Origin of the sequence: Dechloromonas sp. ARDL1 (assembly GCF_051122455.1) — a bacterium.
Taxonomy (GTDB): domain Bacteria; phylum Pseudomonadota; class Gammaproteobacteria; order Burkholderiales; family Rhodocyclaceae; genus Azonexus.
Genome location: NZ_CP168939.1, coordinates 4,276,288 through 4,330,529, shown reverse-complemented (window position 1 = coordinate 4,330,529; position 54,242 = coordinate 4,276,288). Strand labels below are relative to the sequence as shown.

The following is a 54,242-nucleotide window of genomic DNA, read 5'->3' as shown; positions in this document are numbered from 1 at the left end:
TCGGCAATCGTCGAAAATCCAGCATCACGAAAAATTGGAGCCAAGTATTTATTGGACCAATAATGGTAAATATCTGGAAGATCGCTGAACATTTACCTGCTTTTCATAGATGGCCAGTTCTTGTTGGACTTTTTTACGATACTCATCATCAGCAACACCCGCCTTCAAGGCTGGCGACTTAAGATTTGTCGTCGCAACTTTTTTCCATCACTACGATCGGCCCCATAAAGAATTAACTGTCTGTTTCCGCGCTGTAATAAAAAACCCAACTCACAAAGAATTCTCGCAAGTTTATTCCAAGCTGCCTCGGCTCCCCACGATTGCTCAGCAAAATCCACTCCATTTTCGCTAATACGGTTCCACAGCGCTTCATCTTGGTAGATTCTGGCAATCGCAGCAGCAAGGGCTTCTGCATCGTCAGCCACCAAAATATTTTCACCATCGGTGAGCGACATTCCCTCTGCCGCTAGTGAGGTGGCTACAACGGGCAACCCAACGGCCATTGCGGTGCCGATCTTGCCCTTAATACCAGCTCCATAGCGCAAGGGGCAACCGATACACGCATCCTGTCGAGCAGTGGCGTCAGGTCTTCTACAAAGCCCGTAACAATGACGTCTTCCGCTGCCAGCGCTTGTATAGCGGCAGGTGGCTTGCTGCCAACTGCGTAAAAGTGCACGCCAGTGAGTTTTTTGCGCAGCAAAGGCATGACATCTTCTACAAAATATTTCACCGCATCGACGTTAGGAGTATGTTGATAGCCGCCGACAAAGACAATATCTCTGCGCTCTGCAAAGATCTTGCTCGACCCTTTGACATCCATGATCAAGGGGAACACATGAAGCTTGGCCTCGGGCAACAGAGGCCAAAGGATTTCCAGTTCGGCTGTGCTGTGTACGATGGTGGCATCGACGGCACGGATCGCTGCCAGCTCGCGCTGCCGCATTTCGTCTGCTGCCTTTTGTTTGGCATTGTCTGATTGAAGCTCAGCTTCGCGCGACATGCGCAAGAAGTGCAAGTCCACGGTATGGAAGAGCACCTTGGCTTTAGTGCAGTATTGGCGAACGATTTTTAGGTGGCGCTCGACGACCCCCGGCCTGAAAAGGAATGCTAGGTCATATCGTGCACCGTACTCTTTCAGGTGCTGCTCCACATTGGTGACATAAGGGGCGTAGAGCACTTCAATACCTGCCCGCTGCAATGCGGTGGTGTACTCGGGCATGTAAAGAAAATTGTCTTCAGGGATAAACGTGACTTGGAAGTCCATCTCCCTTAACAACAGCAGTAGATTAAATACCGTTACCGAGCCAGCATCTTGGTCGGGCGTGGGGGTGCAGTGGTCGAGCACCAGCACGCGGCGCTTCGCCCTGCGGTCTTTGGCATTGTCTACATCAGTCCCAGATGCTTGATGGGCTTTGAGCCGCTCTTGCCAGCGTTCGAACAGCTTCCTTGTATTTTCGATTTGGTGGGCCTTTACGCCCAGGGTGGTATCCGTCCCCGAAGTTATCCCTTCAAAGTGAATGACGATGGACAGGGGTTGATAGATGACTCGATAGCCCTTGTCGCGAATCTTCAAGGCAAGGTCGGAATCTTCGCAGTATGCTGGGGCATAGTGTTCATCAAAGCCGTTTAACTCATCAAACAACGACTTAGGGACCATGATGGAGGCACCGGAACAGTAGTCAACCTCTCTGGCGTAGTTGTAAATAGGTAGCTGAGGATTTTGAAAACGCCCGAAATTCCAGGCACTGCCGTCCTGCCAGATGATGCCCCCCGCTTCTTGGAGGCGCCCATCGGGATAGACCAGTTTTGACCCTGCGAGCCCCGTGCCCGGAAATTCGCGGAAGGTGCGAAGTAGTTCGTCCAGCCAGCCAGAAGTGACTTCGGTATCGTTATTCAGGAAATACAGGTAATCACCACGCGCTGCCTTTGCACCGTTGTTGCATGAACGGATGAAGCCCTGATTCTGCTCGTTGCGCAGCAACCGAATGCCCTGGACTTTGAACAGGACATCAAAAGAGTCATCGGGAGAACAGTCATCCACCACGATCACCTCAAAGGCAGTTTTTGGTTGATTGCCTGCAATTGACACAAGGCATCGCAATGTGTAATCAACTTTCCCATATACAGGGATGATGACCGAGACCTCCGGACGATCCGAAGCAGGAATTACAAAGCTGGCTGCGGGAGTTACTGGATCTGTTGCAGCTTCTGTCAACTTGGCTACGGAACCATGCTGCGGTGACACATGAGTGCCTGCAAGCATAGGAATAGTCGCCGCTGGCGTACCAGTTGCAAGTAGCAGACGTGGGAAGAACTTGGCAAGAAGTTGTCGATGGTTAGCTTTGGTCTGATAGCCTAGCGGCAAGGATTGGTACACGCGCTTCGCCAGCCTTAGTGTGGCTTTTGTGTAGCGTTTTGCTTGCTGCGCTGGAGACGAAATCCAACGCCGCGCCTCACGCAAGGGGAGAGTCAAGCGCCAGGAATTGCTGCTTGTCACGGCTAAAAGCTTTGCTCGCACATCTCTCAGTTCAGCATCCAACCCTAAGGCCCATTCTCCACGACGCACTGTCTCATCAGTCAGACTGGCGATCTGGCCGTCGCGGGCCGATAGCAACTCGTCGCGCTCGCTGACCGCTTGGCTCAGACTGGCGATCTGGCCGTCGCGGGCCGATAGCAACTCGTCGCGCTCGCTGACCGCTTGGCTCAGACTGGCGATCTGGCCGTCGCGGGCCGACAGCAGCTCTCGCATCCGGTATGCGTCTTCCAGAATTCCTGTAGGAGGAGCATCCAATTTGTTGATCGAAACAAAGGATTCTTGACCTGCCTTTTCCAAATACTCACGTGCCAATCCAGTAGGCACTCCATGTTGCCGATAAATCTCTAGGACTTGCTCTTCCACTATACGGAAGCCCGCCCTCTCTCGGTAATCGAAAATAGCGCGATGTAACTTAGCGTCAGAAAAATCAATCGACCGAATACCAATATCTTCCAGTTGGGCAAGACATTTGACCCGGTAACCTTCGGATGCACTCAGCTCGTCCATATCAATGAATACATCGCAGTCTTGCTGGCAACAAACAAAGGAGTGCAGCCATAAACCGAAGAACAGAAAGTAATCCTGCTCGGGCGTGAGGGGATGCCCGAAGCTGTATGCAACCTTTTCCTGTGTGTTGTGGCCAATCAATGGACAGGCGCCGCTCGCCTCAAACACGGACTTCAGCGGTGCAGGGACATTGCTTAATGAGTAAGTTAAGCGGGGGGTGTTAGCAATGTAAGGGTCAACCTTGTAGGAATACCATTGATCCCAGGGATTTCGAAGTAGGTAGATATGGCTGGACTTGTAGTTCTTTTTTAGCCAACCAATTCGTCCACAAGTACGTGTGCACTGAAGAACTGGGAACTGTGATGCGCCGTCGACCAACAAATCAATATAAGCCTTCAGATCAGATGCTTTGTCGCCGGCATCAATGAAGTAATAGTCGAAGCTGAACTTCTGATCGAAGGTCTTTTTTATGCTGGGTAGCAAATGAGAAAACTCGTCGAAGTAGCCGCCAATCAAAAAATCATGTCGTAGCGTTGACTTCAGTTGATCCTTGCGACCACTTAGTTCATTCCAAGCGGTTGCAAGCGATGCAATGACTTCATGCATCGGCTCATGATAGATGTGGAACTTGCCGGTTCGCTTCAGTGCATTGTAGAAGTAGGTGCTGCCGGAACGGAAAAGCGAATGCACGAAGGTCAAATCCGGTGCGGCCATTTCTATTTTCTCGCTTAACATCATAAAACTTTCTCAATTACTTCAATCCTTGGATTGAGGTTCACCACGCCCCCGATGGACAAGCCATCGTCCGAGCCGACCTTGAATATGAGTACATCCATACGGCGCTGCAAGTAGATCAGTCCATCGCTACTGTCCGGCGCATGAATTCCGCAGGTGAGGTAAAAAATTCCTGGCCCAAGGTGATTCGTAATGTGAAACTCGATTCGTACCTCGTCACCTTCGTCGAAGTGACGTCGGGATACGGAATGATTTTGCGTGTTGGCGCCAAAGATACACACGCCCTCTCGATTCGTGATCATCATCCCGAATACAGGCAGGGCAACCGGCGCCGAAAATACCGCTCGGTAAGAGAAGACGTAAGAGGCGTTCGGAGCCAGAATGTTCGTTCGTTGCTGATGTTGATTCGTGATGGCGACGTCGATGATCTGCGCCCGGCCGTCCCCGTAAGTCTTTTCATTGGTTTGGAGCAAATCCTCATCCAGGATTGCCTGATCCAGTTCAGCCGAATCGACCAGAGCCTCGGCCTGCGTCGTTTCCGCCTTTCTGGATGCTCCGAACAGATCGCGCTCATACGAGATGCAGACCTGCTTGGCAGCGCCAAACTCGATCACTGAACCTCGGGCCAGATAGAGGGCCTCGCTGCAGATCTTCTTCACGGTTTCCATGTCGTGACTGACGAACAGCAAGGTGACGCCGGCGTCACTCAGCTCGCTGATCTTTCGCATGCATTTGCGTTGAAATGCAGCATCGCCCACGGCAAGCGCCTCGTCGACAATCAGGATTTCGGGGGCCACATTGATGGCCACGGCGAAGGCGAGCCGCACGACCATCCCGCTGGAGTAGGCTTTGACTGGCTGATCGATGAAATCGCCGATGTCAGCGAAGGAGACAATTTCATCAAACCGGGCGTCAATTTCCTCCTCGGACAACCCGAGAACCGCTGCATTCATGTGGATGTTTTCACGCCCCGTGAACTCGGGGTTGAATCCCGACCCCAGCTCCAGTAGAGCAGCAATTCGACCATGCGCGGTGACCATACCTTCGGTCGGATTGAGCGTGCCGCAAATAATCTGCAGCAGCGTGGATTTGCCACTCCCGTTACGGCCGACGATCCCAACGGTCTCTCCCTTCTTTACCTGGAACGAGACGTCCTTCAGAGCCCAGAACTCTCGGTAATGCTGCTTGGGCGAGAAGCCAAGCATGCGTTGAAGGCGCGGCATGACAAACTGCTTAAGGCGATCTCGGGGGGTATCGTAGATCTGGAAGCACTTGCTCAAGCCCTCGACCTTGATAGCGATTTCAGAGGACATCGGCAAAGCCCTTTCTGGTCTTCTGGAACCATGCAAAGCCCAGCCAAGCGATGAACCCTGTCGCCAGCCAATAGATGGCCAGCATAGTGAAGTTCGGCATGTTGCCCCAGAAAAGCACATCCCTTGTCATCTCGATCACAGGAGTGAGCGGGTTGATGTACAGAAGGTGGCGGAAACTTTCGGGCAGAGCGCTGGCCGGGTAAAAGACTGGGCTCAGAAACATCAGCGTAGTGACAACAACACCGATGAACTGCGAGACATCTCGCAGAAAGACCCCGAGTGAGGCCAAGGCCCAACTCAACCCCATGATGAACAATGTGAACGGCAGGATGACCATCGGCAACACAAAAACGGTGGCATGGGGCACACCGAACAGCACGATGTACGCAGCAAGCCAGACTCCCAGGCTGATCAGGGCGTGATAAAGCGCTGCTAGTAGGACGACAAACGGCAGAATCTCCAGCGGGAATACTACTTTCTTGACGTAGTTGGGATTCGAGAGAATCAGGCTGGGTGCGCGGCCAATACATTCAGCAAACAGGTTGAAGACGATCAAGCCAGCAAAGAGCACTAGCGCAAATTCAACTTTGGAACTGCCGCCGCCGCCCCACCGGGCGTTGAAGACCACACTGAATACAAAGGTGTAGACCGTCAGCATGAACAACGGGTTGAAGAGAGACCAAAGCAGACCGAGTGCAGAACCCCGATAGCGGCCTAATACCTCGCGCTTGGCCGACGCATGGATGAGGCTGCGATTACTCCAGAGGCTGGCCACCATTTCGACAGGAGTGACGAGAAAATCGCGCATCAGGCAAACACCTCGGCCTCGGTTAATCCCTTGCCTTGGGCATCCTTCGCAGAGAGGATGGGCTGAATTCCATCAGGCCACTGGATACGGAGTGTGGGGTCATACCAGAGAATGCAACGCTCATAAGCGGGCGCGTAATAGTCCGTGGTTTTGTAGAGAAACTCGGCAGTATCCGAGAGCACGACAAAGCCATGAGCAAAACCTTCCGGAACCCAGAGTTGCCGCTTGTTTTCAGCCGAGAGGATTTCCCCCACCCACTGACCAAAGGTTTCGCTGCTTTTTCTGAGGTCAACCGCAACGTCGAAAACTTCGCCTTGCACAACCCTGACCAGTTTGCCTTGGGGGTGCTGGATTTGGTAATGCAACCCGCGCAAGACGTTCTTCACGCTGCGGCTGTGGTTATCTTGCACAAACTGTACCGGCTTGCCGACAGCTGCTTCAAATTGCGCTTGGTTGAAGCTTTCAAAAAAGAAGCCGCGCTCGTCACCGAACACTTGGGGCTCGATGAGTACGACATCAGGGATGGCGAGTGGTATTGCCTTCATCAGAATACGTTTTCCTTGAGGATTCTCAGCAGATACTGGCCATAGCCGTTCTTGGTCAGGGGCTGGGCCAGTGCCTCGAGCTGCCCGGCACTGATCCAGCCTTTTCGGTAAGCGATCTCCTCGGGGCAGGCGACCTTCAGGCCCTGGCGGTTTTCGAGGGTAGCAATGAACTGGCTGGCATCGAGCAGAGATTCGTGGGTTCCAGTGTCGAGCCAGGCATAGCCACGGCCCATGATCTCCACGCTGAGTTGTTCCTGTCCCAGATACAGCCTATTGAGATCGGTGATTTCCAGTTCGCCGCGCGGTGAGGGCTTGAGGGTCTTGGCCAAATCAACCACTTGATCGTCGTAAAAATAGAGCCCGGTAACGGCATAGTTGGACTTGGGTTGTCTAGGCTTTTCTTCTAGAGACAGTACCTTGCCATACGCATCGAACTCCGCCACGCCGTAACGCTCCGGATCATGCACGTGGTACGCAAACACGCTGGCACCCACGTTACGGGCCATGGCGTTGGCCAGCAGGTGGTGAAAGTCGTGGCCGTAGAAGATGTTGTCACCCAGCACGAGCGCGGATGGGTGTTTGCCGATGAATTCCCTGCCAATCAGAAAGGCCTGGGCCAGGCCGTCCGGGCTGGGCTGCACGGCATATTGCAGGTTGAGCCCCCATTGGCTGCCGTCGCCCAACAGTTGAGTGAAACGCGGCGTATCCTGCGGGGTGCTGATGATGAGGATGTCACGGATCCCCGCCAGCATCAGTGTGCTGAGCGGGTAGTAGATCATGGGCTTGTCGAAAACGGGCAGCAGTTGCTTGCTGATGGCCAGCGTGGCCGGATGTAGACGCGTTCCGGAACCGCCGGCAAGGATGATCCCTTTGCGACTCATGCAGCCACCTCTTCGCCGTAGTGCTGGCTGACCCAGTCGCGGTAGGAGCCGTTTTGTACGTGCTGAACCCAATCGTGGTTTTCCAGGTACCACTGCACCGTCTTGCGGATGCCAGTCTCGAAGGTTTCGGCGGGCTTCCAGCCCAGTTCGCGCTCGATCTTGCGCGCGTCGATGGCGTAGCGCCGGTCGTGGCCGGGGCGGTCTTGCACGTGGGTGATCTGCGTTTTGTAGCTGCGCCCGTCGGCCTTGGGGCGCAACTCGTCGAGCAGCGCGCAGACGGTGTGCACGATCTCGATGTTGGTCTTTTCGTTCCAGCCGCCGACGTTGTAGGTTTCACCCAGTTGGCCGGCTTCGAGCACACGGCGGATGGCGCTGCAGTGGTCTTTCACGTAGAGCCAGTCGCGCACCTGCAGGCCGTCGCCGTAGACCGGCAAGGGTTTGCCAGCCAGGGCGTTGACGATCATGAGCGGGATGAGTTTTTCCGGGAAGTGGAAGGGCCCGTAGTTGTTGCTGCAGTTGGTGGTGAGCACCGGCAAGCCGTAGGTGTGGTGCCAGGCACGCACCAGGTGGTCGCTGGCGGCTTTGCTGGCGCTGTAGGGGCTGTTGGGCTCGTAGGCGTTGTCTTCGGCAAACGGCGGATCGTTTTTCGACAGGGTGCCGTAGACCTCGTCGGTGCTGACGTGTAGGAAGCGGAAGGCAGCTTGTTCGGCCTCGGGCAAGGCCGACCAGTAGGCCCGCACGGCTTCCAACAGGCGGAAGGTGCCGACGATGTTGGTCTGGATGAAGTCTTCGGGGCCGTGGATGGAACGGTCGACGTGGCTTTCGGCGGCGAAGTGCAACACGGCGCGCGGTTTGTGCTGGGCCAGCAGGCCGTCCACCAGGGTGCGGTCACCCAAGTCTCCCTGCACAAAGATGTGACGCGCGTCGCCCTGCAGGCTAGCCAGATTCTCCAGGTTGCCCGCGTAGGTGAGCTTGTCGAGGTTGACGACGGACTCGTCCGATACGCCCAGCCAGTCGAGCACGAAGTTGCTGCCAATGAAGCCTGCACCGCCGGTGACCAGAATTGCCATGTGTCAAAGTTTCCTGAAAACCGCAGCTGCAACCAGTCCAAGGTTTCCGAGGAGTGTCTGACGGTAAATGCCACTGCGTTTGAGATGGATAAGACGAGGGATCAGGCTCATTTCGCGGGCTCTGGCGAAACGCTCCAGTATTTCCAAATTTTCTGGAGTAAGCCGATGGCTCAGAGCGCGCAAGGCAGCGATGTTGCTGTCGTTCCAACCCCGAAAGCGGCCTTGCCACAGCATGCGAATGCGCTTGAAACGAGCCGGCCAGGTCGCGTTCATGCCTACCAAGTTGCCATCGTGCTGGCGATAGCGGAGCGTGGGCTCGGCGTCGTAAAAAACCTGACCGCCACAACCGGTGACCACCATGTATGCCCACCAGTCGTGGGTGATCACAGGCAGGTTTTCACCCGCTTCGCGCAGGAGGTTGCGCGCGGCGTTATTGAAAACCATGGTGTTGCCGCCGCCAATGTTTTGCATCAACGCATTGGCAAAGCTTGGCGGCTTGGTAAAAAGCGGTGAGACGCCGATTTCGTTGTTATTGGAGTCCACCAAGCGGGTACGCGAGCAGTACAACGCGGGAATGTCTTCAGGCAGAGTATTCAGCCATTCCACTGCACGGGCCAGCTTGTTGGGCTCCCAAATGTCGTCTTGGTCTGAATAGGCGTAGTAATCCGCGTCGATGCTGGCTTTGCACGTCAACGACAGGAAATTCGCCGCAAAACCTTCCGCTGGACCGAAGTGAATCGACAATCGGCCGTCTGGCCACTTCTGTTGATAGGCTTCAAGAATGGCGTGCGTGTCATCCTTGGAGCCGTCATCAGAAGCCCAGACTTCCCAGTTACTGTGGGATTGCGCTGCAAATGAATCGAGTTGTTCTGCGAGATAGTGCTGGCCGTGATAGGTGCACAGCAGAATCGCCACCTTGGATTGGGCAACGCCGGAACCGCTTGGCGCGCCCATTTTGGGCATGGCTACCGCTCCCACGAAACCGGTCTCGTGGTTGAAAGGACTTTTTAACAAGTCAATTCTTGATGCTTCGCCAGTACCTGCCTGACCGATGAGTTGATTCATCAACCCGCCTCCACCTGTGAAAACCCCCGCTCGTAGCGCCCAGAAAGTCATCTGAGGCACCCGAATTCGGGGGGGGGGGGGGGTACATCGCAGCCTCCCTAAAAGACCGCAAACACCCTGCCGTTGCTTCAAAATTATTATGACAAGTATAACCTCCCCATTGCTTACAGACAATGTTTAATGGTTCGCGCTGGTTCGTGCGTACAAACGACAAAAGACCCCGCCTTCACCTACTGCCCGGGAAGGGAAGCCGATGAAGACGGGGTCTATGGATGATGTTTGCTGCGGTCGGTGGCGGGGTCTATCTGGGCACGCCTCGCCACTTGTCGAAACTGCGCGCGCCGGTGTAGCCGAGGTAGCCGGCACCGAAGAGCCACCACAGGCTCTCCGGCACTGCATTGAGCAGCTTGGACAGGTTTTCGGCGGCCTGGAACACCTCGGCGGGCCACCAGATGCCGATGATGCTGCCGATCACCGACAGCAGGATCACGCCGTAGATCACGTACAGGAAGGTCGGGCGGGCTCGGCTGGTCCACGGGTCGGCCGAATTGGCTTCGGCCAGGATGGCCGAGAGGCTGACCTGCATTTCCTGCAAGGCCTGCTGACCCTCGGCCTGGAACAAGGCGAGCTTGGCCTGCTCGCGCTGGGCCGGATCGGGAATCAGCCGGTCGATGAGTTTGGCGCCGGCTTCGAAGAGGCCGGGCGCCAGGGTGGTGAAGATCGGGCTCATTGCGGGCCTCCGAACAGTTTGATTTTGACGATGGTGCCGGCCAAGAGGGCCAGCACGAGACCGGTTACCAGCATCTTGACGAGCGTGAGGCCGGCGGTTTTCTTAGCCTCGTTGAAGGCATCGAGCAAGCTGCGCAGCTCGCGAATGTCGCGGGCGGCGTCCGGCCCGTCCAGACCGACATCGGACAAGGCGTGACGAGCGCCCCGCTCGGCCGCTCGCTCCAGCAGCGTTTCGAATTCGTCATGGGGCATGACCACCATGCCATCCATCAGGTGGGGTTCGTTCATGGGCGATTCCTTTCAAATCTGATCGGCCGTGTGCACGGCGGGGTGTTCGGCCACGCAGGTAATTTCGACCTGCTCGCCACGCGGGCGCACCGCAATGACTCGCGCCAGCAAGCTCCACTGCTCGGCGATGCCGAAGGCGAAATGGGTGCGCTCGGCCGACAGGCCGGTTTCAATGGAGATGTCAGGCAGATCGGTAAAGACCACCTGCTGCGCATCGCTGCCCGGTGTCACGACGTGCGGACCACTGACCCCGCCGTCACGACGGCGCAAGGCCATCACATGCGGCTGAGCATCCGTGAAATGGACCAGCTCGGACAATGTAACGGTGTAGGTGTCGATATCCCAGGCGACGATCTCGCCACCGGTACCCCAACTGGGCATGTCGTGGGCGATGGCGATCAAGTCGCCATAGGTGGGAATCAGGCCTTCCAACTCGGTGCGCAAGGTGATGATGCGACGCCGGTAACGATTGGCTGCAGCCAGGTACAGCCCTTCACGTACCGCATGGGCTTCGGTCGTGCAACCGAAGAGGCGCAGCTTGGCCGGATTGGTGCTGCTAGACCCCGGCAGGCTCACGGTCACTTCATCCGGCTTCCAAGTGCGGCTGCTGAAGAATTCCACCGTCACCGCGTCCGCCGTTTCCTCGCCGGGCATCACATACTGGATCTTGAGGCTGTTCTTGACGATGTTGCGGGGACTGAAGAGCGCCACCGGCAATAGCCGGGCTTCATCGCGCACCAGGCGCACAATGCCGCCTTGCAGGAAAGGCACGGCCCGGCCACAGCGGGCCACCCGAGTCAGGGCTTCCCATACCGTGACCTGCTGATCGAAGACACCATCGAACTGATCACCCCGGCTGGTCCAGACCTGATCGAGTTGCGCCAAGGCAGCCAGATCGATCCGAGCATCCGGCAGCTTGGCACCGTAGCTGGCGCGCAGGATATCGGCGAAGACCCAGGCGATCGATCTGGTCGGGACTGGTGTTGACCACCCTGATGCGGACGACCAGACCGGCAGCTTGCGCGTGACGATGCAGTTGATCAGACGGCTGGAGCGCTGCGACAGGTTGTCGGTGGCGCGCATGCGGATGGCCAGTAGCGTGACGTTGTCAGGAAACGTGAAACCACCGGCGAGATAGCCTCGCGCCTCGCCCCAGCGCACTTCATGCCCGGCACGTGAACTGCTGTCCTTGCCATCCAGCCGCGTGGCGCGTACTTCGTAGCGTCCTGGGCTGACTGAGTATTTGTAGGACAGGCGCTGCGGCGTGGTTGTGGCAGCGGTCAGGCTTTCACTCCCCAGCGTGAACCAATTCCTCAGAGGGTCGCCCTCGGCATCGATAGCCCGTGCTTCGACCTTCCAACTGGCACTGCGGCTATCCAGCCCGCCGGCATCGTTGGCGTAATACAGACCGCGCGGCAGCAGAATGTCGATGCCGATGTGCGTGACATCGCTGTCGGCCGGGTTGATCGCAAAGCCCCCGGTCCAGGTGCCGACCAGCAGTTCCTGCCCCGCGACCTCAGGCGCAGTCACCACATCCGGGTTGAACAGCGTGACCGGACTGCCGGGAGGGACGATCTGGTAGGTCACTTCCTCGAACGAGGCGATGGGCGTGTCTTCGATGCGCAGCTGCTCGATGTCGTATTCGCCCAAGCCGATGCAATGCAGTTGGTGCAGGTATTGTTCGTTACCCTGGTATTCGCCATAGGGCGTGGCGGCCAGGTCCGGATAGACCAGATGGCGACCGTAGACGACCGGGATGGGTTGGGCCAGCCGCGCGTAGTTGCCCTGGCCTTGCAGGCTGTAAGTGGGAGACGGCTGCGCCAGGTTGCCCCCACCGGCGGCAAAGGACGGCATGTTGGGCGTTGGCAGCGGTACCAGCGCACTGACCAAGGCGGAACCCGCCGTCATGATGATGGCCGAACCGACGGCCGTGGCCAGGTTGCCTGAGAACCCCAGGCTCGCGCCCAAGGGGCCGCCATACACGGTGGCCACCACCATCACCGCAATCATCAGGACCGTGCGCAAGGGGTTCTTGCCACCGCCACCACCTCCCCCGCCCTGCGGCAAGGCGACGAAGAGCACAACGCCATCGATGGGCGTGACCGCCCAATCGGCGCGCAGCACCGGCGTGCCGTTCTTGATACAGACGGTCGGCTGCTCGAACTCGGTGATACCCTGGGTGCCGAGCCACTGGCGGATAGTTTGGCTCGGGTGGGCCACCATCACCTCGCGCTGGCTGGGCTGGAAAGGGTTGCGCAGCAGGATCACGGCGCTTTGCTCAGCGTGAATCACTTGCTCTCCACAAATCGGTAATAGCCCTCCACCCGCCATCCGTGCAGCAGGAGTTCGGGCAGTTTTTGGAAGACAACGCCCGCGTCCTTGACCGCATGGAGCACGCCACCACCATCGACGGGCAGCCAGACACCGACATGCACCGGGTGGCGAGATTGGCGCAGCAGGACGGCATCGCCCTCGGCGGGTTGCACCACCATGGACCAACGTTGTCGCTCCGGATGGTCGCGGAAGGTGGTCATCACGGTGCGCAGGTCGTTGGCATCCACCGGAATTTCCGGCAAATCGCGACCAAAGTGCACGCGCTGGATGGCCAAGAACAGGCCCCAGCAGTCAAACGCATCCGGGCCACGCGCGCCGGCGTGCCAGGGCCGACCGATGAGCTCGGTCGCCCAGTGCTGGGTGGCGCTCATCGGGTCAGCCCGGGAAACGTCTTGGCGGTGTAGCTGATACCCGGAAACGCCTTGTTGCCGACATCGAGCATGCGCGCGCGACCGGTCACCCGGAAGATGTCGGCTTCCACCTCGGTCAGGACCAGGTGGATGGGCGGGTCCATCTGCGGACCGTCCAGATCGGTGGACAGATACGGCCGATAGGTCACCTCGATCACCGACTGCGATTCGGCCGCCGCATCCAGGTGCCGCACGATTTCACGCGAGACGTTGTCCAGGGTGACGGTGATTTCCGGCACGGGCATGGTGTCGACCGGCGGCAGGTCCAGCTCAAAGCCCATGGCCACGAACTGCACGCGCTCGCCGGCTTGCAGCGGCGCTTGCGATTCCAGCCGGGCCCACAGGTCGCCGGTGTCACGCACCACGCGGATGGCGACCGGCTCACCCGCGTCATCGACGAAGGCCGGATGGCGCAATTCCAGCGTGTGCAGGATGATCTGCTCGGACGGGGCGCTGGCGTAGGCTTCCTTGATCGCTTCAGACAAAGCAGCGTTGGGCATCAAGTCACCGTTTACAGAATGACGGGGTACGGGACGTAGCTGGTTTCGCTGTCGTCCTCGGGCAATTGCGCTTCGCCCGCATAGCCGCTGGCCAACACCTGACCGTCATCCAGCAGAAACACCAGACCCTGCTCGGAGCTCGACCCGTAAGACGAGATGTCCACCACCCGGCGCTGGGCGATGCGGACCAGTTCGACGCTGCTGCGATTGGTGGCATCCCCCAACCCCAGCGCACCGTTGCCGTTGTAACCCCAGGCGTAGACGGTGCCGTTTTCGAGTAAGGCCGCGCCGTAGTTGTAGGACCCGGTACCGCCATGCACGGCCTTGACCACGGTGTTGCCTACCGGCACCTGTACGAAGTTGCCACTGTTGCTGCCGTTGGCATTGCCCCAATAGGCGCCGGCGCCGCAGGCCCACAGCGTCTTGTCGGTTTTCTTGAGAAAGGTGAGCGGGTAGTCGTAACTGCCGGCGTAGACATCGACCACGTTGGTCGCGACCTGCACCGGGGTGAACTGGTTGGCCAGATTCCCATTGCCCAGTTGGCCATAGTCGTTGGTGCCCCAGGCATGCAGGGCACCGGTACTGTCCAGCGCGAAAGCATGCACGTAACCACCGAAGACCTTGACGAGGGTTTTGCCGACGAGACTGCCACCGGCGCGCGGCATGGCGACGTTGGCCTGGTTGGCGGTGCCGTCGCCCAGCTGCCCATTGCCGTTGTAGCCCCACGAGTACAGCGTGCCGTCGTTCTTGACCGCGTAGCATGCGGTGTAGCGCTCGCGGCCGGCCGCAATCTGGGTGATGCCGGAGAGCACGGGCAACTGCACAAAATTATTGCGCTGGGTGACATCACCCAGGCCCAGCTGGCCGTGGGCGTTATAGCCACACGCGTGCACCGTGCCGTCGCTGCACAGCACCAGGGTGCTGTTGAACCCTTCGACACCACAGTTTTGTGCGACTTGCACCACGGTTTTGCCGGCAATGGAATTGCTGGCGTTGGCGCTCATGTTGTAAGGCACGGGCTGATTGGCCGTGGTGCCGGTGCCGAGCTGCCCGTAGCCGTTGAAACCCCAACCCCAGAGCTGGCCGTTCTTGTCGATGCAGTAGCCGTTGGTGTCATGGCTGTAATAAAGCTTGTCCGCCCCCGGAAACCCCGGCGGGAACGCGGTGCGTGCCGGGTAGGAACGGGCAAAGGTGGTGCCGTCCCCCAGTTTGAAGTTGACGTTGCGGCCCCAGGCCCGGATGCTGCCATCGGTCATGATGAGGCCGAACTGGCGGTAGCTGTTGGGCTGCGCGTTGCTGGCGTTCTCGGGCAGCTTGAGCGCTTTGGTGCCCGAGCGCACATCAGGTGTCGCCCAAACCGGTACGCCTTGCGCGCCGATGGTCAGCACCTGCCCGGCTTGGCCCACCGGCAAGGCCACCAGCTGATTGCCATCGAAGTAAATGACTTCACCGGGTAGGTTCGACACCCCTTGCGTGCCTTGGGCGAATAGGTCCCAGACCGGGGAATTCAGATGCGGTGCCACACCCGACGTGGCATCTGCCAAGCAGACAAAGCTGTCGCCGTTGTGTCCCACCACATCCTGGCGGGCATAGATGGCGCTGGCGTCATACCCGCCGCGCCAGGTAAAGGCAATCTTGCCCAGAGTAACGGTTCCCATGAACAGTCCTTGAAGAGTGGAATTTGGAAGGATTCAGAACAGGATCGGTGACGGGGCGTAGCGGTGGTCGTGGTCGTCATCACCCGTCTGCGCATAGGTGCCGTTGCCGGTGCTCATGACCTGGCCGTCGACCGTGAGGAAGTGGTAAGCGCCGTTGTGATACTCCCCGCCTTCGCCGCAGCCCATGGTCCCGGAGCGCGAGAAGTCCACGATGGGCCGGTCGATCAGCACGAAGCGCGACGGGGTATTGGCGGTGTCGGCGTAGCCGTTTCCGCACTGTCCGGCCGCCCCCATGCCCCAACCCACCGCCTTGCCGTCGGATCGCAGCGCCATGGCCGACGAGCCATAGCTGCTGCCGTACACGCGCAGCTTGGTGACCTGGGAGAGGAACTCGCCGCCGATGGTGGCCCAGGTGCTGCGGTCGCTGCCGCCGCCACCGATGCTGTAGCCGTTGTATCCGGTATGGCGCACCGTGCCGTCCTGCATGAGCGCGAGCGTCCTGCCATAACCGCCGGCGATGGCGTACGCGTCGACCACCCCATCGAGCACCTTGTACGGGAACAACGCGTGCCCGGTCCAGATATCGCCCGTGAACCCTGTGCCCCAACTGCCGCCGACCTGACCGCTGTCATGTCCCCAGCGGTAGAGCGACCCGTCTTCGAGCACCACGCCGTAGGCGCGGTAATACTGGGCGCCCGCGACCCAATGGCCGTCAGACTCGGAGCAGAAGACTTTTTTGACGCGCTTCTCCGTGCCCCAGGGCATGAGCAGGCGGTGGGTGGATTGGTCGCTGCCAAAGCCAGAGGCGTTCGCTTCGCCAGCCACCCACAGCTTGCCCTGGGTGTCCACCAGGTAACTGGCCGCATGAAAGCCCCCGGACAGAAATACCTCCCGGATCGGCGTGTCGGCCGTGAAGGGCACCAGGGTGGGTGTGGAGACGTTGGTGCTGTGCCCCAGCCCCAGGCTGCCGTAGCGGTTGTTGCCCCAGACATAAACGCGACCGGCATCGTCCAGGCAGGCGAACATGCGATAGCCGTGCCAGTCGTGGCCCGTGAAGACGCGTTTGACCACCGAGTTGGCGGGCAACTGGCCGACGCCATTGACCCGTCGGGGCACCGGGTTGGCGGTGGCCGTGGGCGAGCCCCCGTCGCTGTTGGCCCCGGCGTGCCACAGGCCACCGCTGGCATCGATGAAGAAGGTCTCGTCCCACATGCAGGTGATGGACACGATGCGCGGCGTGCCCGGGGGAAACGCCACCCGCGCCGGGAAGGTGCGGCTGATATCCCCCGTGCTGCCGGTGCCCTGCTGCCCGGTGAGCGCACGGCCCCAAGCGCGCACCGAACCGTCGTTCATGAGCGCGGCCATGAAGAAGTTGGCACTGTGGTAGTCCGCCGCTGCCCGGTCGGTGTTCATGAGTGCCGTGGCCACCGTGCCGTTGCGATCGGCCATGAAGCGGAATTCCACGCCGTCCGTACCGTTAGAGTGCAGCACCATGCTGCCGATGCCGCCCACCGAGACACCGCCGGTGAGCAGGTGGCCTTTGAGCACCGCATCCTGCTGGCCCAGGGCAAAGGGCTGCGGCTGGCCGTGACGGATGACCCAGGCCCCTCCCTCCTTGAAGACCACGTCGCCGTCGCGGTAGGAGAGATACGGCGAGTGGATGCCACACCAGCGGTAGCCCAGGGTCGAGATATCCAGATTCATGGATGCGCCTCCAGCACCGTCCCCAGCTTCATCACCAGCGCGTTGTTCTCAAGGGCGAAGTGCACGCCCTCGGTGACGGTCCAGGCATCGAACGCGTCGGCCTCAAAGGTTTGGTCGCGTCCTTCGGTCAGCAGCAGTTCACTGCCATCGCCTGACAAGGCAAAACCGTAGAACCGGGGCGAGGCCACGGTGGGCACGAGTTCGTAGCCGGTTTCATCAGCCTTGACCCTGAGCAGCATGCCTTGCGCACCGGCGAGCGCATCGGGCAACCCCACGGCGAGCAGCCGGGCGATGACTTGCTGCAGCACGGCTTCCGCGTCCACCAGGATCTGGTTGCCACTGGTCTGCACCTGGTTCAGCACCGTCGTGGTGTCGGCCACGCCTTGATCGGCCGTGGTTTGGGCCCGGTTGGCTTCGCTGGAGGCGAGTTCGGCCGAGGTCAGTGCGTCCTGGGCGGCGGTCTGGCTTTGGGCCAGGATGCCTTCGGCGGCGAGGTTGATGCGGACATTGGCGTCGGCCAGCAGCTTGGCGACGGTGGCGACATCGCCGCCCTCGGTGGTCACGGTTTGCAGCGCCGTGCCGTGCACGACGGTGTGCAGCAGCGCGCTGTCGGCCGTGACCTGCGCGACCGCCTGGTGCAGATCGGTTTGCAGACTCATGGAGATTTTTTCCGGAAACAGGTGGGATAGGCTGGGGATCGGAAGGCTCAAGCCGGCCAGCGAACCGGCAAGGTGCCGTGCACCAGTTGGTGCAAGTCGCGACCCATGGCAAAGAGGTCGTCGGCGGAGAGTTCCAGCATCAGGTTGAGCGCGCCCTCATCGAGCGTGGGCCGCTCGCGGATTTCCAACTCGCCCTTGACATCCCAGCGCCGGGCCGAACGCAACTGGGCTTCGAACTGGCGGGTGAAACGGGCTTCGTGTGGCAGCAAACCGAGACCGCCGAGCAAGGTGATCTCGAACCACTGCCCGCCCTCGTCGGCGTGGTACTTGTACCAAGCCTCGAACAGGGCAAACTCGAACTCGCTGAAGAGCCAGCGCACGGTGATGCGCGTGGGCGTTTGCCGAAATCGACGCCGTTGACGCGCAGGACCGGACTCCATGTCGGTGCGCAGCACGGCCTCTTGGGGTGTGAGGCCATAGCCGTCGACCGAGGGCAGCGGCGCCACCATTTCACCGGGTGGCCACCGGATTTCCGAGCAGGGAATTGCAGCCCGATTCGGGTGATTGCGGACGGAAGTTATCGGTTGCGGGTAGGTGCGTGCGGGTGACAAACGCCACCGAACCGACCGGGAGTGCCGTCAGCGGACCGGCGGCTGACCGTTACGCTCGAAACGGTCGATGGTGCTTTCAAGGCCATCGTCGTCATCGTCCGTCTTGTCGCGCTCCCAAGGCTTGACCTCAGGCGGTAGGACCAGCAGGGTCATCGTTTGACGATAGAGATACCCGATGCGATGCGCATCTCCCGCGCGACCATGCCCTCGGGCTCCAGCGGGAACCAGATGCGTGCATCGATCGGGGTGCCCAGCCGATCGACATTGGTTTCGGTGCCCAAGCGGGTGGCACTCCTGGCGGGCAACGGCCGGCGCTGACCATTGGCCAGCCGCTTGTTCAGATGGATGGAGAGCCACTTGCCTGACTCACTGCCGCAGGCCCACTGGACGACCCCGTTCTGGGACATGACCAGCACCGCACGCTGGGCGTGAGCTTAAGCCACTTCAGTATGGCCGACGTCATGGACACGCCATACCGATCCGCGCATGCACCGAGCACATCCAGGTCTTATTGTTGCCCCCTGGATCTGTCGACGGTAATCGTCGGCAGGCATCAGCAGGTAGGACGCAAACGTGTTCGCCTCAAATTCAATCTGGCGCTCTTTGCTGTCCCATTGGGTGGTGTTGACTTCACTGCAGTTGAAGGATGGCTGCAGATGGCGATGCACCAGGTAATGCCCGAGTTCGTGTGCCAGCGTGAACCGGATCCGCCCAGGGGAGCTGATCGCCTGATTGAAGATGATGGCCCAGTTGCCCTTGCCGGTCTTATTGGCGTTCAGGTTGAACAGCGCGCCCTCAAACTCCGGGTCCATCGCTTCACCCTGGATGGTGATCGGCTCCCCGGTCTGGAAAGTGGCTGGCACTTCAAGAATCAGCGCTTCGACATCAACCGGAAAACGGTCGCCGCCATGTACGGCATGGAACTGGTCCAGGAGTTTGTTCAGCCGATTGGCCCAAGGCGCCGGCTTATTTGGCGGCGCACTCATCCTTGGGTTTTCTTCAGCGTCTTGAGGATTTCAAGGAGCTGATGCTTGGTCTCGGGTTTCAGCGTCTTGTAGTTCCGGAAGAACGCCTTGTCGAAGGCATCCTCGGGCTGGTTGGCCTGCTCAATGTGGGCCAGGAACTCCGGCGTCACGTGAAGGGCGGCGGCGATGCTGGCCAGTTTTTCCATGGTGGGGTTGGCGTTGTCATTGTTTTCCAACTCCCACAGATAGCTCTTGCTCATGCCGGCGGCGGCGGCCAGTGCGTCGAGACTCATCTTCTGCTCTCGGCGCAACCTGCGAATTTTGTCACCCAGTGGGGTTGCCACGGTTTCTCCTGTGTTCTCAGCCCCGTCAATCAGGGACTTAGTAGCGTTTTGCACAGACCGAGATATTACGTTATTTCGAACGAATCCGCACCGGCTTGACAACACAATCATGCGCCGTTAAATTCCATTAAACACCCGATATAGCGAACAAATACATTTTGCTTTGTTGTGCAATCTGGTGTTGAGAACAGTGTAAACAACCCAGGCCTCTCGCGCACACAAGAAGTCATCGGCACGGCGGCCCAACAAAAAGGAAAACAATATGGCCGCCTTCAACTACCGCCAACTCATCCGCCAGGTGCCTGTCCACGCCTGGAAGTTCTATCTCCAGTCCCGCAAGCTGGACCTGCCCACTGAGCTTGCTGATGACAAGCTGGTCGACACTGTCACCGAGATTTTCGATGCGCTGCCTGCTGCCCAGAGTGAGGCGCTGTACGCCGAGATGCGGCGCGTCCATGAACTGGCCAATCAACGCGGTGTCGATGCCCTGCGCAACACCGCACCACCGGACTCCGCGATCCACGAGGATTTCACGAAGTTCTCCAGTGATGCGGAGCGGGCCTTGTGGGTCATGGCCAATTGGCCGGATCAGTTTGCCACCGCCGAGGCCATTTATGCGGTCAGCCTGCGCATCGGCAAACGCGGCTGGAAACGCTTTCATGTGCCACCGGTCGACGCGTTGTTCCGGGGACAAGAGGACGTTCACGCCCTCGAAGTCGCTCTGGCCACGGCATTCACGCCGCGTAAGGGCACGCCGCGCGCCTGCCAGATCGATACCCTGGACCGACATCTGGATGGCGGCGTGCAGCTGGGTATCCTCATCGAGGACAACGCCCAGCGCCAACTGGAGTTCGGCGACGACAACCGCGCCCACTGGCGCGACATCCGACCACCGATGGCCATGGACGTCGTCATCTACCCGGCCAGCGGTGTGATCGACGTGCTGGCTCCTGGCGGTAGCAAGACACAGAAGACCTTGCTGGAGCACCTCGGCAAGCATGTTTTCAAGGCAGTGCTGCAGCCCAAGGATGTCGAGAAGCCGATGTTCTTCCTCAACCGTCTGCGGGACGGTTTTGAGCTCTTCAATAACAGTGAATGTGATCTGGCCGCCAACCGGGTGGAGCATATCCGCTTGTTGCAGGCCAAGGTCCGTGCCATTCACCCGCCGATCTGTGACTACCTGATCAAGCCACCCGGCGAGAAGGATGCGCCTGACGTACTGGCCTGCCTCACTGCCCAGCAGATCAGTCCCATCCTGATGGGCCAGGGCTTCAACATCATCGATGCCGTGGTGTTGCTTTACTTCGAACCGGTACAGCCTGGCAAAGCCAGCCGCGTGCTGCACGTCGATCTGAAGCAAAGCGGGATCAGCAATCTGCGCGACATGGAAGAGGCCGATGCCCGTCTGGTGGAATCGCTGCTGCGGGCACTCGGCGTCATGCAGTCGCCAGCAGCAATCAAGGTGGTCGAGGAATCAGTGGGGGCAATGCATGAATGAACCAGTCGCGGTCATGAACGACCAGGGGCTGGCAGAAATCTGTCGGCTGCTGGAGCGCAACGACATGCTGATTTCGCCCGATGCGATCTGGCTTTCAAGCCGGCCAGGTTTCTACGGCCATCTGCTGGTGCTGGATGCCATCGCCGTCAGCCGCCAGCGAGCCCTGGATATCCTTTGCCCAGACTGCGGTACCGAGTCCATGCGCCCACAGCCATACTCTGCGCCAGCGTCGCAACCTTATCGAGGTCACTGTCCGGAGTGTGGATGGGTCGAGCTCACGAATGAGCAAGCGCACTACTGGCAGGTACAACCCGCCAAGCTCGCCAAGTGGTTGTCGGTCGGCTTGGGCTGGTGCCGCGCTATGCCGTCGAAACGGTTGTAGACAACGTCTTGTGGCGCCTGGGCGAAATAGAACATCGGCGCCGCAGACACACGGTGTTCTTTGCGCGGCGCTTGAATGCGATGTCCGAACAGGTGGTGGCCAAGCTGACGCAACTGGTCGCACCCGGTGCCGAGGTCATCATCACATCGGATGATCCGGCATCCCCGGCCGGGACTGCCTTAAGCGATCGCCTGCTGATACCGCTGCGGGCCATCGCCCACATCCGCAAGGCTGGTCTGGTGATCGAGAACCTGGAGGCGTACCTGACTCGTCCGGCACCGGTGCAGGAATCGGCGGAGACCTCCCTGCGTCTGATGCACACGCAGCGTGTCGCGCTGATTGATGGTCAGGCAATCGATCTGTCGCCTCAGGTCTATCTGTTCCTGAAGATTCTGGAAGACGCCGATGGCGATGAGGTGCACAAGCGGCGCATCGCTGAAGGCTTGGTTTGAGCCTGGCGCCACCTTCCGAACAGCGGATATTTTCAAACGGCATAAGCAGGTCTACACCACCTTCGTCGGCAAGGACGACAAGGGGCACTACCTGCTCAAGCCTGAGTTCGTGATTCTGGAAAGGGGGTGACTGAACAGACACCTCCTCACGCCCGACTTACACCTTCCACCCAACCTTGAAAGGAATTTGAAAATGGCCGGCAAAAACCAACATGTAGTGAAACGCGACGACGGGCTGGGCCGTACGTGGCGCAGGCAATCAGCGAGACACTTCGCATCATCGCACCCAGTCCGAGGCCGAACGTGTCGCCCGCGACATCGCCATCAACCAGCGCAGCGAAGTGCTGATTCATGGTGAGGATGGTCGTATCCGGGAGCGCAACAGCTACGGCAATGATCCCCACCCGCCCAAGGGCTGACGATCGCCGCCATGCAGGCATCGGGTTCGACTATTGGCGGCAGGTGGTCCATGCGTCGAACCCGGTGCAGCACTTCGGTAGCAAGCGCTTGTTGTGAAAGGGTTTCTGCGTGTGCTCGGCTGGCGAAGTTCTCGGATATTTTTTGAGAACCGAGAGCGGAAAAGGGTCAAACTGGGCGGGTAAGTAGGCGCCTTGTGGCTGGCTGCCGGCCTGTAGCACACGCAGAATCGACAGAAACCGCGCACAGTCTGGGGAAACCCAGATGTGAAAAAGCCCAACCGAGAAGGGTTGGGCTTTTGAAAAAGGGTCAAACTGGGCGGGTAAGTAGGCGCCTTGTGGCTGGCCTGCCGGGGGCTGTAGCACACGCAGAATCGACAGAAACCGCGCACAGTCTGGGGAAACCCAGATGTGAAAAAGCCCAACCGAGAAGGGTTGGGCTTTGAAAATGGTGGAGAGGAGGAGGATCGAACTCCCGACCTCCGCATTGCGAACGCGGCGCTCTCCCAGCTGAGCTACCCCCCCAACGTCCTGCGATTCTAGCGCACTCCATTTCGCTTATCAAAGCCGGCCGCCACGGCGGAACCAAGCGGGCGGTCCGGCCGTCTGATTTCTGTAGCGACAACCGGAGCGATCCCCATGGCGACGAGCTGCAATCTGGCCGATCGGCAGTGCCGCCCCTGCGAAGGCGGCATCGCGCCGCTGGACGCGGCGATGGCGAGCGAAATGTTGCACACTCTGGCGGGGTGGGCGTTGAACGGGGAGCGCCTGGAGAAGACTTTTGCCTTCCGCAATCATTACGAGGCAATGGCCTTCGTCAATGCCATCGCCTGGCTCTCGCATCGCGAGAATCACCATCCGGAACTGACGGTCGACTACAAGGACGTTCGTGTCCGCTACTGGACGCACGCCATCGACGGTCTATCGGAAAACGACTTCATCTGTGCCGCCAAGCTGGAAAAACTGCTGACGATCTAGGGTTTGGTCAGGATTGCCCGGCACCTGCCACCGCACGGCGCAGACGGTCGGCGACGGCGGCCCAGTCGGCGCCGCCGGGCAGCGCTTCGACGACGATCAGGTCGACTCCGGCATGGTCCATGTCGCGCAGCGCGGCGTAGAGATCATGCGCATAGCCGACCGGATCGGCCGGCATCAGGCGCCAGGCGTGCGGCATGCCGGCCTGCGGCGGCTGATTGGCGCTGATCACCGCGCACTTGCCACCGCGATGGCGCTGGGCATTGATGAAGTCGAGCAGGCGTTCGCCGGCCACCATGCGCAACGGGGTTACCGGCGCGTAATGGGCTTCGAGCGAGCCGGAAACGCGGGGCGCGCCAGCTGCGGTTTCAACGGCCGGCTGGCGGCCGAGCACCGCTTCGAGATGGATGGGCGAAATATGGCCAGGACGCAGGATGACCGGCTCACCGCGCGAGCAGTCGATGATGGTCGACTCGATGCCGACCTTGCACGGGCCGCCGTCGAGGATCAGCGGCACGCGGTCGCCAAGCTCTTCAGCGACGTGCCCGGCGGTGGTCGGGCTGATGCGCCCGAAACGGTTGGCCGACGGCGCGGCGATGCCGGCACGCATTTCTCCCGTTTCGCCCTTGGCACGGGCGAAACGGCGCAGCAGTTCGAGCGCCACCGGATGCCCCGGCACGCGCAGGCCGACGGTATCCTGGCCGCCGGTGACGGCGTCGGGCACCCAGGCCTGCTTCTTCAGGATCAGCGTCAGCGGGCCGGGCCAGAAGGTTTCCATCAGTTCCCAGGCGACGTCGGGCACCTGCTCGGCCCAATGGTCGACCGCATCGTGACCGGCCAGATGGACGATCAGCGGATGATCGGCCGGCCGCCCCTTGGCGGCAAAAATCTTGGCCACGGCAGCCGGGTTGGCGGCATCCGCCCCCAGGCCGTAAACCGTCTCGGTCGGCAAGCCGACCAGTTCGCCGCCAAGCAGCAGGTCGACGGCGTGCTGGTAATCGGCGTCTGACGGCGTCATCAGTCCTTGATACCGATAGCGGCGCGAGCAGCCAAGGCCGCCTTCTGCACCTGCTCGGCATTGTCACCGATGACTGTAAAGTGCCCCATCTTGCGCCCCGGGCGAGCGTGGTGCTTGCCGTAGAGGTGCAGCTTCAGGTTGGGGATGGCATAGAGCTTCGCCCAATCCGGTTCGCGGTAGGACTCACCGTCGTACCACAAGTCGCCGAGCAGATTGACCATCACCGACGCCGAGTGCGCCCGTGCTTCGCCCAGCGGCAGGCCGCACAAGGCGCGCACCTGCTGTTCGAACTGGCTGGTGACACAGGCATCAATGGTGGCGTGGCCGCTGTTGTGCGGGCGCGGCGCCATTTCGTTGACGATCAGCTGGCCGCGGCTGACGAAGAACTCAACGGCCATGGTGCCGATGTAGCCGAGCTTTTCGGCGATACGGGCAGCGATGTCCTCGGCGTCGCTCTTGACGCAGCCGGTGGTCCGCGCCGGCACGATGGAGACATCGAGGATGCCCTTGGTATGCTGGTTCTCGCCGGTCGGGAAGCAGGCGACTTTGCCGTTTTCGTCGCGGGCCAGCACGACCGACACTTCGTAGTCGAGCGTCAGGCGCTGTTCGAGCACGCAATGCTCGCCTTTGAAATGACCGAAGGCGATCAACGCTTCTTCACGACTGTTCACCGTCGCCTGCCCCTTGCCGTCGTAGCCGAAGCGGGCCACTTTCAGGATGGCCGGGTACAGCGACGTGTCGGCGTTGCGGATGTCGTCTTCGCAATTGATCGCGGCGAAGGGGCCGTGCGGAAAGCCGTTGTCGCGCAGGAAGGACTTTTCGGCAATGCGGTTCTGGCAGACGGCGACGGCTGCCGCGTGCGGACGCACCGGCACGAACTTGGCGAGGTAGTCCAGCGTATCGGCGGGAACGTTCTCGAATTCGGTGGTGATTGCCGCGCAGCCGTTGGCGAATTCGTCCAGCGCTGCGTAGTCGTCGTAATCGACGCAGAAATGGCGCTCGGCGATCCGGCCGGCCGGGCTGTTCTTGTCCGGATCGAGAACCCAGACCTGATAGCCCATTTCGTGGGCGGCAGAAACGAAGAAGCGGCCGAGCTGGCCGCCACCGAGCATGCCCAGCGTGGCGGGCGGGAGAATCATGGCATTGCTCAAGACAGAGACCTCATCGGCGCAGCGCAATAAATAGTGACCGCAATTTGCGACCCGATCATACTTCCGGCAGCTTCATGGCCAGCACCTTCTCGGTCTGTGCCTGGCGGAATGCCTGCAGCTTCGCGTTCAGCGCCGGATTGTCGTTGGCCAGCATGGCGACAGCGAAGAGCGCGGCATTGGCGGCGCCGGCCTCGCCGATGGCGAAAGTGGCGACCGGAATGCCCTTCGGCATCTGCACGATGGAGTGCAGCGAATCGACGCCGGACAGCGCTTTCGACTGGACCGGCACGCCCAGCACCGGCACCGTGGTCTTGGCGGCCAGCATGCCCGGCAGGTGGGCGGCGCCGCCGGCACCGGCAATGATTGCCTTGATGCCGCGCTCGCCAGCCATCGCGGCGTAATCGAACAGCAGGTCCGGGGTGCGATGTGCGGAAACGACACGTGCTTCGAAGGGAACGCCGAATTCCTTGAGGATCACGGCAGCGGCCTGCATGGTCGGCCAGTCGGAGTCGGAGCCCATGACGACGCCGACGACGGGTTGGTGAACTGCGTTCATTTAGCGGATTCCTGCCTTGCGTTCAGCGGCCTCGATGGTATTGGCCAGCAACATGGTGATGGTCATCGGACCAACGCCGCCCGGGACCGGCGTGATCTGGCCGGCAACCTGGAGGCAGTCTTCGTAATCAACATCGCCGCACAGCTTGCCGTCCGGCAGACGGTTGATGCCGACGTCGATGACCACGGCGCCCGGCTTGATCATGTCGCCCTTGACGAACTTCGGCTTGCCGACGGCAGCGACGACGATGTCGGCGCGCTTCGTATGGAAGTTCAAATCACGGGTCTTGGAATGGCAGACGGTAACGGTGGCGCCGGCGTTGATCAACAGCATCGCCATCGGCTTGCCGACGATGTTGGAGCGGCCGATGACCACGGCTTCCTTGCCGGTCAGGTCGACGCCGCCCTTCTCGAACATCTTCATGACGCCGTACGGGGTGCACGGGATGAAACGCGGTGCGCCTTGCGACAGGGCGCCGACGTTTTCGGCATGGAAACCATCGACGTCCTTCTCGGCGGAAATGGCTTCAAGCACCTTCTCTTCGTCAAAATGCTTGGGCAGCGGCAGTTGCACCAGAATGCCGTGGATGGCCGGATCGGCGTTCAACTCGGCGATCTTGTCGAGCACGACCTGCTGGTCGACATCGCGGTCATAGACAATCTTTTCGGAATGCATGCCGATGGCCAGACAGCCATTGACCTTGTTCTTCACGTAAACCTGGGAGGCCGGGTCTTCGCCGACCAGAATGACCACCAGGCCAGGCTTGTGTCCCTTGGCGGTCAGGGTTTCCACGCGGGCCTTGAAGCTTTGGCGCAGCTCTTCAGCCAGCGCCTTGCCGTCGATAATTTGTGCCGTCATCGTCGCATCCAACAAAAAGAAAACGGGAAAGGCGGCTGCCTTTCCCCTTGATTTGGCGCGAATTTTACCAGAATCAGGCGGCGGCTGCTTCGGCAGTGCCAACTGCCGCGCGGCCGGCCGCGAACGCCTGCCGGTTCAACGCCACCACCTTCTCGCCCTTGCGCTGGAAACGCTTGAGTACGCATTCGAGCAGAATGTCGGCCGAGAACGGCAACTGGTCGGCAATCGCCCCCAGCATGACGGTATTGCCGAGGCGAATATCGCCCAGCTCCTGGGCGATGGTCGTCGCATCGAAGGCGACGACCTTGGTGCCAGCCGCCTTCATCTGGCCGACCGGGTCGGCCGGGTAGTCATACAGGCCCAGCTCGACCACCGGCGGCACGAAACGCGAGTCGTTGACCAACGCCGCCGCTCCCGGGCGCAGCATGTGCATCCAGCGCAAACCTTCGGCCGCCTCGAAGGCGAGCAGCACATCGGCCTCCCCCGGGGCGATCTGCGGCGACAGGACACGCGGGCCGAAACGCAGGTGCGACGAAACCACGCCGCCGCGCTGCGCCATGCCGGCGACTTCGGTCTTCTTCGCATCGTGACCGAGCGCAATGGCCGCCTCGGCGAGAATTTCGGTCGCCGTCATGACGCCCTGACCACCAATGCCAACGACGAGAATATTGGTCGTGCCGCTCATGCCGAACATCCTTTCTTGACCAGGGTAATGGGCGATACCGGCGCGTAATGCTGGATTGCCTTGGGCGCACAGGGCTGCAGGCACAGGCCGCAACCGGTGCACACCGACGACTCGATACGCACGAAGGCCAGATCGACCTCGCGTCCGGAAGCCTTCACTTCCTTGCCGCGCCGGGTGACATGGATGGCCGGACAGCCGACGTCGAGACAGTTGCCGCAACCCGTGCACTTGTCCTCATGCACTTCGTAGGGCTTGAGCTTGTGGTAGTCCTTGATCAGCACGCACGGCTGGTCGGTGATGATGACCGATACTTCGGGAATCTTGACCTCGTCGCGCACCGTCTTGAACAGGGTCGGCAACTCGTAGGGATTGACGACGTGGATGCGCTCCTTCTTGACGCCCAGCGCTTCGCACAACTTGGCGAAGTCGATGCGCGGCGCATCCTCACCGTAGATGTCGCGGCCATTGCCCGGATTGTCCTGCCCGCCGGTCATGCCGACGGCGCGATTGTCGAGCAGCATGACCGTGACGTTGGCCTTGTTGTAAACCATGTCGAGCAGGCCTTGCATGCCCATGTGCAGGAAGGTCGAGTCACCGATGACGGCAACGATGCGCTTGTCCTTGTCGGCTTCGCCACGCCCCTTGTCCATGCCGAGGGCGATGCCCATCGAGGCCCCCATCGACACGCAGGTATCCATCGCCTGCCACGGGTGGCCGGCGCCCAGCGTATAGCAGCCGATGTCGCCGGAAATATTGAGGTTGCGTACCTGGGACAGCGTGTAATAGACACCAAGGTGCGGACAGGCCACGCACATCGTCGGCGGCCTCGGGAAGATCTGGGCGGGACGAATGGTGATGGCCGACGCGTCGACCGGCTCGCCGAGCAGGCGGGCAATGGCCGGCTTGAGCACCGGCGGCGCCAATTCGCCCTGCAGCGGCAGGATGTCCTTGCCGACAACCGGGATGCCCTGTGCCTTCAGTTCGGTTTCGACCAGCGGTTCGACTTCCTCGACAACGACGACCTGATCGACCATCGCCGCCAGTTCGCGGCATTTTTCAAGCGGCAGCGGACAGGAGAAGCCGAGCTTGAGGACCGGCGCATTCGGGAAGGACTCGCGAACATGCATGTAGGCCGGCCCCGAGGCGATGAACCCGACGCGGCGGTCGCTTCCGGCTTCGATGAAATTGAGCGGCGACTGCTCGGCCTCGGCGCGCAAGGCACCATCGCGCTTGAACATCAGCGGAATGCGCTTGCCGGCATTGCCCGGCACCATGACGTAACGCGAGGGATCCTTCTTGAAGCCGGCACCGACATGCGCCTGGCGCTCGCCCACGGTGACCAGCGCCTTGACGTGGTTGATGCGGGTCGTCATGCGCAGGATGACCGGTACCTGGTATTTCTCGGACAATGCGTAGGCAGCCAGCGTCATGTCGTAGGCCTCCTGCGAATCGGCCGGCTCGAACACCGGCACATGCGCGAAGCGGCCCCAGTAGCGGGAATCCTGTTCGTTCTGCGACGACGACAGGCCGACGTCATCGGCGATGGCGATGACCAGGCCGCCATCCACGCCGGTCAGGGTCAGCGTCATCAACGCATCGGAGGCGACGTTCATGCCCACATGCTTCATGCAGCAGAAGGCCCGCGACCCGGCATAGGCGGCACCAATGGCGACCTCCAGCGACACCTTTTCATTGACCGACCATTCGGCGTAGATATCCGGATAGGTCGAGATGACCTCGAGCATTTCGGTCGACGGCGTGCCGGGATAGGCGGCGGCGACCTTGACGCCGGCCTCCCACACGGCGCGGGCGACCGCTTCGTTGCCGGACATCAGAATCCGGCTGGCTGCCGGCGCGGGCATGACTGCCGCCATATCGACTCCTCGGAAATCAATTCGAAAACCCATGATTATAGGAAGGCCTATCCACACCGATTTGATACAACGCAAGGCAAACAACCTTTTCATTCGGTGTCATGACAAGAACACCATTGATGGACATCAATGCCCGGCACCGGCATGAGCGGAACAATGGCGACATCACCTCAACCGCACCGCCATGAACACCGCCACGCTCGAACTCACCCCGTCAGAAACCGCCGGCCGGCGCATCCCCGGCAACAAGGGCATCTGGGTCGGCATCACCTGCGAATTCGTCGAGTTCGCCGTGCTGTTCGCGGTGTATTTCATCGCCCGCGCCCATTTTCCCGAAGCCTTCCACGAGGGCGCCCAGCGCCTGAACATCCTGGCCGGCACCGGTATCACCCTGCTGATGATCACCAGCAGCTATTGCATCGCCTGCTCGGTCAACGCCATACGCCAAAACAAGCACCGCAGCGCCGTGATCTGGCTGATCGCCGGGCTGGTGATCGCCCTCGGCTACCCCGTCGTGAAAATCCTGGAAATCAGCTGGAACCTGGCCCATGGCATCAACGGCGAATCGGGCATCTTCTTCACCGTCTATTACTACCTGACCTTCAACCACCTGGTCCATGCCACCTGGGGCATCCTCGGCATCCTGTGGGTGCTGGCCCGCCTGCTCTTCCACGGCTACACGGCCGACGACTACGTCGGGCTGGAGGCCCTGGCCAGCTATTGGCACGCCACCGACATCATCTGGCTGGTCATCTTTCCCTTCTTCTACGTTCTCGCCTGAACATGCCCGCCAAAGACCACTTCGCCCTGCTCACCGGCGCCTGGCTGGCGCTGATCGCCCTGACCCTGGCCAGTCTCGGTCTCGGCGAATGGTTCCGCGAGCTGTCCTGGCTGCCGCTGGTCGTTGCCGCCATCATGTGGATCAAGGGGGCCGTCGTCGCCCGTTATTTCATCGAATCGCACGTCGCCCACCCCTTCATTGCCCGCGTGCTGCAGGTCTTCATCGCCCTCGCGCCGATCGCCCTGGTCATCACCGCCTTCTTCGGCAACACCGTGGCCCGCTGGGCCACCCTCTAACCCCGCTCGGTCGCAACTGAAATACGCGGAAAGCTCCTCGCGAGCCTTCCGTCCTACGTATTTTCCCTAACCCAAAACGGCTAAAAAACGCGCCCGCCTTTATTGCACGATGCGAATTTTGTTTTTACAATACGAAACACGCATTAGGGAAAGTACGGACTCGCGAACCGGTCCGCAAGGAGTAAAGTTGTTTTGCTAGACACAGGCAAAACAGAATGAACACCAACCGTGGAGACAAACATGGCCAACCAGCCGAATGCACTGCCTGATCCTGCCGACCTCGATCCGCAGGAAACAAAAGAATGGATTGATGCCCTCGAAGGCGTCATCAACGTCGAAGGTCCGACCCGCGCGCATTACCTGATCGAGAAAGTCATCGGCCAGGCCCGCCTGAACGGCGTCGATATTCCCTACTCGGCCAATACCGAATACATCAACACCATCCCTGCCGAGCAGCAGCCCAAGTACCCGGGCAATGCCGACATGGAAATCAAGATTCACTCGTACATCCGCTGGAACGCGATGGCCATGGTCGTCCGCGCCAACAAGGACACCAACGTCGGCGGCCACATCGCCTCCTTCGCATCCGCCGCCGCCCTCTACGACGTCGGCTTCTCGCATTTCTGGCACGCCCCGTCCGCCGACCATGACGGCGACCTGATCTTCTTCCAGGGCCACTCGGTCCCGGGCGTCTATTCGCGCGCCTTCATGCTCGGCCGTTTCACCGAGGAGCAGATGGACAGCTTCCGCCAGGAAACCGGCGGTACCGGCATTTCGTCCTACCCGCACCCGTGGCTGATGCCGGATTTCTGGCAGTTCCCGACTGTTTCCATGGGCCTCGGCCCGATCCAGGCGATCTACCAGGCCCGCTTCATGAAGTACCTGGCCTCGCGCGGCCTGATCGATGCCGCCAAGGCGGAAAAGCGCAAGGTCTGGGCCTTCCTCGGCGACGGCGAGACCGACGAGGTCGAATCGCTCGGCGCCATCGGCATGGCCGGTCGCGAAAAGCTGGACAACCTGATTTTCGTCATCAACTGCAACCTGCAGCGTCTGGACGGCCCGGTGCGCGGCAACGGCAAGATCATCCAGGAACTCGAATCCGAATTCCGCGGTGCCGGCTGGAACGTCATCAAGCTGATCTGGGGCACCCACTGGGATGCCCTGTTTGCCCGCGACAAGACCGGCATCCTGAAGAAGCGCATGATGGAACTGTGCGACGGCGAGTACCAGACCTTCAAGGCCAAGAATGGCGCCTACGTCCGCGAGCATTTCTTCAATACGCCGGAACTGAAGGCACTGGTCGCCGACTGGACCGACGATGACGTCTGGAACCTGAACCGTGGCGGCCACGACATCTTCAAGATCTTCGCCGCCTACAACGCCGCCGTCACCCACAAGGGCGCCCCGACCCTGATCCTGGCCAAGACCATCAAGGGCTTCGGCATGGGCCAAGCCGGCGAGGCCATGAACATTTCCCACCAGCAGAAGAAGATGGACAAGGAGCAGATCGCCCGCTTCCGCGACCGTTTCAGCCTGCCGATTCCGGACGACAAGCTGGAGGAACTGCCCTACCTGAAGTTCGCCGAAGATTCGCCGGAATACCAGTACATGCGCCAACGCCGCATGGACCTCGGCGGCTTCCTGCCGTCGCGCCGCCGCAAGGCCGCCTCGCTGGCCGTGCCGGCCCTCGACACCTACGCCGCGCTGTTGAAGGCTTCCGGCGAAGGCCGCGAACTGTCGACCACCATGGCCATCGTCCGCATCATGAACATGCTGCTCAAGGACAAGCAGGTCGGCAAGAACGTCGTGCCCATCGTGCCGGACGAGTCCCGCACCTTCGGCATGGAAGGCATGTTCCGCTCGGTCGGCATCTGGAACCAGGAAGGCCAGAACTACGTGCCGGAAGACCATGACCAGCTGATGTTCTACAAGGAATCGAAGACCGGTCAGGTACTCCAGGAAGGCATCAACGAAGCCGGCGCCATGAGCGACTGGATCGCCGCCGCCACCTCATACTCGGTGCATGGCGTGCAGACCATTCCGTTCTACATCTGCTACTCGATGTTCGGCCTGCAACGCACCCTCGACCTCGTCTGGGCAGCGGGTGACCAGCGCGCCCGTGGCTTCCTGATCGGCGGCACCGCCGGCCGCACCACGCTGAATGGCGAAGGCCTCCAGCACGAAGACGGCCACAGCCTGATCCTGTCGCAACTGGTTCCGAACTGCGTTTCCTACGACCCGACATTCCAGTACGAAGTCGCCGTCGTCACCCAGGACGGCATGCGCCGCATGTTCCAGGAGCAGGAAGACGTCTTCTACTACCTGACCGTGATGAACGAGAACTACGAGCACCCGGAAATGCCGGCAGGTGCCGAGGCTGACATCATCAAGGGCATGTACGCCTTCAAGAAGGGCGGCGAAGGCAAGCTGCGCGTCCAGCTGCTGGGTTCCGGCACCATCTTCCGCGAAGTCATCGCCGCCGCCGACCTGCTCAAGGCCGACTGGGGCGTCGAAGCCGACATCTGGGGCTGCCCGTCCTTCAACGAACTGGCCCGCGACGGCCAGGACGCCGCCCGCTGGAACCTGCTGCACCCGCTCGAAGCGCCGAAGCTGTCGCACGTCGAGCAGAAGCTGGCCGGCGCCGAAGGCCCGGTGGTTGCCGCGACCGACTACATCAAGCTGTTCTCCGAGCAGATTCGTCCGTTCGTCAAGAACACCTACATCACGCTCGGCACCGACGGTTTCGGTCGCTCCGACACCCGCGAGAAGCTGCGTCACCACTTCGAGGTCGATCGCCACTGGGTCACCCTGGCTGCCCTGAAGGCGCTGGCCGACGAAGGCAAGATCGAGCGCGAGAAGGTTGCCGCCGCCCTGGTCAAGTACAACCTGGATCCGGCCAAGCCGAATCCGATGTCGGTTTAATCGGGAGGAGACGACAATGAGCCAAATCATCGAAGTCAAAGTCCCGGATATCGGCGATTTTTCCGACGTGCCGGTCATCGACCTGTTCGTCAAGGTCGGCGACAGCATCAAGGTCGACGACGCCATCGCCACCCTCGAATCCGACAAGGCGACCATGGACGTACCGAGCACCGTTGCCGGCACCGTCAAGGAAGTCCTCGTCCAGCTCGGCTCCAAGGTCAGCGAAGGCGCACTGCTGATCAAGGTCGAAACCGGTGGCGCCGCCGCTGAAGCTGCCCCGGTAGCAGCCCCCGCTGCCGCACCGGCCCCGGCCGCTGCTGCTCCGGCTGCCGCCCCCGCCGCCGGTGGCGGCGTGGTCGAAGTCAAGGTGCCGGACATCGGCGATTTCTCCGACGTGCCGGTCATCGACCTGTTCGTCAAGGTCGGCGACAGCATCAAGGTCGACGACGCCATCGCCACGCTCGAATCCGACAAGGCCACCATGGATGTGCCGAGCACCGTTGCCGGCACCGTCAAGGAAGTCCTCGTCCAGCTCGGCTCCAAGGTCAGCGAAGGCGCACTGCTGATCAAGGTGGAAACCGGCGCTGGCGCCGCTGCTCCGGCAGCCGCCCCGGCCCCGCAAGCCGCCGCCCCGGCCGCTGCTGCACCGGCTCCGGTTGCTGCCGCTCCGGCTGCCGCGCCTGCCGCTGCCGCCGCACTGGCCCCGGCCCTGCCGATCGGCTCCAAGGTTCACGCCTCGCCGTCCGTTCGTGCCTATGCCCGCGAACTGGGCATCGACCTGAGCAAGGTCACCGCCACCGGCCCCAAGGGTCGCATCGTCAAGGAAGACCTGACCAAGTACGTCAAGGGTGTGCTCTCCGGCGCCATCTCCGGCCCGGTTGCTGCCGCCGGCGGTGGTATCAGCGGTGGTGGCACGCTCGATCTGCTGCCGTGGCCGAAGGTCGATTTCAGCAAGTTCGGCGAGATCGAGGTCAAGCCGCTGTCGCGCATCAAGAAGATTTCCGGCCAGAATCTCTCCCGCAACTGGGTGATGATCCCGGCCGTGACCTATCACGAGGATGCCGACATCACCGACCTCGAAGCCTTCCGCGTTCAGTTGAACAAGGAAAACGAGAAGTCCGGCAACAAGCTGACCATGCTCGCCTTCCTGATCAAGGCTTGCGTCAAGGCCATGCAGCGCTTCCCGGAATTCAATTCCTCGCTCGACGGCGACAACCTGGTGCTGAAGAAGTACTTCAACATCGGCTTCGCGGCCGACACCCCGAACGGCCTGGTCGTTCCGGTGGTCAAGAACGCCGACAAGAAGGGCGTCTTCGAGATCGCCAAGGAAACCGGCGAACTGGCCAAGCTGGCCCGTGACGGCAAGCTCAAGCCGGCCGACATGTCCGGCGCCTGCTTCACCATTTCCAGCCTGGGCGGCATCGGCGGCACCTACTTCGCGCCGATCGTCAATGCGCCGGAAGTTGCCATCCTCGGTGTCAACAAGTCGGCCATGAAGCCGGTGTGGGACGGCAAGCAGTTCGTGCCGCGCCTGACCCTGCCGCTGTCGCTGACCGCCGACCACCGCGTCATCGACGGTGCGCTGGCCACCCGCTTCAACGTCTATGTCGCCGAACTGCTGGCCGACATGCGTCGCATGATCGTCTAAGGGAGAATGACCATGAGCAATCTGGTTGAAGTCAAAGTCCCGGACATCGGCGACTTCTCGGACGTTCCGGTCATCGACCTGTTCGTCAAGGTCGGCGACAGCATCAAGATCGACGATGCCATCGCCACCCTCGAATCCGACAAGGCCACGATGGATGTACCTTCGCCAGTTGAAGGCACCGTCAAGGAAGTGCTGATCCAGCTCGGCTCCCGCGTCAGCGAAGGCGCCGTGCTGATCAAGGTTGAAGCGGGTGCCGCTGCGGCTGCTCCTTCGCCGCAGGCGGGTACCCCCGCTCCGGCGGCGGCCCCGGTCGCTGCCCCGGCTGCAGCCAGCCACAGCGGTACGGCCGATCTCGAGTGCGACATGCTCGTCCTCGGTGCCGGTCCCGGCGGCTACTCCGCTGCCTTCCGCTCGGCCGACCTCGGCATGAAGACCATCATCGTCGAGCGCTACGCCACCCTGGGCGGCGTCTGCCTCAACGTCGGTTGCATTCCGTCCAAGGCACTGCTGCACGTCGCCGAGGTCATTGAGGAAGCGCAACACGCCAGCGACCTCGGCGTCACCTTCGCCGCGCCGCAAGTCGATATCGACAAGCTGCGCGCCCACAAGGACAAGGTCGTCGGCAAGCTAACCGGCGGTCTGGCCGGCATGGCCAAGGGCCGCAAGGTCGACATCGTGCGCGGCTATGGTTCCTTCCTCGATCCGAACCACATCGAGGTCGAAGTCACCGATGGCTCGGGCCAAGACAAGACGGGTGCCAAGAAGGTCATCAAGTTCCAGAAGTGCATCATCGCCGCCGGTTCGGCGGCCGTGCATCTGCCCTTCATCCCGCGCGACCCGCGCATCGTCGATTCGACCGGCGCCCTTGAACTGCGCTTCGTGCCGCAGAAGATGCTGGTCATCGGCGGCGGCATCATCGGCCTGGAGATGGCCACCGTCTATTCCACCCTAGGCGCCCGCGTCGATGTCGTGGAAATGATGGACGGCCTGATGCAAGGCCCCGACCGCGATGCGGTCAAGGTCTGGGAAAAGCAGAACGCCAGCCGTTTCGACAAGATCATGCTGAAGACCAAGACGGTTGCCGTCGATGCCAAGGAAGATGGCCTCTATGTCACCTTCGAAGGCGAAGGCGTCTCACCGGAACCGGTCAAGTACGACATGATCCTGCAGGCCGCCGGCCGTGCGCCGAACGGCAAGAAGATCGGCGCCGAGAAGGCGGGCGTGATCGTCACCGACCGTGGCTTCATCAATGTCGATGCCCAGATGCGCACCAACGTGCCGCATATCTTCGCCATCGGCGACCTGGTCGGTCAGCCCATGCTCGCCCACAAGGCGGTGCATGAAGCCCACGTCGCGGCCGAAGTCGCGGCTGGCCACAAGGCGGCCTTCGATGCGCAGGTCATCCCCGGCGTCGCCTATACCCATCCGGAAGTGGCGTGGGTCGGCTATACCGAGGAGCAGGCGAAGAAGGAAGGCCGCAAGGTCGAGACGTCCAAGTTCCCGTGGGCAGCTTCCGGCCGTGCCATCGCCAACGGCGCCGACTACGGTTTCACCAAGCTGATCTTCGATGCCGAGACGCATCGCGTCATCGGCGGCGCCATCGTCGGCCCGTCGGCCGGCGACATGATCGGCGAGGTCTGCCTGGCTATCGAGATGGGCTGCGATGCCGTCGATATCGGCAAGACCATCCACCCGCACCCGACCTTGGGCGAAACCGTCGGCATGGCCGCCGAGGTCGCCCACGGCACTTGCACGGACGTGCCGCCGCCGCGCAAGAAGTAAAGTCCTCTGCGTTACGCTAAGTAATTAGCGTTCGGTTTGGGCGACGGTTAACCCCGTCGCCCTTTTTTTCGCCACGCGCAGGCTATTGCATTTTTGCTTGATCGGCTGCAACACACGCGAATCGGTTTCGCTACCGGATTACTCCGTCGAACGGGCAGGCCAGAATTTTCGCCCTAGAAAACCGAGGCCGAGACCGACAATGCCCGCCCGGATTCCAAGACCCAAACTGAGAAACAGTTGCCCGGAAAAAGTCTCGGGGATATTTGCCAGAACCTGCTCCGAGGACGGAATGGTGCCACCGGAACGAGCCGGCGCACGCAGCAGTATCTCGATGAAATGTTCAGCCAGCGGGTCGTTGTAATACATGAAAATTGTCTGGGCGGCGATGAACCAACCGATCAGCCCCCCCATTTTGACGTTGCGCGTAAAGGTGCATGCGGCGACAAAATAGAGAACAAACAACGCAGCGCTATCGATCTTGAAAATCACCGCAGTTGGAATCACCGTCAGAAGCGCAGAGAGCCAAAAATACCGACCGACAGCCAAGCGCCCCAAGGCAAGCAGCCCATCGATAAATGCCTCATCGTACCGAGTCATGGAATCACCAATTCGCGTTTGTCGGAAAAATCGTCGCCGGAGGTCGGATAACTACGCTCTCAAAGTCCGTCGCCGTCAGGTGGTACAGCATACTCCTCGACAGCAATCCGCAGCGCATTACTGGCAGCGGGCCGCAACAACAGCGCATAACCCTTGGCTGGCCTGGTCTCTTCACGATTTGGGGCACTGACAGCAATACCCGGAGACTGCCCCGGCACCTCATCGAGAAAAATTTCCAGTTCCCGACCATCCGCCAACACCACCAAGAGGCTGTCCGCGGCGAGTGGCGTGCGCAGACCATCCGCATCTATCGCGAAAAACCGGCCACCGCGCACGACGGCTTTCTCCATGCTCGACTCACTCCTTGATATCGATCGCCAACAGCAATTTAGCGCAACACTCTGCCAAGAATCCCCGTAACTCCTGCACCACCGGGCTGATCTGACGCCGGTCGGCACAGATCAGGTTGAGCGGTACCGACTCGCCAAACCATTCCGCACACAGGCGCACCAGTCGGCCAGAACGCAAATCATCGGCAACATCGAGCGCCGATTTGTAAGCGACGCCATGACCGGCCAGGGCCCAGCGACGCACGACATCGCCATCGTCGGAAACACGGTTGCCACGTACCTGAACGGGAATTTCCCGTCCTTCACGAAAAAACCGCCAGCGATCATGGACGGTATCGCCTAGCGTAAAGCACAGGCAATTGTGCTCGATCAGCGCTTCCGGAGAAGTCGGCACCCCTGCCCGCATCAGATAAGCCGGAGCTGCGCACAGAATACGGCGGTTTTGCGGTGCAACCGGCAGGGCCACCAGATTGGAATCGGGCAGGCTTCCGTAACGCAGGGCGAGGTCCACGGGCTGGCGATAGATGTCGGCCAAGCGGTCGGAGAGCAGCAGGCGCAGTTGGATGCGCGGATAAAGCGCTTGAAAGTCGTCCAGCCAATTCAGCACGGCATTGCGCCCGAGATCGGATGGGAGCGACAACTGTAAAACGCCGCGCAGGGCCGCGCTCCCCATCAGCGTCGCATCCCGCCCGTCAGCCAGCAACTGCAGCGCCTGCCGGCAAGGCTCCAGAAAGGCCAGCCCTTCGTGCGTCAGGCGCAGGCTGCGGGTCGTACGCAGAAAAAGCGGGGCGTCGATCTCGGCCTCCAGCCGCTTCACCGCCAGGCTGGCCGCCGCCGGACTCATGTCCAGGCGCCGTGCAGCCGCCGACAGGCTGCCGGTATCGGCCGCCAGAATGAAAACCTCCATGTCACGCAACATTCGCATGGCGCCATGCTAATCCGCCGGAATCCAATTTTCAATTTATTGTTGAAAGTAAATTCAGAATTACCCACTTTTTCAATAGATTGATCGATTGCATCATGCATCCATCGTCATTCGCCCCTCACGCGCAACGCCATGGACGCCGCCCCGACTACCACCGACCCTTGGCAATTCGATCACCTCAGCCTGGTGACCTCATCGCCCGCCGACCGTACCGTTGAGACGTTGGCTGATCTTCTGGGCCTGAGTTCGGGCTATCGCCCGCCGTTTCCCTTCCCCGGGCGCTGGTTCTACAACGGCGATCAGGCGAGCCTGCATGTCATCGACGCACCGGCAGGGCACTCTCGACACGCGCCGAGTACCGTCATCAGCCATATCGCTTTCCGCAGCAACGCCTCGCTCAAATCGCTGCTGCCTCGCCTCAACGCCAGCGGGCTGCCCTATCGCGTCATGCGCGTGCCGGAAGAGCAGACCATCCAGATTTTCGTGCAGATGAACACGGCCTTACTCATCGAACTGGATGTCCCGGCACGTGCCGATGATCCCTCCCCCACCGACTACAGATCACCTCAGGATGCCCACGATCATGAACGATAAGCAGATTGCCTCCCCTCTTTTTTCCGCCGAGCAGTTGGGTGGTTTGATACTGCCCAACCGCATCGCCCTGGCACCGATGACCCGCTGCCGGACCACCCAGCCAGGCGACATACCCAACGCCTTGATGGCCGAGTACTACGCCCAGCGTGCCAGCGCCGGCCTGATGATCAGCGAGGCCACGCAGATCTCGCCCCAGGGACAGGGCTACAGTTTCACGCCCGGCATTTATTCGGCCGAACAGGTCGCAGGATGGCGCCTGGTTACCGATGCCGTGCATGCGGCAGGAGGGCGTATCTTCCTCCAGCTCTGGCATGTCGGCCGCATGTCGCACGCCAGTTTCCACGGTGGCCAGCCGCCCGTCGCGCCCTCCGCCCTGGCACCCGACGCCCAGGTCTGGGTTGTGGGGGAAGACGGAATCGGTCGCATGGTCGACTGCCCATTGCCGCGCGCCCTTGGCATTGAGGAAATCGCCGCCGTCGTCGGCGACTTCCGCCGTGCCGCCGCCAATGCCATGGCCGCCGGTTTCGACGGCGTCGAAATCCACGGCGCCAACGGCTACCTGATCGACCAGTTCCTGCGCAGCACCTCCAACCACCGTACCGATGGCTACGGCGGCAGCATCGCCAACCGCGTCCGCTTCGCCGAAGAAGTTATCGCCGCCGTTGCCGACGAAGTCGGCCCGCAGCGCGTCGGCATTCGCCTGTCGCCCTACATCACCGCCCGCGGCATGGCCTGCCCGGAGATCATTCCAAGCATCCTCGAGGTCGCGCGCCTGGCCGAAGCCAAGCACATCGCCTATATCCACCTCTCGGAAGCCGACTGGGACGACGCGCCGCAGATACCGCTCCACTTCCGCCATGATCTGCGCCGCCAATTCGGCGGGGCGATCATCGTTGCCGGACGCTACGACCAGCCCCGCGCCGAAGAAATCATCGGTGCCGGCCTCGCCGACGTCGTCGCTTTCGGTCGCCCCTTCATCGCCAACCCCGATCTGCCCGCCCGCATGGCAAACAGCTGGCCGCTCGCCGATTTCGATGCCAGCACGCTGTTTGGCGGAGACGCACGCGGCTATGTCGACTACCCGGCCCATGCCGTGAACCAGTAAGAATCCAAAGGAAAATCGACATGCCCTTAAGCAATATCGCCACCATCGTCGCCCACCCGGAACACCGCGAAACGGTCACCCAGGCATTGACCGCCATGCTGGCGCCCACCCGTGCCGAAGCCGGGTGCCAGCAATACGACCTGCACGTCGACCAAAGCGATCCGAACCGCCTGGTGATGATCGAACGCTGGACCGACGATGCCGCACTCGACGCCCACATCGCCACACCGCATATGGCGCAGCTCAAGGCGGTCATCGCCGACAAGACATCCGGCATCGACATCCAGCGCCTCACCTACCTAGCCTGACGACGCCCCAAGCAAGGAATTTCCATGAAAGCCGTTGCCTACCAAAACACCCTGCCCATCGACAATCCTGCCGCCCTGCAGGACATCGAATTGCCCGATCCCATCGCAACCGGGCGTGACCTGCTGGTTGAAGTCAAAGGGATTTCCGTTAATCCGGTCGACACCAAGATTCGCGCCGGACGCCAGCCCGCCGCGGGCCAGTGGGGCGTGCTGGGCTGGGATGCCGCGGGCATCGTCCGCGCCGTCGGCCCTGATGTCACGCTGTTCAAGCCGGGCGACCGCGTCTGGTACGCCGGCGACATCACCCGCCCGGGCAGCAATGCGGAGCTGCAACTGGTCGACGAACGCATCGTCGGCCGCATGCCGGCCCGCCTGGGTTTTGCCGAAGCCGCAGCCCTGCCGCTGACCGCCATCACCGCCTGGGAATTGCTCTTCGACCGCCTCGGCGTCGCCCCCGGCAAGCGCCCGAGCAAGGATTCGCTGCTCATCGTCGGCGCAGCCGGCGGCGTCGGTTCCATCCTGACCCAACTGGCCAGCCGCCTGACTTCGCTGACGATCATCGGGACGGCTTCCCGCCCCGAGACCCAGGCCTGGGTACGGGAGCTTGGCGCGCACCACGTCATCGACCACAGCAAGCCTTTCGCCGAGGAACTAGAACGCATCGGCCTGAAGCACGTCACCATGGTCGCCAGCCTCAACAATACCGAAGGCCACTTCGCACAGATCGCCGACATCATTGCGCCGCAAGGCCGCTTTGCCCTGATCGACGATCCTGCTGCACCGCTCAACATCATGAAGCTGAAGGGCAAGAGCATTTCGCTGCACTGGGAGTTGATGTTCACCCGCTCGCTGTTCCAGACCGACGACATGATCGCCCAGCACCGCCTGCTCAACGAAGTCGCCGCCCTGGTTGACGAAGGTGTCATCCGGACCACCCTCGGCGAGCATTTCGGCAGCATCAACGCAGCCAACCTGAAACGCGCCCATGCCCATATCGAAAGTGGCAAGGCCCGCGGCAAGGTCGTTCTCGAAGGTTTCTAAGCCTCCTCCCCCCACTGGATACCCTATGAAAAAAACGCTTCTCGCCCTGAGCTTAAGCTTTTTACTGACTGCTCAAGCCGCTGAACGATCGCCGGAAATCGATCGCTCTCTGCCCGTACCCTCCCAAACGGTGATTGGGAAAGTCGAGGCGGGTGTGGTGCTGGCTGCTCAGCGCTATGCCGCTTTCTGGAATACCGGTGAAGCTCGCTTTGCCGAGCAAGCGCTGGCCGATGACTTTACCGATCTGAACCTGCCGCCCGGCCGGATTCAGGGCCCCAAAGGTCCGCTGGCCGCATCGCAGGCATTCCGGCAGGCTGTGCCTGATCTGAAGGCGAAGATTGAACGGCTAATTGCCACCGACGACCAGGTCGTCGTCCACCTGCGCTTTACGGGCACCTACTCAGGCATTTTCAAAGGCAAGCAAGGCAAAGGCCAAAAAGTTGATTTTCAGGCAGTCGACATCTACCAAGTGGTGAATGGAAAAATCAAAACCAATTGGCATCTCGAAGACAACCTCAGCTTGCTATTACAGCTTGAAGCAATCTCGTTCAACAACTAAATCCGGAGATCAATACGCATGAACATCGTCCACCACGCCCAAACCCGCTACACCACCAAGGCTTTCGACGCCAGCCGCAAGATTCCGGCCGAGACTTTCGAGGAAATCCGCAAGCTGCTGCGCTTTGCGCCGTCATCGGTGAACTCGCAACCCTGGCACTTCGTCGTTGCCAGCAGCGACGAAGCCAAGGCGCGCATCGCCAAGGCCACCCAGCCCGGCTACGCCTACAACGAAGCAAAAATCAAAAATGCCTCGCACGTCATCGTCTTCTGTGCCCGCGCTGCTTTCGACGACGCCCACTTGGCCAGTCTGCTCGAACAGGAAGACAAGGACGGCCGCTTCGCCACGCCGGAAGCCAAGACCGGGCAACATAACGGGCGCAGCTTTTATGTGAACCTCCATCGCTTCGACGCCAAGGATGCCCAGCACTGGATGGAGAAGCAGGTCTACCTTGCCCTCGGCACCGCCCTGCTCGGCGCCTCGACGCTGGGACTGGATGCCTGCCCGATGGAAGGCTTCGACGCCCGCATCCTCGACGAGGAACTGGGCCTGCGCGCCAAGGGCTACACCGGCATCGTCATCCTGTCGCTTGGCTACCGCAGCCCGGAAGACTTCAACGCCAAGCTGCCCAAGTCTCGCCTGCCGGAGAGCACCGTCTTCACCGACATCTAACCTCGGGGGGGGCCTGAACGCCGCTCCTCCCTCGTATTCGCAACCTTATCAAGGAACCGCCATGAAATCTTTCGCCGCGCGGGCGACCCCGGTCGCCCTGCTTTTTGCCCTCGCCACGATGCCGACCTTCGCCGCAGACTTCTCGCTGACGGTCTCCGGCATCAAGAACGGCCAGTCCATCGCCGCCGAGAATTACTGGAACAACTTCGGCTGCACCGGCGGCAACGTCATGCCCAAGCTGGAGTGGAAGAACGCCCCGGCGGGCACCAAGAGCTTTGCCGTGACTTTCTACGACAAGGATGCCCCGACCGGTAGCGGTTTCTGGCACTGGGTTGCCTACAACATCCCGGCCGACACGCAGGGTCTGGCCGGTGGCGCCAACGGCGGCAGCCTGCCCGCCGGCGCCGTCGAAGGCAATACGGATCTCGGCAAGCCGGGCTTCTTCGGCCCCTGCCCGCCGGTCGGCCGCAAGCACAACTACGTGTGGACCGTGCATGCCTTGAAGACCGATGCCCTGCCCGTAGACAAGAACGCCAGCCCTGCCCTGGTCGGCTTCTACCTCTGGCAGAACCGTCTCGGCGAAGCTTCGGTGACCGTCACCGCCGGCCCGCGCAAATAATTCAGGAAGGAAATGAACATGTCCCGCAAAACAACCCGCGCCCTGAGCACCGCCGTATTGCTCCTGCTCTCCGGCAGCGTTCTTGCCCAGCAACTGCCGCAACTCAAGCCCGACGAGGTGATTCGCTACCGCAAGGCCGGCTACGCCTTCATGAACTGGAACATGGCCAAGCTCAAGGCCATGCTCGACGGCAGCGTCCCCTTCAACAAGGACCAGGCGCTGGCTGCGGCCACGTCGATCAACAGCACCGTGAATTCCGGCATGGGCGCGCTTTACACGCCGGGTTCGGACAAGGATGCCGGCAATGAAAAGACGCGCCTGAAACCGGAGTTCTTTACCCAACCCGACAAGGTCAAGGAAGTGGCCGGCGCCTACCGGACTGCCGGCATGAAACTGGCTGCGACCGCTGCCACCGGCGACCCCGCCCAGATCAAGCCGGCTTTCGACGACATGGGCAAGGCCTGCAAGGGCTGCCACGACGCGTTCCGCAAGGACTGACCCAGGAGGCCCGCCATGACCGCCATCCGCATCCGCCTGTGGGACCTTCCCCTTCGCCTCTTTCACTGGAGCCTCGTCGCTACGGTGCCGGGCGCCATGATCACCGGGCTGATCGGCGGCGGCTGGATGGTCTGGCACGGGCGCCTGGGGCTGGCGGTGGTCGGGCTCCTTGCCTTCCGGCTGGTTTGGGGCTTTATCGGCTCCACCCACTCGCGCTTCGCCGCCTTTTTGCCTACCCCGGGCAAGATCGCGGCCTACCTGCGCGGCCAATGGCACGGTGTCGGCCACAATCCGCTGGGCGCGCTTTCCGTCTTCGCCTTGCTCGGCTTGCTGACCTTTCAAGCCGCCAGCGGCTTGATCGCCAACGACGACATTGCCTTCAACGGCCCGCTTTATCCACTGATCGACAAGGCGCTGAGCGATGCCGCCACCGGCTGGCATCGCCTGGCCGTCAATGCCCTTTACCTGGTGCTCGCCCTGCATGTCGCGGCCATTGCGTTCTATGCCCGCATCAAGCGTCAGAACCTCGTCCGGCCCATGATCACCGGGTGGCACGAAGGCGCGGCCGAACACGAGAGCCGGGGCGGCGGTCGTCTTGCCTTCGTTTGTGCGCTGATCATCGCGCTCGGGGTCACCGGCGCAGCCAGCGGCGCATGGATACCCTCGCCCGCTCCGCAGGCTCCCGCGCCGGCCATGGACTGGTAAGCCGGGAAACCATGGGAACACGGAAATCGTCCGCGTAACGACCGCTGAGACATTGCCCCGCCCTCGCCAGGACAGCACTTTTGAAAAGGATTTTGCATGTTTAAAGGTATTTTGATCGAGAAGGACGATGCCGGTTATCGAGCAGCCATCCAGACAATCGATGAAGCAAACCTGCCGGATGGCGAGGTGACCGTCCGCGTCAGCCATTCGACGCTCAATTACAAGGACGGGTTGGCAATCACCGGCAAAGGCCCCGTGGTAAGGCGTTTCCCGATGGTGCCCGGCATCGATCTCGTGGGCACCGTGGAAACGAGCGTACACCCGGATTTCGCCGCCGGCGACCAGGTTCTCCTGAATGGCTGGGGCGTCGGCGAAGGCCATTGGGGCGGGCTGGCCCAGAAGGCTCGCCTCAAGGGCGACTGGCTCGTCCCGCTGCCCCGGCAGTTTTCGCCACAGCAGGCGATGGCGATCGGCACCGCCGGCTATACGGCCATGCTGTGCATCCTCGCGCTCGAACGGCACGGCATCACCCCGGCGCACGGCGAAATTCTGGTTTCCGGGGCAGCGGGCGGGGTCGGCAGCGTGGCGACGGCGATTCTGGCCAAGCTGGGCTATGCCGTGGTCGCCATCAGCGGCCGCAGCGAGGAACACGATTACATCAAGCGCCTGGGCGCCAGCGAGGTGCGGCCGCGCTCGGAATTCGCCTCGCCGGGAAAACCGCTGGCCAAGGAACGCTGGGCGGGCGCAGTCGACGTCGTCGGCAGCCACACATTGGCCAACATCTGCGCCAGCATGAAGTATCGCGGCGTGGTGACGGCCTGCGGCCTGGCCGGCGGCATGGATTTTCCCGCCACCGTCGCGCCGTTCATTCTGCGTGGCGTCACCTTGGCCGGTATCGACAGCGTCATGTGTCCGCGCGCCGATCGCCTTGAAGCCTGGCGCCGCCTTGGCGCCGATCTCGACATCACCAAGCTGGACATGATCAGTTCGGAAATATCGCTGGCGGAGGCGATTCCAGCCGCCACGAAACTGATCAACGGCGAGATTCGCGGTCGCATTATCGTGGACGTCAATCGTTAAACCAGAACGATCTCGGCTTCATTGCCCTGTCGGGATTGGGTGAAAACAAAGCATGCCAAGACGAGTTCGAAAGGTGTGGCAGGGGTGGCAATAGCGCCCCCACGTCAGCCGGCACCCGGTCAGCGGCTGCATTCGCGCTTTGGCGGCCCGGCCGGCCTGGTTCAAACGCCAGCCAGCCGGGCGCTGCAGCACGATGCGAGATAGTCCGCCAGCCGTCGAATCGGCGGCGTGATCCGGCCCCGGCTCACGGCCAGAAGGTTCAACGGGGTCGCCTCGCCAGACCACTCAGGCAACAGTTGTCGCAACCGGCCGCTGATCAGGTCGTCGGCGATGTCGAGCTGACTCTTGTAGGCAATGCCCAGCCCAGCCAAGGCCCATTGACGCACCACGCCCCCGTCGTCGGCGATACGGTCACCACCCACTTCAATCGCTTGTTCGCCATTGCGCCCGAATCGCCAGCGGTTGTATGGCAAATCGCCGCGCACGAAACGCAAGCAGTTGTGTCGGCGCAAATCGCTCAGGCTCTCCGGCACACCGCACCGCGCCAGGTAGCTCGGCGCGGCACAAAGAACCCGTGTGTTTGTCGGTGCCACCGGCAAGGCCACCATGCCCGAATCCTCCGGCATGCCATAGCGCAACGCGAAATCCACCGGCTGCTCGAACATGTCCGCCGGACGGTCGGTTACACGTAAATCGAGCAGCAAATCTCCTTCTCGGGCAGGATAGCTCGCCAGAAAATCCTCGACCCAGGTAATCAGGCAGCTACGCGCCAGATCGCTAGGCATGCTCAGGCGGATAGGGCCGCTCAATCCATTTGCCGCATCGTCGCCGATTGCCGCCTCTCCAGCGGCAATCGCGTGAACGACGTCACGAGCATGCGGCAACAAGCGCTCGCCGGCCTCGGAAAGACGCACACGTCTGGTCGACCGCTCGAACAGACGCTGGCCTACCCCCGCCTCCAACCGCTTGATAACGGCACTCGCCACCACCGGAGAAATCCCCAAGCGACGCGCGGCCACCGAAAAACTCCCGGCTTCGGCAGCAGACACAAATACCTGCAGGTCGTCGAGGCGGTTTATTTTCATAAATTCAATGAAATAAATTCAGAAAAGAAGATATTTATCTGCAATTTTATTTAAGTCAACATTTGCCTCTCCCATTACCAAGGAATTCGTCATGTCCCGCCCTCTGCTCAAACACATCCCTGGTGCCCTGCTTTCGATAGTCGTGTCCATGGCTACGGTGCCTGCCTTCGCAGCAGCGCCCGCCGTCGGCACCCTGGAAGTCGTCGCCGAACTGCCCATTCGTCCCGGCAACGTAACCGCCACGCGCGATGGTCGCGTCTTTGCGACGGTACACCCGCTGGACAAGCCATCCGGAATCCAGCTCATGGAAGTGATCGCCCCCGACCGCTATCGTCCGTGGCCCGACGGCAGCTACCAAAGCGACGCCGGCAACCGCTCCGATGAGCGTATTGACACGCCGCTGGGCATCGCTCAGGACACCAAGGGCCGCCTGCGGATCACCGACATGGGTCTCAATCTCGGCAAGACCCGCCTGTGGGCTTTCGACATTGCCAGTGGCCAACGCGTACACAAGATCGAGTTACCGGCCGATGTCGCACCGAAAGGCGCCTTCGTCCAGGATCTCGCGGTGGACGCCGAACGCGGCTGGGTCTATCTCGCCGACATCGCGCCACCGGCTCTGATCGCCGTTGAAATCGCCACCGGCAAGGCGCACCGCTTCTCCGGCCACGCCGCGCTGCAGGCCGACCCCAAGGCCATCATGCGGGTGGACGGCACGCCGACGCATTTCGGCGGCAAACCAGCCAGCGTCGGCGTCAATCCGGTCACCCTGTCCAAGGACGGCCAAACCCTGTATTTCGGCGCCATGAACGGCCTGAAGTGGTACGCCGTACCAACCCGCCATCTGCGCGATGGCAATGACAGCGCGACGGCCGCGGCCATCCGCGTCGTCGGCAAGAAGCCGGTTTCCGACGGCGTTGCTACCGACGATGCGGGGAATCACTTCTTCACCAACCTCAACGACAACGGTATCGATATGCTCGACAGCAAGGGCAAGTTGCGCCCGCTGGTCCGCGATGCTCGTCTGTCGTGGCCCGACAACGCCCAGTTCGGCCCGGATTCCTGGCTGTACATGTCGGTCAACCAGTTGCACCGCACCAGCGCCTTCACGGGCGGCGAAGACACCGGCAAGCCACCTTATCGCGTCATGCGCGTGTGGACCGGCACAGTGGGCAACCAGCGTCAATAATCATCCGGAGAAGGCCATGAAATACCTGCACACCATGGTGCGCGTCACCGACCTGGGAACGTCGCTGGCCTTCTACCGCGATGCCCTCGGGCTGGAAGTACTCAGCGTCCGCGACTTCCCGGGCGGCCGCTTCACGCTCGCCTTCCTGGCAGCGCCGGGCGACCGGGAGGCGCAGATCGAGCTAACCCACAACTGGGACTCGGAGACTTATACCGGCGGGCGCAATTTCGGGCACATCGCCTATCAGGTGCCCGACATCTACGCCGCCTGCGAGCGCCTGGTTGCCCACGGCGTGACCATCAACCGCCCGCCACGCGACGGTTTCATGGCTTTCGTGCGCTCGCCGGACGGTATCTCGATCGAACTGCTGCAGGCCGGTGCAGCGCTGCCACCGCGTACGCCTTGGGTCGACATGCCCAATCAGGGCCAATGGTAAGGAAAGGAACCGACATGCCCCACCCCGCCCCCGGCGACTGGCCGGAAAACCGCGTCGTCGCCCGCCTGCCCGGCTCCCTGCCGATGGGTGGGGTCGTGCAGGGCACCCCGGTACACGCCTTTGCCGCCCTGCCTGCAGCCCATGCCTGGCCAAGCGACCACGGACGCATTCCGCGGCGCCATGACATCGACCTCGGCGGCCTGACCGCCTTCGTCATCGACGATGTGATCACGGCGGAAGAAGCCGACAGCCTGATTGCCGCCAGCGAGCATTTCGGTTTCCGCGACGAAGCGCCGGGCATCGCGACGCCACCCGGCATGCGCATGAACATGTCTGTGCACTGGCTGGCCGACGACGTCCTGCTGACGACCCTGTTCGGGCGCATCGCCCACTTGTTGCCGGAGCAGGTCGACGGTGCGAAACTCCACCGGCAATTGAGCCGGCGGCTCAACGTCTATCGTTATCGCCAGGGCGATACGTTCAACCTGCACGTCGATGGCGACTGGCCGGGCTACGGCCTGTCGGAGGATCGGCGGGAGATGGTCGAGTGGCCGGGCGTTCGCTCCCGGCTAAGCCTGCTGCTTTACTTGAACGGCACCGAGGACGGCATTGTTGGCGGCAATACCCGCCTCTACCGGCACGACAGGCGTTTCGAGGAAGTCTCACCCAAGAAGGGTTCGGCACTCTTTTTTCGCCACGGCATGGGCCCCGGCTCGGTACTCCACGAAGGCCGTCCGGTCGTCGGCACGGTGGCGAAGTATGTCGCGCGAATCAATGTGCTGTACGAGGATGGGCCGGATACTGGCGCCCGGATCATGCACCGCTTCGACTGATGGCCGCTTGTCGCCGGCTCTTACAACAGGGAGCCGGTAATCTCGTCGGCGATGCGCCTTACCGCGGCAATCATCGACACCTGCTGGCGTGGCCCGCCCTCGTAGAGCGAGGTGACCATGGAAATCCCGACGGAGGCCAGCGGGAATCCTTGACGGTCGAGCAAGGGCGCCGCAATGCATGAAACCTGCGGGTTGTTTTCCGCATCGTCGAAAGCAACCCGCTCCTCGAGAACGCGGTCGAGCTCGCGACGCAACTGCTTCGCCGAGGTAATGGTCTTCTCCGTCAGGCGGCGAAAATGCATCTGGGCGATGAGTTTGTCCTGTTCGACGGGCGACATGTGGGCCAGGATGGCCTTGCCGACTGCGGTGCAATAGAGCGGCTCCCAGTCGCCGGCGGTCTGACGCACCGAAACGACGCTGTCGCTGGGCATGACTTCGATGAGAATTGCCCGGTCGTCCTCGACAATCGCCAGGTGCGAGGTCTGACCGGTGATTTCGGACAGCCGGCGCAGGTAGGGCCGGGCGATGTCGACCAGCGCCCTGGGCTGGCGCAGGCTTTTGGCCCAGTATTCGATGCGCGCGCCGACGGTGTAGGTTTTGTCGAGCGGGTTCTTCTGGGCCAGGCCGTGCCGCTCCAGCGTGTTGAGAAAGCGCAGCGCCGAGCTTTTGTCGATGGCGAATTCGCGCGCCACGTCGATGATGCGGATCGGCTCGTCGGCATGGATCAGGAATTCGAAAATGTTCAGCCCCTTGTCGAAGGAGCCGATGATGGCGTTGGCCCCCGACTTGATCGGGGCCGCTTCGCCAGCGCTGGGCGGGGCTGGGTTGGGAAGGGCAGGCATGAACGGATTCAAGAGTCGGTTGCGACGGCGCCATCGCTATCGGATGGCCGGCATTTTAACCGACAACGGCGGCGCTCCGCGGCAAAAACCCGCCCGCGGGAGCAGACGGGCAGGACGCCGGCATCAGGCCGGGGCATCGTTGATTTCGGCCAGGAAGCCAAGCATCACCGGCGAATCGAGCGGCATCACCATGTGGCCGAGCGCGGTGCGGCAATGCGCCACGCCGAGCACCTTGGTGAGCAGTTCGGAGGCGCCGTTGAGGACGTGCGGGATGTCCTTGAAATCCATGGCGCAGCCGACATGGCCGTCGAGACGGACCAGCCGCACCCTGGCAAGGTCGCCGCCGGCCGCCTCCTTCAGCTGGGCCAGGCCGGCCAGCGCCGCCAGGCGCGCGGCATCGACCGCCTGCTCGGTACTCACTTCGGCGCCGACGCGGCCGGTGTAGGCCAGCTTGCCGTCGCGCCAGGGAAACTGGAACGAGGTGGTGACCAGATTGCCGGTGCGCGCCCAGGACACGTACATGCCGACGCCGGGGTGGGCTGGCAGCAAGCTGTAGCCGAGCGCGGCCAGACGGGTTTCGGGGTGATTTTCGGGGTACATCGATTGTCTCCTTGTTTGAGTTGTTTTCAGCCTCGCCAGCCGGCGACGATGGCCGGATTGCGCTCCATCCAGTCGGCCGCCGCCGCCATCGGGCTGAGCTTGCGGACGTTGATCAGGTAGTCGAGCTCGGTCATCGCCGCATTGCCCAGCGTCACCCGGCGCAGGCTGGCCAGCGCGCTGGCGGGCAGCAGGTGGCGGGCATCGTTGCGAATGAGCAGCGTCGCCTGATCCTTGCCACGCAACAGCCCTTTCGGCTCGGCCAGTTCGCGGATCTTGTAGCGGTGGTGCAAATGCTGCGGCTGCCAGAGCGGCACGACCACCCAGCGTTTTTCGGCAACCGCGCTTTCGAAGGCCTGCTCCATATCGGCCTGGGTGCCGTTGCGGAACTCGTAGCCGAGGGCATCGAGGCCGTATTCCTTGATGATCTCGCGGGAGAAGCGGCTGATCCCCGCCCCCGGCGCGATGCCCTGGATCAGCTTGGTCATCCGCGCCGCGACTTCCGGCTTCTTCAGATCGGCAACGGCCGCCACTTCGCCGGCCGGCACGTAATCCGGCACGCCCCACAGCGTGTACGGCTCGTACAGCACGGTCAGCTTTTCGACTTCCGAGGCCATCGGCGCCAGATAGCCGCCGTGACTGCCCGGCAGCCAAGCCGAGGCGAGCAGGTCGACCTCGCCCTTGCCGAGCATTTCGAACATCTTTTCGTGCGGCGCTTCCTTGACCTCCGTTTCGATGCCCTGCGCCGCCAGCAGCTGGCGGACGATGGAGCCGCTGGCGGCATGGAAGGAGAGCGCGATCTGGCCGACGACCGGCTTGCGTTTGGCCGGGGCGGACCGGGCCATGCTGCCGCAGCCGGAGGCGGTAGCGGCAATGACGCCGGCGGAAGCGGCGAGAAAATGACGACGATTGGGATTCATGGTGTGCTCCTTGGGGAAATGGCGACCGGCTTCAGGCCAGTGCCTTGTAAAGTTCGCGCAGCAAGACCGGGTGCGCTGGCCAAGCGGGAATGGTGATCAGCTTGCCGTCGACGCAGACGCCGTCGAGCGGGGTTTCCACCCACGTGCCGCCGGCCTGCTCGACCTCGGGCCGGCAAGCCGGGTAGGCCGTGGCCCGCCGGCCGCGCACGACGCCGGTCGCGGTCAACAACTGCACGCCGTGGCAAATCGCCGCGATGATCTTGTCGGCCGCGACGAAATGCGCCACCAGCGCCTGTACCGCCGGATCCAGCCGCTGGTACTCGGCAGCCCGGCCACCGGGAATGAGCAGCGCGTCGTAGCCGGCCGGGTCGAGGCCGGCAAAATCATGGGTCAGCGTGAAGCGGTGGCCCTGGGTTTCGGTGTAGGTCTGGTAGCCGCCGAAATCATGCACGGCGGTGGCGATGCTCTGTCCCGCCGCCTTGCCCGGACACACGGCATGAACCGCGTGCCCCTGGGCGAGCAGGGCCTGGAAGGGGACCATGACCTCGTAGTCTTCCGAAAAATCGCCGACCAGCAGCAGGATGCGTTTCATCGACTTCGTGATCCTTTCAAAATCGGCGGCCTCAGTGGCCGACCCCGAGGTAGCGTTCCTGCAACTCGGCATTGGCGGCGAATTCGCACGACGGCAGATCGAGCACGATCTCGCCCGAGACCATCACCAGCATGCGTTCCGAGAGCGCGACGGCAAGCCGGAAATTCTGCTCGACGACGAGCAGCGACATCCCTTCTTCGTCGACCAGCCGGCGCAAGACCCCCTGCAACTGCTCGACGACCAGCGGCGACAAGCCTTCCGACGGTTCGTCGAGAACCAGCAGGCTGGGGTTGAGCAGCAGGGCGCGGCCGATCGCCAGCATCTGCTGTTCGCCGCCCGACAACTGGTTGCCGCGGTTCTGCCGACGCTCGGCGAGGCGGGGAAAGGTGTCGTACACCCGCTCCACCGTCCACGCGCCGGGCCGGATGCCGGCGGTCAGCGTGAAATGCTCGTGCACCGAGAGCGAGGGAAAAACCCGCCGCCCCTGCGGCACCAGCGCCACGCCCAGGCGAGCCATTTCGAAAGGCTGCGCCCCGGCCACCTCGCTGCCTTCGAAGCGGATCGAGCCTTCGACGCGGTCGACCATGCCGAACAGCGATTTGCACAGCGTTGTCTTGCCGACGCCGTTGCGCCCGACGATGGCCAGCGCCTCGTTGCCGATGCTGAAATCGATGCCGTGCAAAATCGGCATGCCGCCCAGCCAGGCGGTGACGTTATCGAACTTGAGCAGTGCCTCCATCAGCCCTCTCCCAGATAAATCTTGCGCACCAGCGGATTGACGCGGATTTCGTCCGGCTTGCCGGAAGCGACGATTTCGCCATCCTTCATCACCGTCACTTCGTCGGCGACCTGCAAGGCAACGTCCATGTCGTGCTCGATCATGATCAGCGTGATGTCGCGCGACAGGTTGCGGATCAATTCCAGCAGCAGCGGCCGCTCGGCCGGACTCAGCCCGGCTGCCGGCTCGTCGAGCAGCAGCAGGCGCGGCGACTGCATCAGCGCCATGCCCAGTTCGAGTTGACGCTGCTCGCCGTGCGACAACTCGGCCACCGGTCGGTGCACGCTGTGCTCCAACCCGACCGCCGCCAGCACCTGGCGTACCTTGCGCGCCCCCTCGTCGAAACGGTTCGGCCGCAGCACGCCGAAACGGCCGGGCCGGCTGCCGCGCCAGGCGACGCTCAGGTTCTGTTCGATGCTGATGCCCTTGAACAGCGACGAGGTCTGGTAGGTGCGGGCAATGCCCAGGCGCGCCCGGCGATGCGCCGGCAGCGCCGTGACATCCGCGCCGTGAAAGACGATGCGCCCGGCGCTGGGCGGAAAATCGCCGGCGATGATATTGAACAGCGTCGTCTTGCCGGCACCGTTGGTACCGAGCAAAACCCGCCGCTCCCCGGGGGCGATCCGCAAATCGACGCCGGCAATGGCGCGCAAGGCGCCAAAGCGGCGTTCGACCGCGTCGACATGCAGTGCCAACACGCTCATGCCGCGCTGCTCACTTGCAGACCGGGTTGTCGCGCGAAGCCGGGCCGGCGGCGAGGAATTCCTCGCGCGGCACACCCAGCGTCTGGTTCACCTGCTGGCTGACCTTGACCACCTTGTTGTACAGGCTGCCGTCCGGACGCTTGGCGACTTCGGTGACGAAGGCATCGGCGATCACCTGGCGGTTCTGGTCAAGGCTGTAGGTGCCGGTCGGCGTCTCGAACTTGAGCTGGCGCAGCGCCGCCTTCAGCTTCTCCTGG

The 54,242-nt window shown here is 61.8% G+C and carries 62 protein-coding genes, 1 tRNA gene and 2 pseudogenes (2 of these 65 only partly in view); 24 read left to right on the top strand and 41 right to left on the bottom strand.

What is annotated here, in order from left to right:
* The 22 genes and pseudogenes from AB6Q56_RS21455 to AB6Q56_RS21350 form a co-directional block, all read right to left on the bottom strand.
* Positions 1-92, bottom strand: the 5' portion of a protein-coding gene (locus AB6Q56_RS21455; RefSeq protein ID WP_434515038.1) for a class I SAM-dependent methyltransferase. 841 nt of this gene lie to the left of the window's left edge; only the first 92 of its 933 coding nucleotides appear in the window; it begins with the start codon at positions 90-92; the stop codon falls past the left edge of the window.
* A gap of 72 nt (positions 93-164) precedes the next feature.
* Positions 165-725 (bottom strand): glycosyltransferase, encoded by a 561-nt coding sequence (locus tag AB6Q56_RS21450; protein WP_434517188.1) that lies wholly within the window; start codon positions 723-725, stop codon positions 165-167.
* A gap of 839 nt (positions 726-1,564) precedes the next feature.
* Positions 1,565-2,263 (bottom strand): annotated as a pseudogene (locus AB6Q56_RS21445) (glycosyltransferase family 2 protein); the annotation flags it as partial.
* Positions 2,264-3,777: 1,514 nt separating this feature from the next.
* Entirely contained in the window at positions 3,778-5,091 is a 1,314-nt protein-coding gene (locus AB6Q56_RS21440; protein ID WP_434515037.1) for an ABC transporter ATP-binding protein, read from the bottom strand.
* Positions 5,081-5,899, bottom strand: coding sequence for an ABC transporter permease (locus AB6Q56_RS21435; protein WP_434515036.1), 819 nt, complete (start codon positions 5,897-5,899; stop codon positions 5,081-5,083). The genes AB6Q56_RS21440 and AB6Q56_RS21435 overlap by 11 nt, the downstream gene beginning before the upstream one ends.
* Positions 5,899-6,444, bottom strand: a complete 546-nt coding sequence (rfbC, locus tag AB6Q56_RS21430; RefSeq protein ID WP_434515035.1) for a dTDP-4-dehydrorhamnose 3,5-epimerase — start codon at positions 6,442-6,444, stop codon at positions 5,899-5,901. Before rfbC ends, AB6Q56_RS21435 begins: the two co-directional genes overlap by 1 nt.
* On the bottom strand, positions 6,444-7,325 hold the full coding sequence (gene rfbA, locus AB6Q56_RS21425; protein WP_434515034.1) for a glucose-1-phosphate thymidylyltransferase RfbA: 882 nt from the start codon (positions 7,323-7,325) through the stop codon (positions 6,444-6,446). The genes rfbC and rfbA overlap by 1 nt, the downstream gene beginning before the upstream one ends.
* Complete coding sequence (gene rfbB / locus AB6Q56_RS21420; protein WP_434515033.1) at positions 7,322-8,395, bottom strand: dTDP-glucose 4,6-dehydratase; 1,074 nt, start codon at positions 8,393-8,395, stop codon at positions 7,322-7,324. Before rfbB ends, rfbA begins: the two co-directional genes overlap by 4 nt.
* A 3-nt stretch (positions 8,396-8,398) precedes the next feature.
* On the bottom strand, positions 8,399-9,460 hold the full coding sequence (locus AB6Q56_RS21415) for a glycosyltransferase family 2 protein (protein ID WP_434515032.1): 1,062 nt from the start codon (positions 9,458-9,460) through the stop codon (positions 8,399-8,401).
* A gap of 301 nt (positions 9,461-9,761) precedes the next feature.
* Positions 9,762-10,190: a holin family protein gene (locus tag AB6Q56_RS21410; protein ID WP_056928961.1), complete on the bottom strand. Its 429-nt coding sequence runs from the start codon at positions 10,188-10,190 to the stop codon at positions 9,762-9,764.
* Positions 10,187-10,477 carry a DUF6127 family protein gene (locus AB6Q56_RS21405; RefSeq protein ID WP_434515031.1) on the bottom strand — a complete coding sequence of 97 codons (291 nt, stop codon included), beginning with the start codon at positions 10,475-10,477 and terminating at the stop codon, positions 10,187-10,189. Before AB6Q56_RS21405 ends, AB6Q56_RS21410 begins: the two co-directional genes overlap by 4 nt.
* Before the next feature lie 12 nt (positions 10,478-10,489).
* Positions 10,490-12,769 (bottom strand): host specificity factor TipJ family phage tail protein, encoded by a 2,280-nt coding sequence (locus AB6Q56_RS21400; RefSeq protein ID WP_434515030.1) that lies wholly within the window; start codon positions 12,767-12,769, stop codon positions 10,490-10,492.
* Positions 12,766-13,182 carry an NlpC/P60 family protein gene (locus tag AB6Q56_RS21395; protein WP_434515029.1) on the bottom strand — a complete coding sequence of 139 codons (417 nt, stop codon included), beginning with the start codon at positions 13,180-13,182 and terminating at the stop codon, positions 12,766-12,768. The genes AB6Q56_RS21400 and AB6Q56_RS21395 overlap by 4 nt, the downstream gene beginning before the upstream one ends.
* Positions 13,179-13,721, bottom strand: coding sequence for a DUF1833 family protein (locus tag AB6Q56_RS21390; RefSeq protein ID WP_434515028.1), 543 nt, complete (start codon positions 13,719-13,721; stop codon positions 13,179-13,181). The genes AB6Q56_RS21395 and AB6Q56_RS21390 overlap by 4 nt, the downstream gene beginning before the upstream one ends.
* 11 nt (positions 13,722-13,732) lie before the next feature.
* Positions 13,733-15,379 (bottom strand): RCC1 domain-containing protein, encoded by a 1,647-nt coding sequence (locus AB6Q56_RS21385; RefSeq protein ID WP_434515027.1) that lies wholly within the window; start codon positions 15,377-15,379, stop codon positions 13,733-13,735.
* 33 nt (positions 15,380-15,412) lie between these two features.
* Positions 15,413-17,083 carry an RCC1 domain-containing protein gene (locus AB6Q56_RS21380; RefSeq protein ID WP_434515026.1) on the bottom strand — a complete coding sequence of 557 codons (1,671 nt, stop codon included), beginning with the start codon at positions 17,081-17,083 and terminating at the stop codon, positions 15,413-15,415.
* Positions 17,080-17,742: a hypothetical protein gene (locus AB6Q56_RS21375; protein WP_434515025.1), complete on the bottom strand. Its 663-nt coding sequence runs from the start codon at positions 17,740-17,742 to the stop codon at positions 17,080-17,082. Before AB6Q56_RS21375 ends, AB6Q56_RS21380 begins: the two co-directional genes overlap by 4 nt.
* 47 nt (positions 17,743-17,789) lie before the next feature.
* On the bottom strand, positions 17,790-18,251 hold the full coding sequence (locus tag AB6Q56_RS21370) for a hypothetical protein (protein WP_434515024.1): 462 nt from the start codon (positions 18,249-18,251) through the stop codon (positions 17,790-17,792).
* 129 nt (positions 18,252-18,380) lie between these two features.
* Entirely contained in the window at positions 18,381-18,506 is a 126-nt protein-coding gene (locus tag AB6Q56_RS21365; RefSeq protein ID WP_434515023.1) for a hypothetical protein, read from the bottom strand.
* Positions 18,503-18,760 carry a hypothetical protein gene (locus tag AB6Q56_RS21360; protein ID WP_434515022.1) on the bottom strand — a complete coding sequence of 86 codons (258 nt, stop codon included), beginning with the start codon at positions 18,758-18,760 and terminating at the stop codon, positions 18,503-18,505. The genes AB6Q56_RS21365 and AB6Q56_RS21360 overlap by 4 nt, the downstream gene beginning before the upstream one ends.
* A 27-nt stretch (positions 18,761-18,787) precedes the next feature.
* Positions 18,788-19,339, bottom strand: a complete 552-nt coding sequence (locus tag AB6Q56_RS21355; protein ID WP_434515021.1) for an ImmA/IrrE family metallo-endopeptidase — start codon at positions 19,337-19,339, stop codon at positions 18,788-18,790.
* Complete coding sequence (locus AB6Q56_RS21350) at positions 19,336-19,662, bottom strand: helix-turn-helix domain-containing protein (RefSeq protein ID WP_434515020.1); 327 nt, start codon at positions 19,660-19,662, stop codon at positions 19,336-19,338. Before AB6Q56_RS21350 ends, AB6Q56_RS21355 begins: the two co-directional genes overlap by 4 nt.
* Positions 19,663-19,924: 262 nt before the next feature.
* Here AB6Q56_RS21350 and AB6Q56_RS21345 point away from each other — a divergent pair, with 262 nt between their 5' ends.
* The 4 genes from AB6Q56_RS21345 to AB6Q56_RS21330 are packed head-to-tail and all read left to right on the top strand — an operon-like array spanning position 19,925 to position 22,124.
* Complete coding sequence (locus tag AB6Q56_RS21345) at positions 19,925-21,160, top strand: hypothetical protein (RefSeq protein ID WP_434515019.1); 1,236 nt, start codon at positions 19,925-19,927, stop codon at positions 21,158-21,160.
* Positions 21,153-21,542: a hypothetical protein gene (locus AB6Q56_RS21340; protein WP_434515018.1), complete on the top strand. Its 390-nt coding sequence runs from the start codon at positions 21,153-21,155 to the stop codon at positions 21,540-21,542. Before AB6Q56_RS21345 ends, AB6Q56_RS21340 begins: the two co-directional genes overlap by 8 nt.
* On the top strand, positions 21,512-21,994 hold the full coding sequence (locus AB6Q56_RS21335; RefSeq protein WP_434515017.1) for a hypothetical protein: 483 nt from the start codon (positions 21,512-21,514) through the stop codon (positions 21,992-21,994). Before AB6Q56_RS21340 ends, AB6Q56_RS21335 begins: the two co-directional genes overlap by 31 nt.
* Positions 21,948-22,124: a hypothetical protein gene (locus AB6Q56_RS21330; RefSeq protein ID WP_434515016.1), complete on the top strand. Its 177-nt coding sequence runs from the start codon at positions 21,948-21,950 to the stop codon at positions 22,122-22,124. Before AB6Q56_RS21335 ends, AB6Q56_RS21330 begins: the two co-directional genes overlap by 47 nt.
* Before the next feature lie 16 nt (positions 22,125-22,140).
* On the opposite strand, the gene AB6Q56_RS21325 is transcribed toward AB6Q56_RS21330, so the two are convergent.
* Complete coding sequence (locus AB6Q56_RS21325) at positions 22,141-22,347, bottom strand: hypothetical protein (protein WP_434515015.1); 207 nt, start codon at positions 22,345-22,347, stop codon at positions 22,141-22,143.
* Here AB6Q56_RS21325 and AB6Q56_RS21320 point away from each other — a divergent pair.
* Positions 22,282-22,413, top strand: a pseudogene (locus tag AB6Q56_RS21320) (DUF2188 domain-containing protein); the annotation flags it as partial. The gene AB6Q56_RS21325 and the pseudogene AB6Q56_RS21320 overlap by 66 nt on opposite strands.
* A 446-nt stretch (positions 22,414-22,859) precedes the next feature.
* On the opposite strand, the gene AB6Q56_RS21315 reads toward AB6Q56_RS21320, so the two are convergent.
* Positions 22,860-22,935 (bottom strand) — tRNA-Ala (locus tag AB6Q56_RS21315).
* Between the two features lie 114 nt (positions 22,936-23,049).
* Between AB6Q56_RS21315 and AB6Q56_RS21310 the strand changes: the two genes are divergently transcribed.
* Positions 23,050-23,388, top strand: a complete 339-nt coding sequence (locus tag AB6Q56_RS21310) for a 4a-hydroxytetrahydrobiopterin dehydratase (protein ID WP_434515014.1) — start codon at positions 23,050-23,052, stop codon at positions 23,386-23,388.
* Between the two features lie 7 nt (positions 23,389-23,395).
* On the opposite strand, the gene AB6Q56_RS21305 is transcribed toward AB6Q56_RS21310, so the two are convergent.
* From AB6Q56_RS21305 to AB6Q56_RS21280, 6 genes are all read right to left on the bottom strand, one after another.
* Positions 23,396-24,403 (bottom strand): L-threonylcarbamoyladenylate synthase, encoded by a 1,008-nt coding sequence (locus AB6Q56_RS21305; RefSeq protein WP_434515013.1) that lies wholly within the window; start codon positions 24,401-24,403, stop codon positions 23,396-23,398.
* Positions 24,403-25,542, bottom strand: a complete 1,140-nt coding sequence (locus AB6Q56_RS21300) for a 5-(carboxyamino)imidazole ribonucleotide synthase (RefSeq protein WP_434515012.1) — start codon at positions 25,540-25,542, stop codon at positions 24,403-24,405. Before AB6Q56_RS21300 ends, AB6Q56_RS21305 begins: the two co-directional genes overlap by 1 nt.
* A gap of 67 nt (positions 25,543-25,609) precedes the next feature.
* Positions 25,610-26,110, bottom strand: a complete 501-nt coding sequence (purE, locus tag AB6Q56_RS21295) for a 5-(carboxyamino)imidazole ribonucleotide mutase (RefSeq protein WP_434515011.1) — start codon at positions 26,108-26,110, stop codon at positions 25,610-25,612.
* Positions 26,111-26,968, bottom strand: a complete 858-nt coding sequence (gene folD, locus AB6Q56_RS21290) for a bifunctional methylenetetrahydrofolate dehydrogenase/methenyltetrahydrofolate cyclohydrolase FolD (protein ID WP_434515010.1) — start codon at positions 26,966-26,968, stop codon at positions 26,111-26,113. It abuts the gene before it with no gap.
* Positions 26,969-27,041: 73 nt separating this feature from the next.
* Positions 27,042-27,653, bottom strand: coding sequence for an indolepyruvate oxidoreductase subunit beta (locus AB6Q56_RS21285; RefSeq protein ID WP_434515009.1), 612 nt, complete (start codon positions 27,651-27,653; stop codon positions 27,042-27,044).
* Positions 27,650-29,527, bottom strand: coding sequence for a thiamine pyrophosphate-dependent enzyme (locus tag AB6Q56_RS21280; protein ID WP_434515008.1), 1,878 nt, complete (start codon positions 29,525-29,527; stop codon positions 27,650-27,652). Before AB6Q56_RS21280 ends, AB6Q56_RS21285 begins: the two co-directional genes overlap by 4 nt.
* A 184-nt stretch (positions 29,528-29,711) precedes the next feature.
* Between AB6Q56_RS21280 and AB6Q56_RS21275 the strand changes: the two genes are divergently transcribed.
* From AB6Q56_RS21275 to lpdA, 5 genes are all read left to right on the top strand, one after another.
* Entirely contained in the window at positions 29,712-30,308 is a 597-nt protein-coding gene (locus AB6Q56_RS21275; RefSeq protein WP_434515007.1) for a cytochrome c oxidase subunit 3 family protein, read from the top strand.
* A gap of 2 nt (positions 30,309-30,310) precedes the next feature.
* On the top strand, positions 30,311-30,604 hold the full coding sequence (locus tag AB6Q56_RS21270; RefSeq protein ID WP_434515006.1) for a hypothetical protein: 294 nt from the start codon (positions 30,311-30,313) through the stop codon (positions 30,602-30,604).
* Between the two features lie 240 nt (positions 30,605-30,844).
* On the top strand, positions 30,845-33,526 hold the full coding sequence (gene aceE, locus AB6Q56_RS21265) for a pyruvate dehydrogenase (acetyl-transferring), homodimeric type (RefSeq protein ID WP_434515005.1): 2,682 nt from the start codon (positions 30,845-30,847) through the stop codon (positions 33,524-33,526).
* A gap of 16 nt (positions 33,527-33,542) precedes the next feature.
* Positions 33,543-35,174, top strand: a complete 1,632-nt coding sequence (gene aceF, locus AB6Q56_RS21260; protein WP_434515004.1) for a dihydrolipoyllysine-residue acetyltransferase — start codon at positions 33,543-33,545, stop codon at positions 35,172-35,174.
* Positions 35,175-35,186: 12 nt separating this feature from the next.
* Positions 35,187-36,956, top strand: coding sequence for a dihydrolipoyl dehydrogenase (lpdA, locus tag AB6Q56_RS21255; RefSeq protein ID WP_434515003.1), 1,770 nt, complete (start codon positions 35,187-35,189; stop codon positions 36,954-36,956).
* Between the two features lie 138 nt (positions 36,957-37,094).
* Here the strand turns inward: lpdA and AB6Q56_RS21250 are convergent, their stop codons facing one another.
* From AB6Q56_RS21250 to AB6Q56_RS21240, 3 genes are read right to left on the bottom strand one after another with little or no spacing between them, the layout of a single operon-like run.
* Positions 37,095-37,553, bottom strand: coding sequence for a hypothetical protein (locus AB6Q56_RS21250; RefSeq protein ID WP_434515002.1), 459 nt, complete (start codon positions 37,551-37,553; stop codon positions 37,095-37,097).
* A 59-nt stretch (positions 37,554-37,612) separates the two neighbouring features.
* Positions 37,613-37,903, bottom strand: coding sequence for a hypothetical protein (locus AB6Q56_RS21245; RefSeq protein ID WP_434515001.1), 291 nt, complete (start codon positions 37,901-37,903; stop codon positions 37,613-37,615).
* A 7-nt stretch (positions 37,904-37,910) separates the two neighbouring features.
* The gene (locus tag AB6Q56_RS21240) at positions 37,911-38,828 is read right to left on the bottom strand and encodes a LysR family transcriptional regulator (protein ID WP_434515000.1); all 918 of its coding nucleotides are present in this window, start codon (positions 38,826-38,828) and stop codon (positions 37,911-37,913) included.
* Between the two features lie 132 nt (positions 38,829-38,960).
* Between AB6Q56_RS21240 and AB6Q56_RS21235 the strand changes: the two genes are divergently transcribed.
* From AB6Q56_RS21235 to acuI, 10 genes are all read left to right on the top strand, one after another.
* Positions 38,961-39,422: a hypothetical protein gene (locus AB6Q56_RS21235; protein WP_434514999.1), complete on the top strand. Its 462-nt coding sequence runs from the start codon at positions 38,961-38,963 to the stop codon at positions 39,420-39,422.
* Positions 39,412-40,527 carry an alkene reductase gene (locus AB6Q56_RS21230; protein WP_434514998.1) on the top strand — a complete coding sequence of 372 codons (1,116 nt, stop codon included), beginning with the start codon at positions 39,412-39,414 and terminating at the stop codon, positions 40,525-40,527. The genes AB6Q56_RS21235 and AB6Q56_RS21230 overlap by 11 nt, the downstream gene beginning before the upstream one ends.
* A gap of 20 nt (positions 40,528-40,547) precedes the next feature.
* On the top strand, positions 40,548-40,835 hold the full coding sequence (locus AB6Q56_RS21225; RefSeq protein WP_434514997.1) for a putative quinol monooxygenase: 288 nt from the start codon (positions 40,548-40,550) through the stop codon (positions 40,833-40,835).
* 24 nt (positions 40,836-40,859) lie between these two features.
* A complete protein-coding gene (locus tag AB6Q56_RS21220; RefSeq protein ID WP_434514996.1) occupies positions 40,860-41,876 on the top strand; it encodes a zinc-binding alcohol dehydrogenase family protein in 1,017 nt (338 codons plus the stop codon).
* A 25-nt stretch (positions 41,877-41,901) separates the two neighbouring features.
* Positions 41,902-42,435 (top strand): ester cyclase, encoded by a 534-nt coding sequence (locus tag AB6Q56_RS21215; RefSeq protein WP_434514995.1) that lies wholly within the window; start codon positions 41,902-41,904, stop codon positions 42,433-42,435.
* An 18-nt stretch (positions 42,436-42,453) separates the two neighbouring features.
* The gene (gene nfsB, locus AB6Q56_RS21210; protein ID WP_434514994.1) at positions 42,454-43,107 is read left to right on the top strand and encodes an oxygen-insensitive NAD(P)H nitroreductase; all 654 of its coding nucleotides are present in this window, start codon (positions 42,454-42,456) and stop codon (positions 43,105-43,107) included.
* 61 nt (positions 43,108-43,168) lie between these two features.
* The gene (locus AB6Q56_RS21205) at positions 43,169-43,726 is read left to right on the top strand and encodes a YbhB/YbcL family Raf kinase inhibitor-like protein (RefSeq protein ID WP_434514993.1); all 558 of its coding nucleotides are present in this window, start codon (positions 43,169-43,171) and stop codon (positions 43,724-43,726) included.
* A gap of 18 nt (positions 43,727-43,744) precedes the next feature.
* Positions 43,745-44,224, top strand: a complete 480-nt coding sequence (locus tag AB6Q56_RS21200) for a c-type cytochrome (RefSeq protein WP_434514992.1) — start codon at positions 43,745-43,747, stop codon at positions 44,222-44,224.
* Between the two features lie 15 nt (positions 44,225-44,239).
* Entirely contained in the window at positions 44,240-44,929 is a 690-nt protein-coding gene (locus AB6Q56_RS21195; RefSeq protein ID WP_434514991.1) for a cytochrome b/b6 domain-containing protein, read from the top strand.
* Positions 44,930-45,025: 96 nt separating this feature from the next.
* Entirely contained in the window at positions 45,026-46,009 is a 984-nt protein-coding gene (gene acuI, locus AB6Q56_RS21190) for an acrylyl-CoA reductase (NADPH) (RefSeq protein ID WP_434514990.1), read from the top strand.
* Between the two features lie 161 nt (positions 46,010-46,170).
* Here the strand turns inward: acuI and AB6Q56_RS21185 are convergent, their stop codons facing one another.
* On the bottom strand, positions 46,171-47,094 hold the full coding sequence (locus tag AB6Q56_RS21185) for a LysR family transcriptional regulator (protein WP_434514989.1): 924 nt from the start codon (positions 47,092-47,094) through the stop codon (positions 46,171-46,173).
* A 91-nt stretch (positions 47,095-47,185) separates the two neighbouring features.
* On the opposite strand from AB6Q56_RS21185, the gene AB6Q56_RS21180 reads away from it, so the two are divergent.
* Genes AB6Q56_RS21180 through AB6Q56_RS21170 form a run of 3 tightly spaced genes read left to right on the top strand, consistent with a single transcriptional unit; the run spans position 47,186 to position 49,552 of the window.
* Complete coding sequence (locus AB6Q56_RS21180) at positions 47,186-48,283, top strand: L-dopachrome tautomerase-related protein (protein WP_434514988.1); 1,098 nt, start codon at positions 47,186-47,188, stop codon at positions 48,281-48,283.
* A 16-nt stretch (positions 48,284-48,299) separates the two neighbouring features.
* Complete coding sequence (locus tag AB6Q56_RS21175; RefSeq protein ID WP_434514987.1) at positions 48,300-48,719, top strand: VOC family protein; 420 nt, start codon at positions 48,300-48,302, stop codon at positions 48,717-48,719.
* Between the two features lie 14 nt (positions 48,720-48,733).
* Positions 48,734-49,552: a 2OG-Fe(II) oxygenase gene (locus AB6Q56_RS21170; protein WP_434514986.1), complete on the top strand. Its 819-nt coding sequence runs from the start codon at positions 48,734-48,736 to the stop codon at positions 49,550-49,552.
* Positions 49,553-49,572: 20 nt separating this feature from the next.
* Here the strand turns inward: AB6Q56_RS21170 and AB6Q56_RS21165 are convergent, their stop codons facing one another.
* The 7 genes from AB6Q56_RS21165 to AB6Q56_RS21135 form a co-directional block, all read right to left on the bottom strand.
* Positions 49,573-50,394 carry an IclR family transcriptional regulator gene (locus AB6Q56_RS21165; protein ID WP_434514985.1) on the bottom strand — a complete coding sequence of 274 codons (822 nt, stop codon included), beginning with the start codon at positions 50,392-50,394 and terminating at the stop codon, positions 49,573-49,575.
* Positions 50,395-50,517: 123 nt separating this feature from the next.
* Positions 50,518-50,994, bottom strand: coding sequence for an Atu1372/SO_1960 family protein (locus AB6Q56_RS21160; protein WP_434514984.1), 477 nt, complete (start codon positions 50,992-50,994; stop codon positions 50,518-50,520).
* Between the two features lie 26 nt (positions 50,995-51,020).
* Positions 51,021-51,911, bottom strand: a complete 891-nt coding sequence (locus tag AB6Q56_RS21155) for a glycine betaine ABC transporter substrate-binding protein (protein ID WP_434514983.1) — start codon at positions 51,909-51,911, stop codon at positions 51,021-51,023.
* Between the two features lie 31 nt (positions 51,912-51,942).
* Positions 51,943-52,503 (bottom strand): DJ-1/PfpI family protein, encoded by a 561-nt coding sequence (locus tag AB6Q56_RS21150; RefSeq protein ID WP_434514982.1) that lies wholly within the window; start codon positions 52,501-52,503, stop codon positions 51,943-51,945.
* A 31-nt stretch (positions 52,504-52,534) separates the two neighbouring features.
* Positions 52,535-53,242, bottom strand: coding sequence for an ABC transporter ATP-binding protein (locus AB6Q56_RS21145; protein ID WP_434514981.1), 708 nt, complete (start codon positions 53,240-53,242; stop codon positions 52,535-52,537).
* Complete coding sequence (locus tag AB6Q56_RS21140; RefSeq protein ID WP_434514980.1) at positions 53,242-53,985, bottom strand: ABC transporter ATP-binding protein; 744 nt, start codon at positions 53,983-53,985, stop codon at positions 53,242-53,244. Before AB6Q56_RS21140 ends, AB6Q56_RS21145 begins: the two co-directional genes overlap by 1 nt.
* 10 nt (positions 53,986-53,995) lie before the next feature.
* Positions 53,996-54,242 carry the 3' end of an ABC transporter substrate-binding protein gene (locus AB6Q56_RS21135; RefSeq protein WP_434514979.1) on the bottom strand. Its footprint extends 1,007 nt past the window's final position, so the window shows 247 of its 1,254 coding nt (coding positions 1,008-1,254); its start codon lies off the right edge, out of view — the gene reads right to left on this strand; it ends in the stop codon at positions 53,996-53,998.

Coding starts and splice junctions, on each gene's coding strand:
- folD (WP_434515010.1), bottom strand. CDS start 26,968: ATGACGGCACAAATTATCGACGGCAAGGCGCTGGCTGAAGAGCTGCGC.
- nfsB (WP_434514994.1), top strand. CDS start 42,454: ATGAACATCGTCCACCACGCCCAAACCCGCTACACCACCAAGGCTTTC.
- AB6Q56_RS21395 (WP_434515029.1), bottom strand. CDS start 13,182: ATGAGCGCCACCCAGCACTGGGCGACCGAGCTCATCGGTCGGCCCTGG.
- AB6Q56_RS21325 (WP_434515015.1), bottom strand. CDS start 22,347: ATGAATCAGCACTTCGCTGCGCTGGTTGATGGCGATGTCGCGGGCGAC.
- AB6Q56_RS21285 (WP_434515009.1), bottom strand. CDS start 27,653: ATGAGCGGCACGACCAATATTCTCGTCGTTGGCATTGGTGGTCAGGGC.
- AB6Q56_RS21235 (WP_434514999.1), top strand. CDS start 38,961: ATGGACGCCGCCCCGACTACCACCGACCCTTGGCAATTCGATCACCTC.
- AB6Q56_RS21250 (WP_434515002.1), bottom strand. CDS start 37,553: ATGACTCGGTACGATGAGGCATTTATCGATGGGCTGCTTGCCTTGGGG.
- AB6Q56_RS21160 (WP_434514984.1), bottom strand. CDS start 50,994: ATGTACCCCGAAAATCACCCCGAAACCCGTCTGGCCGCGCTCGGCTAC.
- AB6Q56_RS21340 (WP_434515018.1), top strand. CDS start 21,153: ATGAATGAACCAGTCGCGGTCATGAACGACCAGGGGCTGGCAGAAATC.
- AB6Q56_RS21270 (WP_434515006.1), top strand. CDS start 30,311: ATGCCCGCCAAAGACCACTTCGCCCTGCTCACCGGCGCCTGGCTGGCG.
- AB6Q56_RS21240 (WP_434515000.1), bottom strand. CDS start 38,828: ATGCGAATGTTGCGTGACATGGAGGTTTTCATTCTGGCGGCCGATACC.
- acuI (WP_434514990.1), top strand. CDS start 45,026: ATGTTTAAAGGTATTTTGATCGAGAAGGACGATGCCGGTTATCGAGCA.
- AB6Q56_RS21365 (WP_434515023.1), bottom strand. CDS start 18,506: ATGACCCTGCTGGTCCTACCGCCTGAGGTCAAGCCTTGGGAGCGCGAC.
- AB6Q56_RS21380 (WP_434515026.1), bottom strand. CDS start 17,083: ATGAATCTGGATATCTCGACCCTGGGCTACCGCTGGTGTGGCATCCAC.
- AB6Q56_RS21245 (WP_434515001.1), bottom strand. CDS start 37,903: ATGGAGAAAGCCGTCGTGCGCGGTGGCCGGTTTTTCGCGATAGATGCG.
- AB6Q56_RS21155 (WP_434514983.1), bottom strand. CDS start 51,911: ATGAATCCCAATCGTCGTCATTTTCTCGCCGCTTCCGCCGGCGTCATT.
- AB6Q56_RS21280 (WP_434515008.1), bottom strand. CDS start 29,527: ATGGCGGCAGTCATGCCCGCGCCGGCAGCCAGCCGGATTCTGATGTCC.
- purE (WP_434515011.1), bottom strand. CDS start 26,110: ATGAACGCAGTTCACCAACCCGTCGTCGGCGTCGTCATGGGCTCCGAC.
- AB6Q56_RS21275 (WP_434515007.1), top strand. CDS start 29,712: ATGAACACCGCCACGCTCGAACTCACCCCGTCAGAAACCGCCGGCCGG.
- AB6Q56_RS21405 (WP_434515031.1), bottom strand. CDS start 10,477: ATGAACGAACCCCACCTGATGGATGGCATGGTGGTCATGCCCCATGAC.
- aceE (WP_434515005.1), top strand. CDS start 30,845: ATGGCCAACCAGCCGAATGCACTGCCTGATCCTGCCGACCTCGATCCG.
- rfbC (WP_434515035.1), bottom strand. CDS start 6,444: ATGAAGGCAATACCACTCGCCATCCCTGATGTCGTACTCATCGAGCCC.
- AB6Q56_RS21185 (WP_434514989.1), bottom strand. CDS start 47,094: ATGAAAATAAACCGCCTCGACGACCTGCAGGTATTTGTGTCTGCTGCC.
- AB6Q56_RS21305 (WP_434515013.1), bottom strand. CDS start 24,403: ATGACGCCGTCAGACGCCGATTACCAGCACGCCGTCGACCTGCTGCTT.
- AB6Q56_RS21370 (WP_434515024.1), bottom strand. CDS start 18,251: ATGGTGGCGCCGCTGCCCTCGGTCGACGGCTATGGCCTCACACCCCAA.
- rfbB (WP_434515033.1), bottom strand. CDS start 8,395: ATGGCAATTCTGGTCACCGGCGGTGCAGGCTTCATTGGCAGCAACTTC.
- AB6Q56_RS21390 (WP_434515028.1), bottom strand. CDS start 13,721: ATGCCCAACGCTGCTTTGTCTGAAGCGATCAAGGAAGCCTACGCCAGC.
- AB6Q56_RS21415 (WP_434515032.1), bottom strand. CDS start 9,460: ATGAATCAACTCATCGGTCAGGCAGGTACTGGCGAAGCATCAAGAATT.
- lpdA (WP_434515003.1), top strand. CDS start 35,187: ATGAGCAATCTGGTTGAAGTCAAAGTCCCGGACATCGGCGACTTCTCG.
- AB6Q56_RS21375 (WP_434515025.1), bottom strand. CDS start 17,742: ATGAGTCTGCAAACCGATCTGCACCAGGCGGTCGCGCAGGTCACGGCC.
- AB6Q56_RS21140 (WP_434514980.1), bottom strand. CDS start 53,985: ATGAGCGTGTTGGCACTGCATGTCGACGCGGTCGAACGCCGCTTTGGC.
- AB6Q56_RS21205 (WP_434514993.1), top strand. CDS start 43,169: ATGAAATCTTTCGCCGCGCGGGCGACCCCGGTCGCCCTGCTTTTTGCC.
- AB6Q56_RS21175 (WP_434514987.1), top strand. CDS start 48,300: ATGAAATACCTGCACACCATGGTGCGCGTCACCGACCTGGGAACGTCG.
- AB6Q56_RS21330 (WP_434515016.1), top strand. CDS start 21,948: ATGGCGATGAGGTGCACAAGCGGCGCATCGCTGAAGGCTTGGTTTGAG.
- AB6Q56_RS21220 (WP_434514996.1), top strand. CDS start 40,860: ATGAAAGCCGTTGCCTACCAAAACACCCTGCCCATCGACAATCCTGCC.
- AB6Q56_RS21310 (WP_434515014.1), top strand. CDS start 23,050: ATGGCGACGAGCTGCAATCTGGCCGATCGGCAGTGCCGCCCCTGCGAA.
- AB6Q56_RS21150 (WP_434514982.1), bottom strand. CDS start 52,503: ATGAAACGCATCCTGCTGCTGGTCGGCGATTTTTCGGAAGACTACGAG.
- AB6Q56_RS21200 (WP_434514992.1), top strand. CDS start 43,745: ATGTCCCGCAAAACAACCCGCGCCCTGAGCACCGCCGTATTGCTCCTG.
- AB6Q56_RS21195 (WP_434514991.1), top strand. CDS start 44,240: ATGACCGCCATCCGCATCCGCCTGTGGGACCTTCCCCTTCGCCTCTTT.
- AB6Q56_RS21355 (WP_434515021.1), bottom strand. CDS start 19,339: ATGAGTGCGCCGCCAAATAAGCCGGCGCCTTGGGCCAATCGGCTGAAC.
- AB6Q56_RS21225 (WP_434514997.1), top strand. CDS start 40,548: ATGCCCTTAAGCAATATCGCCACCATCGTCGCCCACCCGGAACACCGC.
- AB6Q56_RS21170 (WP_434514986.1), top strand. CDS start 48,734: ATGCCCCACCCCGCCCCCGGCGACTGGCCGGAAAACCGCGTCGTCGCC.
- AB6Q56_RS21145 (WP_434514981.1), bottom strand. CDS start 53,242: ATGGAGGCACTGCTCAAGTTCGATAACGTCACCGCCTGGCTGGGCGGC.
- AB6Q56_RS21385 (WP_434515027.1), bottom strand. CDS start 15,379: ATGGGAACCGTTACTCTGGGCAAGATTGCCTTTACCTGGCGCGGCGGG.
- aceF (WP_434515004.1), top strand. CDS start 33,543: ATGAGCCAAATCATCGAAGTCAAAGTCCCGGATATCGGCGATTTTTCC.
- AB6Q56_RS21440 (WP_434515037.1), bottom strand. CDS start 5,091: ATGTCCTCTGAAATCGCTATCAAGGTCGAGGGCTTGAGCAAGTGCTTC.
- rfbA (WP_434515034.1), bottom strand. CDS start 7,325: ATGAGTCGCAAAGGGATCATCCTTGCCGGCGGTTCCGGAACGCGTCTA.
- AB6Q56_RS21230 (WP_434514998.1), top strand. CDS start 39,412: ATGAACGATAAGCAGATTGCCTCCCCTCTTTTTTCCGCCGAGCAGTTG.
- AB6Q56_RS21345 (WP_434515019.1), top strand. CDS start 19,925: ATGGCCGCCTTCAACTACCGCCAACTCATCCGCCAGGTGCCTGTCCAC.
- AB6Q56_RS21215 (WP_434514995.1), top strand. CDS start 41,902: ATGAAAAAAACGCTTCTCGCCCTGAGCTTAAGCTTTTTACTGACTGCT.
- AB6Q56_RS21435 (WP_434515036.1), bottom strand. CDS start 5,899: ATGCGCGATTTTCTCGTCACTCCTGTCGAAATGGTGGCCAGCCTCTGG.
- AB6Q56_RS21165 (WP_434514985.1), bottom strand. CDS start 50,394: ATGCCTGCCCTTCCCAACCCAGCCCCGCCCAGCGCTGGCGAAGCGGCC.
- AB6Q56_RS21410 (WP_056928961.1), bottom strand. CDS start 10,190: ATGAGCCCGATCTTCACCACCCTGGCGCCCGGCCTCTTCGAAGCCGGC.
- AB6Q56_RS21360 (WP_434515022.1), bottom strand. CDS start 18,760: ATGTCCCAGAACGGGGTCGTCCAGTGGGCCTGCGGCAGTGAGTCAGGC.
- AB6Q56_RS21300 (WP_434515012.1), bottom strand. CDS start 25,542: ATGATTCTCCCGCCCGCCACGCTGGGCATGCTCGGTGGCGGCCAGCTC.
- AB6Q56_RS21180 (WP_434514988.1), top strand. CDS start 47,186: ATGTCCCGCCCTCTGCTCAAACACATCCCTGGTGCCCTGCTTTCGATA.